This is a genomic window from Kitasatospora sp. NPDC049285, assembly GCF_040678815.1.
Classification (GTDB): domain Bacteria; phylum Actinomycetota; class Actinomycetes; order Streptomycetales; family Streptomycetaceae; genus Kitasatospora.
Genome location: NZ_JBFAQR010000017.1, coordinates 57,672 through 114,737, shown reverse-complemented (window position 1 = coordinate 114,737; position 57,066 = coordinate 57,672). Strand labels below are relative to the sequence as shown.

General features: G+C 75.6%; 45 protein-coding genes and 2 pseudogenes (1 of these 47 cut by a window edge). 25 read left to right on the top strand and 22 right to left on the bottom strand.

Annotation, left to right across the window (positions count from 1 at the left end):
- The 3 genes and pseudogenes from AB0K51_RS14395 to AB0K51_RS14385 all read right to left on the bottom strand — a co-directional run.
- Positions 1-2,201: the 5' portion of a glycosyl hydrolase gene (locus AB0K51_RS14395; RefSeq protein ID WP_363454228.1), read on the bottom strand. The gene continues 457 nt to the left of window position 1, outside the view; only the first 2,201 of its 2,658 coding nucleotides appear in the window; it begins with the start codon at positions 2,199-2,201; its stop codon lies off the left edge, out of view.
- Between the two features lie 366 nt (positions 2,202-2,567).
- A pseudogene (locus AB0K51_RS14390) lies at positions 2,568-2,818 on the bottom strand (osmotically inducible protein OsmC); the annotation flags it as partial.
- Positions 2,819-3,274, bottom strand: coding sequence for an SRPBCC family protein (locus AB0K51_RS14385; RefSeq protein ID WP_363454214.1), 456 nt, complete (start codon positions 3,272-3,274; stop codon positions 2,819-2,821).
- Positions 3,275-3,483: 209 nt separating this feature from the next.
- Between AB0K51_RS14385 and AB0K51_RS14380 the strand changes: the two genes are divergently transcribed.
- On the top strand, positions 3,484-4,086 hold the full coding sequence (locus AB0K51_RS14380; RefSeq protein ID WP_363454212.1) for a VOC family protein: 603 nt from the start codon (positions 3,484-3,486) through the stop codon (positions 4,084-4,086).
- A 45-nt stretch (positions 4,087-4,131) separates the two neighbouring features.
- Positions 4,132-6,888 (top strand): AAA family ATPase, encoded by a 2,757-nt coding sequence (locus tag AB0K51_RS14375; protein ID WP_363454210.1) that lies wholly within the window; start codon positions 4,132-4,134, stop codon positions 6,886-6,888.
- Between the two features lie 7 nt (positions 6,889-6,895).
- Here the strand turns inward: AB0K51_RS14375 and AB0K51_RS14370 are convergent, their stop codons facing one another.
- Positions 6,896-7,663, bottom strand: coding sequence for an alpha/beta hydrolase (locus AB0K51_RS14370; RefSeq protein ID WP_363454208.1), 768 nt, complete (start codon positions 7,661-7,663; stop codon positions 6,896-6,898).
- A 219-nt stretch (positions 7,664-7,882) separates the two neighbouring features.
- Between AB0K51_RS14370 and AB0K51_RS14365 the strand changes: the two genes are divergently transcribed.
- Positions 7,883-8,932, top strand: a complete 1,050-nt coding sequence (locus AB0K51_RS14365) for an alpha/beta hydrolase (RefSeq protein WP_363454206.1) — start codon at positions 7,883-7,885, stop codon at positions 8,930-8,932.
- Complete coding sequence (locus tag AB0K51_RS14360) at positions 8,929-9,111, top strand: hypothetical protein (RefSeq protein ID WP_363454204.1); 183 nt, start codon at positions 8,929-8,931, stop codon at positions 9,109-9,111. Before AB0K51_RS14365 ends, AB0K51_RS14360 begins: the two co-directional genes overlap by 4 nt.
- Before the next feature lie 47 nt (positions 9,112-9,158).
- On the opposite strand, the gene AB0K51_RS14355 is transcribed toward AB0K51_RS14360, so the two are convergent.
- Entirely contained in the window at positions 9,159-10,781 is a 1,623-nt protein-coding gene (locus AB0K51_RS14355; protein ID WP_363454202.1) for a tannase/feruloyl esterase family alpha/beta hydrolase, read from the bottom strand.
- A gap of 207 nt (positions 10,782-10,988) precedes the next feature.
- Between AB0K51_RS14355 and AB0K51_RS14350 the strand changes: the two genes are divergently transcribed.
- Positions 10,989-11,834 carry an alpha/beta hydrolase gene (locus tag AB0K51_RS14350; protein WP_363454200.1) on the top strand — a complete coding sequence of 282 codons (846 nt, stop codon included), beginning with the start codon at positions 10,989-10,991 and terminating at the stop codon, positions 11,832-11,834.
- Positions 11,835-11,858: 24 nt separating this feature from the next.
- Here the strand turns inward: AB0K51_RS14350 and AB0K51_RS14345 are convergent, their stop codons facing one another.
- On the bottom strand, positions 11,859-14,585 hold the full coding sequence (locus AB0K51_RS14345) for a LuxR family transcriptional regulator (protein WP_363454198.1): 2,727 nt from the start codon (positions 14,583-14,585) through the stop codon (positions 11,859-11,861).
- Positions 14,586-14,868: 283 nt separating this feature from the next.
- Between AB0K51_RS14345 and AB0K51_RS14340 the strand changes: the two genes are divergently transcribed.
- A complete protein-coding gene (locus AB0K51_RS14340) occupies positions 14,869-15,852 on the top strand; it encodes a hypothetical protein (protein WP_363454196.1) in 984 nt (327 codons plus the stop codon).
- Complete coding sequence (locus tag AB0K51_RS14335) at positions 15,849-16,760, top strand: hypothetical protein (protein ID WP_363454195.1); 912 nt, start codon at positions 15,849-15,851, stop codon at positions 16,758-16,760. Before AB0K51_RS14340 ends, AB0K51_RS14335 begins: the two co-directional genes overlap by 4 nt.
- A gap of 63 nt (positions 16,761-16,823) precedes the next feature.
- On the opposite strand, the gene AB0K51_RS14330 is transcribed toward AB0K51_RS14335, so the two are convergent.
- Complete coding sequence (locus AB0K51_RS14330; RefSeq protein WP_363454193.1) at positions 16,824-18,179, bottom strand: hypothetical protein; 1,356 nt, start codon at positions 18,177-18,179, stop codon at positions 16,824-16,826.
- Positions 18,179-19,063, bottom strand: a complete 885-nt coding sequence (locus tag AB0K51_RS14325; protein ID WP_363454191.1) for a hypothetical protein — start codon at positions 19,061-19,063, stop codon at positions 18,179-18,181. The genes AB0K51_RS14330 and AB0K51_RS14325 overlap by 1 nt, the downstream gene beginning before the upstream one ends.
- Before the next feature lie 286 nt (positions 19,064-19,349).
- On the opposite strand from AB0K51_RS14325, the gene AB0K51_RS14320 reads away from it, so the two are divergent.
- From AB0K51_RS14320 to AB0K51_RS14310, 3 genes are read left to right on the top strand one after another with little or no spacing between them, the layout of a single operon-like run.
- Positions 19,350-19,550, top strand: a complete 201-nt coding sequence (locus tag AB0K51_RS14320; protein WP_363454189.1) for a hypothetical protein — start codon at positions 19,350-19,352, stop codon at positions 19,548-19,550.
- Between the two features lie 7 nt (positions 19,551-19,557).
- Positions 19,558-20,811, top strand: coding sequence for a hypothetical protein (locus AB0K51_RS14315; RefSeq protein WP_363454187.1), 1,254 nt, complete (start codon positions 19,558-19,560; stop codon positions 20,809-20,811).
- A 27-nt stretch (positions 20,812-20,838) separates the two neighbouring features.
- Positions 20,839-22,068, top strand: a complete 1,230-nt coding sequence (locus AB0K51_RS14310) for a hypothetical protein (protein ID WP_363454185.1) — start codon at positions 20,839-20,841, stop codon at positions 22,066-22,068.
- 66 nt (positions 22,069-22,134) lie between these two features.
- Here the strand turns inward: AB0K51_RS14310 and AB0K51_RS14305 are convergent, their stop codons facing one another.
- Both AB0K51_RS14305 and AB0K51_RS14300 read right to left on the bottom strand, forming a co-directional pair.
- The gene (locus AB0K51_RS14305; RefSeq protein ID WP_363454183.1) at positions 22,135-23,586 is read right to left on the bottom strand and encodes a DEAD/DEAH box helicase; all 1,452 of its coding nucleotides are present in this window, start codon (positions 23,584-23,586) and stop codon (positions 22,135-22,137) included.
- Positions 23,587-23,948: 362 nt separating this feature from the next.
- Entirely contained in the window at positions 23,949-24,152 is a 204-nt protein-coding gene (locus AB0K51_RS14300) for a cold-shock protein (protein WP_030916923.1), read from the bottom strand.
- Between the two features lie 337 nt (positions 24,153-24,489).
- Here AB0K51_RS14300 and AB0K51_RS14295 point away from each other — a divergent pair, with 337 nt between their 5' ends.
- Complete coding sequence (locus AB0K51_RS14295; protein ID WP_363454181.1) at positions 24,490-24,717, top strand: hypothetical protein; 228 nt, start codon at positions 24,490-24,492, stop codon at positions 24,715-24,717.
- Between the two features lie 97 nt (positions 24,718-24,814).
- Here the strand turns inward: AB0K51_RS14295 and AB0K51_RS14290 are convergent, their stop codons facing one another.
- Both AB0K51_RS14290 and AB0K51_RS14285 read right to left on the bottom strand, forming a co-directional pair.
- Entirely contained in the window at positions 24,815-25,462 is a 648-nt protein-coding gene (locus AB0K51_RS14290) for a fasciclin domain-containing protein (RefSeq protein ID WP_363454179.1), read from the bottom strand.
- A 73-nt stretch (positions 25,463-25,535) separates the two neighbouring features.
- Entirely contained in the window at positions 25,536-27,173 is a 1,638-nt protein-coding gene (locus AB0K51_RS14285) for a molybdopterin-dependent oxidoreductase (protein WP_363454177.1), read from the bottom strand.
- Between the two features lie 211 nt (positions 27,174-27,384).
- Here AB0K51_RS14285 and AB0K51_RS14280 point away from each other — a divergent pair, with 211 nt between their 5' ends.
- Together AB0K51_RS14280 and AB0K51_RS14275 are read left to right on the top strand one after the other, a co-directional pair.
- Entirely contained in the window at positions 27,385-27,747 is a 363-nt protein-coding gene (locus tag AB0K51_RS14280; RefSeq protein ID WP_363454175.1) for a MauE/DoxX family redox-associated membrane protein, read from the top strand.
- Positions 27,748-27,832: 85 nt separating this feature from the next.
- Complete coding sequence (locus AB0K51_RS14275; RefSeq protein ID WP_363454173.1) at positions 27,833-28,609, top strand: alpha/beta hydrolase; 777 nt, start codon at positions 27,833-27,835, stop codon at positions 28,607-28,609.
- A gap of 25 nt (positions 28,610-28,634) precedes the next feature.
- Here the strand turns inward: AB0K51_RS14275 and AB0K51_RS14270 are convergent, their stop codons facing one another.
- Positions 28,635-28,994: a hypothetical protein gene (locus tag AB0K51_RS14270; RefSeq protein ID WP_363454171.1), complete on the bottom strand. Its 360-nt coding sequence runs from the start codon at positions 28,992-28,994 to the stop codon at positions 28,635-28,637.
- 256 nt (positions 28,995-29,250) lie between these two features.
- Between AB0K51_RS14270 and AB0K51_RS14265 the strand changes: the two genes are divergently transcribed.
- From AB0K51_RS14265 to AB0K51_RS14245, 5 genes are all read left to right on the top strand, one after another.
- Positions 29,251-30,471: an MFS transporter gene (locus AB0K51_RS14265; RefSeq protein WP_363454226.1), complete on the top strand. Its 1,221-nt coding sequence runs from the start codon at positions 29,251-29,253 to the stop codon at positions 30,469-30,471.
- Positions 30,472-30,518: 47 nt separating this feature from the next.
- Positions 30,519-33,059: a class III lanthionine synthetase LanKC gene (gene lanKC / locus AB0K51_RS14260; protein ID WP_363454169.1), complete on the top strand. Its 2,541-nt coding sequence runs from the start codon at positions 30,519-30,521 to the stop codon at positions 33,057-33,059.
- Positions 33,060-33,095: 36 nt separating this feature from the next.
- Positions 33,096-35,693 carry a class III lanthionine synthetase LanKC gene (gene lanKC, locus AB0K51_RS14255; protein WP_363454167.1) on the top strand — a complete coding sequence of 866 codons (2,598 nt, stop codon included), beginning with the start codon at positions 33,096-33,098 and terminating at the stop codon, positions 35,691-35,693.
- The gene (locus AB0K51_RS14250) at positions 35,690-35,803 is read left to right on the top strand and encodes a class III lanthipeptide (RefSeq protein ID WP_363454165.1); all 114 of its coding nucleotides are present in this window, start codon (positions 35,690-35,692) and stop codon (positions 35,801-35,803) included. Before lanKC (AB0K51_RS14255) ends, AB0K51_RS14250 begins: the two co-directional genes overlap by 4 nt.
- Positions 35,804-35,998: 195 nt before the next feature.
- Positions 35,999-36,109: a class III lanthipeptide gene (locus tag AB0K51_RS14245; protein ID WP_363454163.1), complete on the top strand. Its 111-nt coding sequence runs from the start codon at positions 35,999-36,001 to the stop codon at positions 36,107-36,109.
- A gap of 72 nt (positions 36,110-36,181) precedes the next feature.
- Here the strand turns inward: AB0K51_RS14245 and AB0K51_RS14240 are convergent, their stop codons facing one another.
- The 6 genes from AB0K51_RS14240 to AB0K51_RS14215 are packed head-to-tail and all read right to left on the bottom strand — an operon-like array spanning position 36,182 to position 42,795.
- On the bottom strand, positions 36,182-36,784 hold the full coding sequence (locus AB0K51_RS14240) for a GAF domain-containing protein (protein ID WP_363454161.1): 603 nt from the start codon (positions 36,782-36,784) through the stop codon (positions 36,182-36,184).
- 10 nt (positions 36,785-36,794) lie between these two features.
- Entirely contained in the window at positions 36,795-37,667 is an 873-nt protein-coding gene (locus tag AB0K51_RS14235; protein ID WP_363454159.1) for a S8 family serine peptidase, read from the bottom strand.
- The gene (locus AB0K51_RS14230; protein WP_363454157.1) at positions 37,664-40,822 is read right to left on the bottom strand and encodes an adenylate/guanylate cyclase domain-containing protein; all 3,159 of its coding nucleotides are present in this window, start codon (positions 40,820-40,822) and stop codon (positions 37,664-37,666) included. Before AB0K51_RS14230 ends, AB0K51_RS14235 begins: the two co-directional genes overlap by 4 nt.
- A 1-nt stretch (position 40,823) precedes the next feature.
- Positions 40,824-41,033, bottom strand: coding sequence for an aroma-sacti cluster domain-containing protein (locus AB0K51_RS14225; protein WP_363454155.1), 210 nt, complete (start codon positions 41,031-41,033; stop codon positions 40,824-40,826).
- Positions 41,030-41,713: an iron-containing redox enzyme family protein gene (locus AB0K51_RS14220; protein WP_363454153.1), complete on the bottom strand. Its 684-nt coding sequence runs from the start codon at positions 41,711-41,713 to the stop codon at positions 41,030-41,032. Before AB0K51_RS14220 ends, AB0K51_RS14225 begins: the two co-directional genes overlap by 4 nt.
- A complete protein-coding gene (locus AB0K51_RS14215) occupies positions 41,710-42,795 on the bottom strand; it encodes a radical SAM protein (RefSeq protein WP_363454151.1) in 1,086 nt (361 codons plus the stop codon). The genes AB0K51_RS14220 and AB0K51_RS14215 overlap by 4 nt, the downstream gene beginning before the upstream one ends.
- Positions 42,796-43,092: 297 nt before the next feature.
- Between AB0K51_RS14215 and AB0K51_RS14210 the strand changes: the two genes are divergently transcribed.
- Positions 43,093-43,251 (top strand): hypothetical protein, encoded by a 159-nt coding sequence (locus AB0K51_RS14210; protein WP_363454150.1) that lies wholly within the window; start codon positions 43,093-43,095, stop codon positions 43,249-43,251.
- A gap of 44 nt (positions 43,252-43,295) precedes the next feature.
- On the opposite strand, the gene AB0K51_RS14205 is transcribed toward AB0K51_RS14210, so the two are convergent.
- On the bottom strand, positions 43,296-45,113 hold the full coding sequence (locus AB0K51_RS14205) for a BTAD domain-containing putative transcriptional regulator (RefSeq protein WP_363454148.1): 1,818 nt from the start codon (positions 45,111-45,113) through the stop codon (positions 43,296-43,298).
- Between the two features lie 201 nt (positions 45,114-45,314).
- Between AB0K51_RS14205 and AB0K51_RS14200 the strand changes: the two genes are divergently transcribed.
- Together AB0K51_RS14200 and AB0K51_RS14195 are read left to right on the top strand one after the other, a co-directional pair.
- Positions 45,315-45,776, top strand: coding sequence for an Lrp/AsnC family transcriptional regulator (locus tag AB0K51_RS14200; protein ID WP_363454146.1), 462 nt, complete (start codon positions 45,315-45,317; stop codon positions 45,774-45,776).
- 135 nt (positions 45,777-45,911) lie between these two features.
- Positions 45,912-48,809, top strand: a complete 2,898-nt coding sequence (locus AB0K51_RS14195) for a LuxR C-terminal-related transcriptional regulator (RefSeq protein ID WP_363454144.1) — start codon at positions 45,912-45,914, stop codon at positions 48,807-48,809.
- A 69-nt stretch (positions 48,810-48,878) separates the two neighbouring features.
- On the opposite strand, the gene AB0K51_RS14190 is transcribed toward AB0K51_RS14195, so the two are convergent.
- Complete coding sequence (locus AB0K51_RS14190; protein WP_363454142.1) at positions 48,879-50,597, bottom strand: ricin-type beta-trefoil lectin domain protein; 1,719 nt, start codon at positions 50,595-50,597, stop codon at positions 48,879-48,881.
- Positions 50,598-50,925: 328 nt separating this feature from the next.
- On the opposite strand from AB0K51_RS14190, the pseudogene AB0K51_RS14185 reads away from it, so the two are divergent.
- The 3 genes and pseudogenes from AB0K51_RS14185 to AB0K51_RS14175 form a co-directional block, all read left to right on the top strand.
- Positions 50,926-51,612 (top strand): annotated as a pseudogene (locus tag AB0K51_RS14185) (ROK family protein); the annotation flags it as partial.
- A 379-nt stretch (positions 51,613-51,991) separates the two neighbouring features.
- The gene (locus tag AB0K51_RS14180; protein ID WP_363454140.1) at positions 51,992-52,444 is read left to right on the top strand and encodes an ATP-binding protein; all 453 of its coding nucleotides are present in this window, start codon (positions 51,992-51,994) and stop codon (positions 52,442-52,444) included.
- A gap of 79 nt (positions 52,445-52,523) precedes the next feature.
- Positions 52,524-55,400, top strand: a complete 2,877-nt coding sequence (locus AB0K51_RS14175; RefSeq protein WP_363454138.1) for an AAA family ATPase — start codon at positions 52,524-52,526, stop codon at positions 55,398-55,400.
- Between the two features lie 227 nt (positions 55,401-55,627).
- Here AB0K51_RS14175 and AB0K51_RS14170 read toward each other — a convergent pair whose 3' ends face one another.
- Positions 55,628-56,695, bottom strand: a complete 1,068-nt coding sequence (locus AB0K51_RS14170) for a LacI family DNA-binding transcriptional regulator (RefSeq protein WP_363454136.1) — start codon at positions 56,693-56,695, stop codon at positions 55,628-55,630.
- 131 nt (positions 56,696-56,826) lie between these two features.
- On the opposite strand from AB0K51_RS14170, the gene AB0K51_RS14165 reads away from it, so the two are divergent.
- Complete coding sequence (locus AB0K51_RS14165; RefSeq protein WP_363454134.1) at positions 56,827-57,030, top strand: hypothetical protein; 204 nt, start codon at positions 56,827-56,829, stop codon at positions 57,028-57,030.
- Positions 57,031-57,066 lie beyond the last annotated feature (36 nt).

The following is a 57,066-nucleotide window of genomic DNA, read 5'->3' as shown; positions in this document are numbered from 1 at the left end:
CAGCCGGTGCCGTCGGCGTTGCCGGTCGCGATGCCCCGGGTGAAGCCCTGGTTGTTGCAGGGGCCGCACCAGCCGGCGTACACGGTGCCGCCCGAGGCGGCGACTGCGGTGGCGACGTGGCCCTCGCCGAGGTCGTACGCGGCCTTCCACTCCTCGCCGCTGCGGATCGCGAACCCCTTGTCCTGAACCCAGACGTGGCGTCCGCCGGCGACCCAGCTGTCGACGTTCCTGTCGTCGGTGGCGATCGGCGCGATGAACCGGGCGCCGGCGCCGCCGAGCTCGTTGTCCGGCGGGGCGACCGAGTAGCTGGTGGCCTTGGCCGGGTCGGTGGTCCAGGAGCCGTCGTTGACCGCGCAGTTCTGGGTGACCGCGATCGCCAGGTACACGTACTCCTCGGCGATGTCGCAGCCGTTGCGCGGGTCGACGAGGGTGTCCGCGCCGTCGCCGCCGAAGTCGGAGCCCATCACCTTGTCGCGGGCCCGCAGCACCGACTGGCCGTTGTCCTGCAGGCCGCCGCTGACCACCACGCCGTGGCCCGCCGGGTCGGCGCCGACGCCCACCGAGTAGTACTGCAGGGTGTCGATGGTGCCGTCGTTGAGGGACGTCCAGTCCGTGGCGTGGCCGTCGGCGTCCGCCGCGCCGTTCACCGGGCGGCGGTAGATGCCGCCGTCGTTGCCCACGTACACGCTGGTCCGGCCGTGGTAGCTGCCGATGGCGACCGCGTGCTGGTCGGAGTGGGTGGTGGGGTGGCAGTCACCGGTCTGCTTGGCCGGGTCGATCGACCAGCAGGCGAAACCGAAGTTCCAGTACGGGCCGGGGGTGGTCCAGGCGGCGCCGCCGTTCCTGGTCTCGAAGACCTCCTCCAGGCCCAGGTAGACGTGGTCGGCGTCGTTCGGGTCGACCTGGAGGAACTGGTTGTACCAGGACTGGATGCCGGGCTGGTAGCCGTCGTCCTGCAGCGCCGAGCCGGAGCCCTTGAGGGTGTCCTTGTCCGCGATCAGCGTCCACGGCCCGAACGGGGAACCGGACTTCGAGACGTACACGCCCTGCAGGCCGCTGTCCGGGTCGGTGGCCAGCTTGGTCGGCGACTGCTCGATCGCGTAGTAGCGCGAGCCGTCCGCGGACCGGGCGAAGGTGACGTTGCCGACGTCGCCGGCGCCGCTCGGCAGCTCGCCGAGCGAGCCGACGCGCTGCCAACTGCCGTCCGCCGCCTTGGCGTAGAAGCCGTTGTACGCGTCGCCGCTGCGCCAGCCGACGGCCAGCAGGACCTTGGACGGGTCCCTGGGGTCGACGGCGACGTCGTTGACGATGTTCTTGTACGGGGCGTTCGGCGCCTTGGCGTCCGCGCCGCCGGGCAGGAAGCTCGGGTTCGGGGCGAACTCCAGCGTCCACGGGCCGGACAGCGTGGTGGTGGAGTGGCTCCACACGCCCCGGCTGGTGGCGGCCCACACCCGGTCGCCCGCGAAGCGCAGGGCGTGGATGGTGGTCGACTCCAGCTCGGCGCCGCCGACCCGGCCGCCGGGCTGGAACTCGCCGTGCTTCGGATCGGCGAGCAGGTACACGCCGGTACCGACGTAGGAGGTGGCGCCGGTGTTGGACTCGCCGGTGGCGTACCAGAGCCGCCCGGAGCCGTCGAGGCCGAGGGCGCCGGTCGACAGCGAGGGCAACCGGTCGGAGATGGCCTGCCAGTTGCCGCCGCCGGTGCGCGAGCGGAAGACGCCGCCGTTGGCGCCGCCCGCGTACACGTAGCCGTCGTCGTCGGCGGCGATGCCGGTGATCCGGCCGGTGACCTTGCCGGCGCCGCCGCTGGAGTTGGAGTTGACGTCGCGGTAGCGCGGGTCGTCCGAGTCGTACGGCTTGCCGGTGACGTGGTCCCAGGAGCCGCCGGTGCGCGGCATCGACTGGAGCTGCGCCCAGGCCGCGCCGTACGCGCCCGGGGCGACCACGCCGGGTGCGGTGCGGGCCTCGGTGAACTGTTCGGTCGCCTCGGCGGAGTTCTCCGCCTCGTCGCCCCCGTCCTCGCCGCCGCCCTCCGCCTTGGCGCCGAACCGCGGGGCGGCCGGGCCGGCTGCGGTCTTCTGGGCGTGCTGGTGGCCGATCTCGGCCAGGTGCCGGGCCTGCCAGGGGCGCGGCGAGGGAGCGGGGGCGGCGATGGCCTGACTGGTGGTCAGGCCGAGCGCGGTCAGCGTGACGGCGCACATGAGCAGTCGGCGTCGTTGCCTGTTGGGCACGGTGCGGTCCTCCCGGTCACCCGGACGCGCCGATCGCGCGTCGCGGTGAAACAGTCCGAAGCCTGGCGGCTCGGGGCGTCCGCCGTGAAGGGAGGCGTGCATAACGAATGGTCAAAAACCACTACAGCGACGGAAGTTCATCAGGCGCGAGGGTGCGACGTGGCCGGTTGGCATGCGGCGCCGCGCTTCCGGATCCCGGGCGGCCCGGCGCACGCGCCCCGCCGGGACGGCGACGACGGCCCGGGCGAGGACGTGGCGCCGAGCACGCCCAGCAGCGTCCGGCGGGTCCTCGGGTGGCGGGTCCGGCCTCTGCGTTCCCTCCGGGGTGACGGACGCTCAGACGGCGGTGGCGTGCAGGGTGACGGGGATGTTGCCCCGGGTCGCCTTGGAGTACGGGCAGATCCCGTGGGCGGCCTCGGCGAGTTCCTCCGCGGTGCGCTGGTCGACGCCGCCGAGCCGCGGGGCCGGCGTGGCCTGCAGCGGGAACTCGCAGGGTTGGTGGCGTCGCCCGCCCCGCCCAGCTCCTTGGGGATGGCCAGGCGGTGGTCGAGCCGACCGTCGGTGGAGCGGGCGGTGCCGCCGTTGCGTCACGGGTGCGCGGGCAGGTGGCGCGCCTCGACCGCGGCGATGGTCTGCTTCAGGGCCTTGTGCAGGAGGCCCTTGCCGACGCTGCCCAGCAGCAGTCCGGTGACCCGGCCCTTGAGGTTCCGGCCCTCGCGGACCACCACGACGTCCAGCCGGGTCGACCCGTCGGGCTGCGGGGTGAAGGTGTAGGTGTGCCCGGAGGCGCCGCCCCACAGGTTGGAGTCGACCGTGGTCATCACCACGCGGTGCGGATCGGACCAGTCGTAGCGCAGCCGCTCCCACACGCCGCCCGACCCCTCGGTGACGTCGGCGTGGTCGGCGCCCTCCGCGTGGACCCGCAGGTACTCGTCGGCGCTGTTGGGGAACAGCTCCCGGCGGCCGGGCCCGAAGTCGGTGAGGACCGCCACGAACTGCTCCGGGGTGGCCGTGGTCCGCTCGGTGAAGTGAATGGTCGTCATGGGGTGTTCCCTGCGCTCCTGGTGTCGGTGCCCTGATCGGCTGCCCCCAGCCTCGCGGTGGCGGGCCGCCGTCGAGCCGGTGCCGACCACTGGCCGGTACCCGGGCCACGGGCCGACCAGTGGTCGACACCGGCTCGACGGGCCTGCGGTCCGGGGATCGTGAGCGGTGGACGTCGCGAGGGCGTCCACCGAGGCGAAGGAGCCGCGCAGTGGAGTTCAAGATCGAGGTCGTGGTCGTCCCGGTGTCGGACGTGGACCGGGCCAAGGCCTTCTACCGGCGGATCGGGTTCCGCGAGGACGTCGACCACGCGGGCCCCGGCGGGTTCCGGGTGGTGCACCTGACCCCGCCCGGCTCGGCCGCGTCGCTGATCATCGGCAGCGGCGTCACGGACGCGGCGCCGGGCTCCGAGCGCGGCGTGCACCTGGTCGTCGACGACGTCGTCGCGGCCCGCGCCGAGCTGGCCGCCGCCGGGGTCGAGGTCAGCGAGGTCTTCCACGACGCGGGCGGGGTCTTCCACCACGCCGGCGACGCCGAGCGCGTGGCGGGCCCGCACCCGGCGCGGCAGTCGTACGGCTCGTTCGCGTCGTTCGCCGACCCGGACGGCAACACCTTCGTCCTGCAGGAGGTCACCACGCGCCGCCCCGGCCGGATCGGTCACGTGGTCTACCGCTCCGCCGAGGAGCTGGAGGCGGCGCTGCGCGACGCGGCGCTCGCCCACCACGGGTACGAGGTCGAGCTCGGCCACCGGGACGAGGACTGGCCGGTCTGGTACGCCGCCCACATGGCCCGCGCCGCCGGGCTCGACGGCTGAGCGGCGCCGACGGAAGCCGACACGGGGTCAGAACGGGGACAGGGCATGGAATCCGGCGTCACGACGATGGTGGGCCGCGCGGCCGAGCAGGCGCAGCTCGCGGAGTTCACGAGGTCCGCCACGGGCCGGGCGCTCGTCCTGCGCGGCGAGGCGGGCGTCGGCAAGAGCGCGCTGCTCGGCCACGCCGCCGCGCTGGCCGAGCGGGAGGGCCACGCGGTGGTCCGGGCGGCCGGGGTGGAGGCGGAGTCCGCACTGCCCTACGCGGGGCTGCACCAGCTCCTGCACCCGCTGCTCGCCGACCCCGGGCCGGACGCCGCCGCCCGGGCGGTGCTCGACGCGGTGTTCGGCGGCACGCAGGGCGACCCGCCGTCGGTGATGACGCTCGGCATCGCCGTGCTCGGCCTGCTGTCGCACGCCGCCGCCCAGCGGCCGCTGCTGCTGGTCCTCGACGACGGGCAGTGGCTGGACGACGCCAGCGCCGACGTCTGCGGGTTCGTGGGCCGCCGCCTGGCGGGCGGCCCGGTGCGGCTGCTGGTCGCGGTCCGCGCGGACGTCCCGTCGCGGTTCGACACCGCCGCGCTGCCCGAACTGCCGGTCGCCGCGCTCGCCGACGAGGACGCGGCCCGCCTGCTGGACCTCCGGTACCCGGACCTGGGCGGCCGGGCCCGCCGGATCGTCCTGGAGCAGGCCCGGGGCAACCCGCTGGCCCTGCTGGAGCTGCCCGCCCACCTCGCCGACCTCCCGGTCGAGGACCTCGCCGGTCCGTCCGGTGTGCCGCTGCCGCGGCGGCTGCACCAGTTGTTCGGTGCCCGGATCACGGCGCTCGACGAGCGGGTGCGGGCAGAACTGCTGCTCGGCGCGCTCGACGGCGCCGGCACCCCGAGCGGCGCCGACGCCCTCCCCGGCACCCGCTACCGGATGCGCGACGCCGACCCGGCGGTGGCCGCCGGCCTGCTGGACGTCGACGGGCCGACCGGCGAGCCGGTCTTCCGCCACCCGCTGGTGCGCTCCGCCGTCGTGCGGCTGGCCACGCCCAACCAGCGCCGCGCCGCGCACCTGACGCTGGCGCAGGTCCACCGGGACGACCTGGAGCGCCGGGCGGCGCACCTGGCCGCGGCGACGGTCGACCCCGACGAGGACGTCGCCGAGGTCCTGGAGGCGGCGGCCGGTTCGGCGACCCGGCGCGGCGGTGCCCTGGCCGCCGTGGCCTGGCTGACCCGGGCCGCCGAGCTCAGCGAGCAGGGCGCCGACCGGTCCCGGCGGCTCGCCGACGCGGCCTTCGTCGCCGCCCACGCCGCCCGCCTCGGCCAGGCGCACCGGCTGGTCCTGGCCGACCACGCGCCCGGCTCGACCCGCTCGCCGGCCGCGGTGCTGACGGACGGTTACCGGGCGCTCTACCAGGACGGGGACGTCCGCTCGACGCACCGTCAGGTGTCGGCCGCGATCGAGCGGCTGCGCGACGCCGGGCCGGCCGACGGGCCGGGGGAGGAGGTTCTCGCCAGGCTGGTGAACCTGCTCCTGGCGATCAGTCAGTACAGCGGCGACCAGGCGTCCTGGGAGAGCACCCACCGGCTGCTCGCCTCGCTGGGCGGCCGGGTCACCGAGCGCTCGGCGCTGTACGGCGGCGCCTGGAGCGACGTGACCCGCCGCGCCGCCGACCTGGCCGGGCCGGTGCGCCGGGCCGCCGCGCTGCTCCCGGAGCTGGAGCCGTGGGACGTCACGCGGTTGGGCGCGGCCGCCTACCACCTCGACCTGCTGAGCCTGTACCGCCCGCACCTGCAACGCGTGGTGGACCGCGAGCTGGAGACCGGGGCGGTGGCCGTCGGCATGGTCATGCTGCACCTGGTCATGCTCGACCAGCTGGCGGTCGGCGAGTGGGCCGAGGCCGAGGCCACCGGCCGGCGCGGCCTGGACCTCGCGACCGAGCACGGCCACCAGCTGTTCGCCGCCCAGAGCCGCGCCTACCTGGCCCAACTCGCCGCGCTGCGCGGGCGGACCGGCGCGGCCCGGGACCTGCAGGCCGAGGTGGACGCCTGGGCCCGGCCGCGCGGCGTGGGGTTCCTGACCCAGGCTGCCGACGCGGTTGGGGCGACCGCCGCGCTGAGCTCCGGCGACTACGAGGCCGCCTACCTCCACGCCCTCGGCATCACCCAGCCGGGCACCTTCCGGCCGTACGCGTACCAGGCCTCGCGGACGCTGCTGGACCTGGTCGAGGCCGCGCAGCACACCGGGCGCGTCGAGCAGGCCCGCGCGCACGCCCTCGCCGCCCGCGACGCCGGCCTGCCGGCCGTCTCGCCCCGGCTGGAGCTGATCACCTGCGGCGCGCTGGCGATGACCGCCGAGCACGAGCGGGAGGCCGCCGAGATGTTCGCCCGGGCGGTCTCCCACCCGGAGGCCGCCCGCTTCCCGTTCGAGCTGGCCCGGATCCGGCTGGCGCACGGCGTCCGGGTGCGCCACGTGCAGGGCCCGGCGGCGGCGCGGCCGCACCTGGTCGCGGCCGCGGAGGCGTTCGAACGGCTGGGCGCGGCCGGGTGGAGCGAGCGGGCCAGGGCCGAACTGCGCGCCGCCGGGGCGCCGCCGCGCGCCTCGACGCCGAGCCTGGCCGCGCTGACCTGGCAGGAACGCCGCATCGCCGACCTGGCCGCCGGCGGCCTGACCAACAAGGAGATCGGCGAGCGGATGCACCTGTCGCCGCGCACCGTCAGCTCGCACCTCTACCGGGTCTTCCCCAAGCTCGGCATCACCACCCGGGCGGCGCTGCGCGACGCGCTGAGCCGTACCGGGGAGGCCCCGCGGACCTGACGTCCGGTCAGTCGCCCAGCGCCCGGGCGCCATTGGCGGCCAGCCAGCCGAGGACGTGGTCGGCGACCGCGCGCCAGCCGCCGTCGAACACCAGCGAGTGCCCCCGGTCGACGAACTGCTTCAGGTCGGTGACGGCGGAGGAGTCGCCGTAGCGTTTGTAGACCGAGCGGGTCACCGCGTCCGGGACCACCCGGTCCTCCTGACCGGACACCAGCAGCAGCGGGCCGCGCGCCTCGTTGGCGGTGTCCACGACGGCGTCGGCCGGCCCGGCGGCGGGGCCGAGTCCGAGGTCCGCGAGCAGCCGCGGCGGCGCGGGGACGGCGTACCGGTCGAAGAGCGCCGCGGCCTCCCGCTCGTCGACCGCGTTCGCCACCAGCTCCCGGAACCGGGCCCGGGACAGCGACGCCGTGCCCGCGGGCCGACCCGGACCGGCCGGCGGCGCGCCGAACGGCAGCGGGGCGAGGGCCACGGCGGCGCGGCCGAGCCCCGCGCCGAGGAGCTGCTGGACGATCAGGCCGCCGGACGAGTGCCCGACCAGGACCGGCGGTTCGTCGAGGGAGCGCACGATCCGCTCGTAGTGCGCGGTGAGCGCGGCCAGCCCGAGCCCGTCCAGCGCGCCGGGATCGCGGCGGACCTGCTCGACGGTGGCGGCCTCGCCGGGCCGGGCCGGCACCCGCACCGCGTAGCCGTGCGCGCCGAACCGCTCGGCCCAGGGCGCCCAGCAGGACCGGTGGAACCACGCCCCGTGGACCAGGACGACGGGGGTTTGCTTCACGGCCAGTCCTTCCGACAGCACACGGCTACCCGCCGGCGGTGCGGCGCTGCGTCCAGGATCACCGCGCCCGCGCGGCGCGGAAACAGTCGGATGACTGCGGGCGGCGGCCCGGCGGATCCGCGCTGCGCCCCCGGGTGACTGGGCGTCATGTGACTGATGCGTCGCGGCCGGTGGCCGAAGAACAGTGGAGGAGCCGACGAGCATCCAGGAGGAACCACCATGATCGACAGGCGTACGTTCAGCAAGGCGGTCGGCCTCGGCGTGGGCGCCGCAGCGGTGTTGCGCCCGGCCGCGGCCCTCGCCGCCGACTCGGAGCGGCGCGGCGGCGCCCCCGAGATCCCGCCCACCGCCCCCGGCACCCACACCGCCTTCACCGACCTGCGGCAGGTCCGGGCCGGCGTGCTCGACGTCGGCTACGCCGAGGCCGGCCCGAAGCACGGCCCCGTGGTGATCTGCCTGCACGGCTGGCCCTACGACATCCACAGCTTCGTCGACGTGGCGCCCCTGCTGGCGGACGCCGGCTACCGGGTGATCGTGCCGTACCTGCGGGGCCACGGCACCACCGTGTTCCGGTCGCCGGCCACGGTCCGCAACGCCCAGCAGTCCGCGATCGCGCTCGACGTGCTCGCCCTGATGGACGCGCTGGGGATCGACCGGGCGGTGCTGGCCGGCTTCGACTGGGGCTCGCGGACCGCGGACATCCTCGCGGCGCTGTGGCCGGAGCGGGTCCGGGCCCTGGTGTCGGTCAGCGGATACCTCGTCACCAACGTGGCCGCGCAGCTCAACCCGCTGCCCCCGAAGGCGGAGCACACCTGGTGGTACCAGTACTACTTCGCCACCGACCGCGGCCGCACCGCCATGGAGACCCCGCAGTACCGGCACGACCTGTGCCGGCTGGTCTGGGACGAGGTCTCGCCGAGCTGGGACTTCGACGACGCCACCTTCGAGCGCACCGCCGCGGCGTTCGACAACCCCGACTACGCCGCCGTCGTCATCCACAACTACCGCTGGCGCCTCGGCCTCGCCGACGGTGAGCGGTGCTACGACCGCTACGAGCAGCGGCTCGCCGCGCGGCCGCCGGTCACGGTGCCGACCATCACGCTGGACCCGGCCCTCGACCCGTTCCTGGCCGCCACCGACGGCGCGTCCTACCGGGGCTTGTTCACCGGCCCGTGCGAGCACCGGGTGCTCCCGGGCATCGGCCACAACGCCCCGCAGGAGGCGCCGACGGCCTTCGCCCAGGCGGTCGTCGACGCGGACCGGCTGTGACCCCCGAGCAGGCGGCGGAGGTCCGCCGGGCCCGGTTCGGCGCGCTCCCGCCCCGGGTCGCCGCCGCGGACCTGGTCGAGGAGAAGCCGGTGCTGACGGTGCGTCGGCCGCCGCAGGCCCACGACCCCGACGCCCTGGCGGTCAGGTTCTCCTGCCTGGCGGCGGACCTGGGCCTGTGAGTGCGGCCGGGTCCGCCCCCGAGCGGGGGCGGACCCGGACCCGCGGGTCAGCCGCGCGCGGGCTGCACGCAGCGGAAGCTGCTCGCGGCGGCCGGGTCACCGTGGCCGCTGTAGCGGGAGACCATCGGGTAGCGGCACAGCTCGCGGGCGACGGTCGTGCCGGTGGCGGTGGTCAGCTCGGCGTGCAGCACGGCCGGGGCCCTGCCCTGCTCGACCCAGGCGGTCAGCGCGGCGAGGTCGTCGACCGCGCCGCCGCCCAGCCCGCAGTGCGCGACGCCCGGCGCCAGGAACAGCCGGTAGAAGTCGTCGACCTGCTGCGTGCCGCCCAACCGGGCGTCCACCCGCCGGCGGTAGTCCACCGTGCCCGCGGTGGGGATCAGCTGGTCGGCCTCGCCGTGCCAGGTGATGAGCTTGCCGCCGGCGTCGCGGAACGCCGACAGGTCCGCGTCGCGGGTGCCGATGACCCGGTCGTACTCGGCGCGGGCCTTGCGGAAGATCTCGGCGAACTGCGCGGAGGTGAGGTGCGCGGTGTCGAACGAGGGCTGCTTCTGCACGAAGGTCGCGACCCACACCGACGGCACGACGAACGGCACGCCCGTGGTGACGCCGTTCTCGTCGGTCTTGCTGGCCGCGAGGTAGCGGAAGTCCGCGCCGACCGGCAGGCCGTACCAGAGCCTCCTGCCGTCCGGGTCGCGCGGGCCGTCCCAGATCCGGCGGACCACCTCGGCGTCCGCCGCGGTGACGGTGACCTCCCGGCCGTCGCACACCAGCCGGGTGCCGACCAGGCGCCGCGGGTCGAAGTCGCACCGCCCCGGGTCGGCGACCAGGCCGTCGGCGAGGCCGTCGAGCCGATCGCAGGCCGCCAGCGCGGCCCGGTTGAAGGCGTCGAACTCGCACGCGGTCGGGTAGGTGTGCGCCTCGTTCATCACCACCTGCGGCCACAGGGTGGCGACCTCGAACTGGTTCCAGTTGATGCCCGGGGCCGCGGCGTTGATGCCGTCGAAGTCCTTCGGGTACCGCTGGGCCTCCAGGTAGCCCTGGCGGCCGCCGGTGGAGCAGCCGTTCCAGTACGCGTAGGACGCGGCCCGCCCGTAGACGCCCGCCACCACCTGCTTGCCCACCAGCGCCATCTCGTGCGCCGAGCGGGAGGCGAAGTTGTCGAGCAGCGCGGTGTCGACGCGTCCCGAGGCGTCCAGCGCCCAGGCGGTGTCCAGCGCCCCGCCGACACCGGCGTCGGTGGTGGCGGCGGCGTAGCCCTGCTTGACGGCCGCCGCGAGCCCCGCGCCGTTGTCCCCGGCGGCGTAGGCGCTGCCGCCGACCGCCTGGAAGCGGCCGTTCCAACCGGCCTGCGGCAGCCACACGTCGACCTTGGCGTGGTCGTTCGCGCCCGGGTGGGTCAGCGTCACCGTCACCTCGCAGTGCGCCGGGACGTCGGCCACCGGGAAGCCGCCGAGCGGCGGGACCCCGGGCACCTGGAAGGTGCCGGCCGGAACACCGGCCGCGGTCACCGACTCCACCGCGGTGCCCGCCGGGGCGGGCACCGCGAGCGAGGCGCAGGTGAAGGACGCGGGGCCGCCCGCCAGGGTGTCCGCCGACGCGCCGACCGGCGCGTACAGGGCGGCGGCCAGCGGGACGCAGGCCGCGGCGACGGCCAGGAACCGTCGTTTCATGATCTCTCCTCGGAGCTCGGGGTTGGCGCCCCCACTGTCGCCGCCGCGCCGGCGCCCGCACATCAGTCACCTGACGCTCAGTCAGTGCTCGTCGCGGCCGCGCCGAAGGCGGAGTCACATGACCGATGCGTCCGAGCCGCAGCGCGGGCCACCGTGGGGACCGCCGAACCCACCGCACCGTCCGCCACCCCTGGAGCGTGAACTCCCATGTCCCGCCTCGAGAACGGCCGCAGCCGCTTCGCCACCGGCCTCGCCGCCCTGCTCGCCACCGCCGCCGTCGGCGCGCTCGCCGTCGCCGGCACCGCCGACGCCCAGCCCCGCGACCCGGCGGCCGACCGCGCCCCGAAGCCGACCGTCGTCCTGGAGCACGGCGCGTTCGCCGACGCCTCCAGCTGGGACGGCGTCATCGCCGCGCTGCGCCGCGACGGCTACCCGGTGGTCGCCGCCGCCGACCCGCTGCGCGGCCCGGCCTCCGACGCCGCCGCGCTGCGCAGCCTGCTCGCCCACCTCAAGGGCCCCGTCGTCCTGGTCGGCCACTCCTACGGCGGCTCGGTGATCAGCGCGGCCGCCGTCGGCGAACCGCGGGTCAGGGCCCTCGTCTACGTCGCCGCGTTCCTGCCCGCGCCCGGCGAGAGCGCGCTGCAGCTGACCGGCCGGTTCCCCGGCTCCACCCTGTCCGGCACGCTGGACCCGGTGCCGTTCACCGCCGCCGACGGCACCACCGGCACCGACCTGTACATCCGTCAGGACGCCTTCCGGGCCCAGTTCGCCGCCGACGTGCCCGCCGACCGGGCCGCGCTGGCGGCCGCGACGCAGCGGCCGATCGCCCAGGCCGCACTGACCGAGCCGGCCACCGCCGCGGCCTGGCAGACCGTCCCCAGCTGGGACGTCGTCACCACCGAGGACCTCAACATCCCGGCCGCCGCCCAGCGGTTCATGGCCGAGCGCGCCCACGCGCACACCACCGAGGTGGCCGCCTCGCACTCCGTCGCGGTGTCCCACCCCGACCTGGTGGCCGGCGTCATCGAGAAGGCGGCCCGCGCCACCCGCTGACCCGCCGTCACACCGCGGCGGCGGTCACCGGTCGGCGAGGGCGCCGGCGATCTCCCGGCGGGAGGAGACGCCCAGCTTGGCGAAGACCTTCCGCAGGTGCCACTCGACCGTGCGAGGGCTGAGGAACAACTGCGCGCCGATCTCCGCGTTCGGGTGCCCGGCCGCCGCGAGCCGCGCTATCTGCGCCTCCTGCGGCGTCAGGACCGGCGCGCCGGGCGTTCGCCGGCGGACCGTCTCCCCGGTGGCCAGCAGCTCCCGCCGGGCCCGCTCGGCGAACGCCTCCATGCCCATGGCCGCGGCGGCCTCGTGCGCGGCGTGCAGCTCGGTGCGGGCCTGGGCCCGCCGGTTCTGGCGGCGCAGCCACTCGCCGAACAGCAGCCGGGTGCGGGTCTCGAACACGCCGAGGCCGCCGCGGGCGAACTGGTCGAGGGCCTCGCGGTAGCGGTCCTCGGCCGGTTCGGGCGCCCCGGTCAGGGCGTCGGCGACCGCCAGCGCGCCGAGCGCCCACGGCGTGCCGGCCCGGGCCCAGTCGGCCAGCCGCTCGCGCGCCGAGGCCGCCACGGCCGGCTCGCCCGCCCGGGTCGCGGCCTCGACCAGCTCGCTGCACGTCCAGTGGTGCACGACCAGGTCCCGGTACTCCCCGCCGCGGAGCGCGGCCTCCAGGGCGAGCGGGTAGTTGCCCAGGCCGTTGTGGAGCACCGCCCGCGCACACGCCGCCATGCCGTCGAGCCGGCCCAGGCCGCGCCGCCCGCCCTCACGTTCCAGCGCCTCGACCAGCTCCAGGGTCGGCCGCTCCCGCCCCCCGTACGCGCTGATCAGCGCCGTCGAGACCATCCGCGTCGCCACGCCCGCGGGCTGCTCGACCGCGGCGGCCTCGGCCAGCAGGTCCCGGGCCTCGGCGAACCGCCCGGCGAAGCCCAGCGAGGCCGCCCGGTAGGGCAGGGCCGTCGAGAGGATCGACAGGGTGCCCGTCCGGCGGGCGAAGCGGACCGCCCGGTCGGTGACGTCCAGCCAGGCCCGGAGGTCGCCCAGCTCCACGGCGGCGTTCGCGGCCGGCCACAGCACGGCCAGCTGCTCCTCGTCGTCGAGGGCGCGCAGCGCCCGTGCCAGCAGCGGGAAGGCGGCGACCGGGCCGTCCACCGTCCACGCGACCAGGGCGCGCAGGAAGACGTCCGCCGTCTCGTCGCCGGGCGGCAGCGCGCGGGCGACCTCGGCGGCCCGCCGCAGCCCGCCCGCCTCGTGCCGGCCGGCCCAGACGGCCGCGCCGAACGCGGCCAGGCAGGTCTCCCGCGCACCGGCCGGGTCGAGGTCCCGGAGCCGGCCCGCCGCGTCGAGCAGCGGCTCCACCGAGCCCCGTCCCGGGTCGGTCATCGCCGACGCCCTGGCCCGCAGCCGACTGGCGTGGGCCTGCTGCAACGGGTCCAGCGGCCCCAGCTCGGCGGCGGCCAGCAGGTCCGGGACCCGCGCCGGCGCGCTCGCGGCGAGGTGGGCCCCGGCCGCGGCCAGCGCGCGGCGCGCCCGGTCCTTCGGGTCGGGCGTGAGCGCGGCGGCGCGCTCCAGGAAGGAGGCGGCGGCCGCCCGGCCGCCGCGCGCCAACGCCCGGTCGGCGGAGCACTCCAGCGCGGCGGCGACCTGCTCGTCCGGGCCGACCGCGGCGTGCGCCTGGTGCCAGGCCCGCCGGTCGGGGTCGCGCTCGGCGTCGGTGGCCTCGGCCAGGGCCCGGTGCGCCGACCGCAGGGCGGCGGCGTCCGCGCCGCGCCACACGGCCGAGCGCACCAGCGGGTGCCGGAACCGCACCGGGGCGCCCAGCGTGATCAGGTCCGCCGCCTCGGCCGGCGCCGCGGCCTCCAGCCCGATGCCCAGCAGGCGCAGCGCGTGCCACAACAGCGGCCCGTCGCCGACCGGTTCGACCGCCGCGACCAGCAGCAGCGCCCGGGTGTCGGCCGGCAGCGCGTCGACCCGCCGCCGGAAGCCGTCCTCGACCCGGGTCGCCAGCGGCCCCGCCCCGACCCCGCCGAAGCCGAACGCCAACTCGGCCGACGACAGGCCCCGCGGCAACTCCAGCAGGGCGAGCGGGTTGCCGCCGGTCTCGGCGACGATCCGGTCCCGCACCCGGGCGTCGACCGGCCCCGGCAGCACGCCGTCGAGCACCGCCCGCGCGTCGGCGTCGGCCAGCCCGCCCAGGACCAGGTCCGGCAGCCCGGCGAAGCCCTCCTCGTCCGGGCCCCCGGTGATCCGCTCGGCGAACACCAGCGCCACCGACTCGGCGTCCAGCCGCCGCCCGACGAACGCCAGGATCCGCTGGGACATCAGGTCCAGCCACTGCGCGTCGTCGACCAGGCACACCAGCGGGGACCCGGCCGCGGCCTCCGCGAACAGGCCGAGGACCGCGATCCCGACCAGCAGCAGCTCCGGCGGGCTCCCCGCGCTCAGTCCGAACGCGACCCGCAGCGCGTCCCGCTGGACCGGAGGCAGCCGGTCCAGGTGCGACAGCAGCGGCGCGCACAGGCGCTGCAGGGCCGAGTACGCGAACTCCGACTCCGCTTCGACGCCGGCCGCCCGGACCACCTGCAGCCGCGCCCCCGCCGCCTGCCCGGCCAGGCGGTCGAGCAGCGCCGACTTGCCGACGCCGGCCTCACCGCGCAGCACCAGCACCCGGCTGCGCCCCTCGCGCACCTCGTGCAGCAGGCGGTCCAGCTCCGCCAGCTCGCGGTTCCGCCCGATCAGTCGGTCCTTCGCGTGTTGCGGCATGTCCCCTCCGGCGCGAGTTCCTCCCGGAGGAGCTCCACCCATCCTACGAACAGCGGGCCCGGCTGAGCTGCGCCGATCCCGGGGCCCGGGCCGGCGGCCTCCCGACGGGGCGGGGCGCGCGCGGCTGCTGACAGGCCGTCACCCCTTCCGCCGAGCGCCGCGGCCCGGGTCCGCCGGTGCGGCGAATGGCGGACGGTCGACTGGCAACCGTTCGCCCACGATGTGACTGTCGCGGAGGATGCGGCAACCGCTCCAACTCGCCCGACGCGCAAGGAGAGTGTCCGTGGTCGTTCACGCCCGCCCGACGCGATGGCGGCGCACCGCCAGGTACGCCCTGCTGGCCCCGGGGGCCGCGATAGTCCTGCTGGCCCCGTCCGCCGCCCCGAGCAGCGCGGCCCCGCGCGGCGCCGCCGACGGCACCGGCGCCGTCCCGCCGCCGCCCGTCGCGCAGGCCTTCGACGGGGAGCGGCCGCTGGCCTCCACCCGGGAGGTCACCCGCCTGTGCACCGAGCCCGCGGCGTGCAGCTTCCGGATGTACGACCGGCTGCCGCGCGAGTTCACCAGCGGGGTGGTGTCGCTGGGCAACGCGGCGATCAACTGCACCAACGGGGAGATGCTCGTCGAACGCACCGTCACCTTCGTGACCAGCAGCACCGACAACATCGGCGGCGAGATCTCCGGCAAGGCGACCCTGGAGGGCGGGGTGGACACCACGGTGACCGTCTCGGCCTCGGGCACGGTGAAGCCCGGCACGGAGAACAGCGTCACCCAGTACGGGCCGAACAAGGACAAGGGCCCGTCCACCGAGGACACCGGCAAGAACAGTGCCGAGTTCCCGGTCACGGTGGAGGGCTCGAACGCCCTGCACCTGGGCGCCAAGGCCAGCTTCGAGTCGGCCTTCAAGGCCTCCTTCTCGCACACCTGGCAGTCCCAGACCACCGAGTCCACCAAGGTGTCCTTCCGGGTGAAGTCCGGTGACGAGGTGCAGTTCGGGGTGGCCAACGCCTCCGCCCGGACGGTCGGCGAGCTGCTGGTGAACGGCCTGTCCAAGCTGATCAAGAACGTGACGGTGGACAGCCCCTCCACCGTCAACTCCAGCTCGATCGTCGCGCAGACCTTCTCCAACAAGGACAAGTGCCTGTCGCTGCGGTCGGTTCCGACCCGCGCGCTCGACGCCGGGCCGGTCGAGCTCCCGCCGGAACGCTTCGGCCGGGCGCCGGACGCGGTGCACGTCCGCACCGCCCAGGGCACCTGGGAGCAGCGGTGAAGCGCCGGGCGGCGGTGCCCGCCGCCCTCGTGACCGTGCTGGCGCTGTGCGCCGGGCCCGCCCTCGCCGCGGACGGGGAGGCCGAACCGGCGGCCGCGCAGGCCTTCGACGGCGACACCCCGCTCGCGGACGCGCCCGCGCTGGCGCGCGGCTGCGGGCAGGGCTACGGGTGCTCGTTCCGCGTCATCCCGGGCCTGTCGCGGGAGTTCACCACCGCGGTGGCCTCGGTCGGCAACGGGGCGATCAATTGCACCGACATGCCGATCACCGTCACCCGCACGGTGACGCTGGAGTCCAGCACCACCGACAACCTGGCGGGCGAGATCTCCGGCAGCGCGACGCTCACGGGCACCGTCGACAACACCACGGACGTCAAGGGCAGTGTGGGCGCCAGCAACACCACCACCGGCAGCCACACCGACAAGACCTCGCCGTCCGACAAGGGGCCGAACACGGAGACCGCCAACGGCGGCTCGGTGAACGTGGCCGGCACCGTCACGGGCGCCGGCCAGCTCAAGCTCAGCGCGACGGCCTCCTTCCAACTCGCCTTCCAGGCCAGGTACTCGCACGAGTGGAAGCGGACCAGCACCGAGACCACGGAGGTGACCTTCACCCTGCAGTCCGGCGACCAGCTCCAGTTCGGGGTGCTGAACGCGATGACGCGCACCGTCGGCGAGCTGCTGGTGGAAGGCGCGTCCAAGCTCATCAAGGGCGTGATCGTCGACAGCCCGTCGAGCGTCAACGTCAGCACGGTGGTCGCCCAGACCTTCACCAACAGGTCCGCCTGCCTGACCCTGCGGCCGACCCGGTCGACGCCGGAGGGCCTGGTCGAGGTGCCGCCGAGCACCGTCGAGGGCGGGCGCCGGTACCGGCTGACGCCCGCGCGGTCCTGGGAGCCGCTGGACTGACCCCGGTCCGTGCGCCGGCCGCCTGCCCGATCGTGGGGCAGGCGGCCGACGTACGTACGGGGCTTACGGGTTGAGCGGGACCGACCTGGTCGGCACACCGGCGGGCGGGGCGTCCAGGGCGAGCAGGCGCCTGTCCGGGTTCGCCCCGTTGTCCGGGGTGCCCGCGGTCGGGCGGCCGGAGCCGCAGCGCTGCAGTTCGGTCTCGGTGAGCGGGCCGGTGCGCTGGTAGTAGCGGTCCGGCAGGGACACCGCCGGGACGTCGAAGACGGCGTCCAGCCGGTACGCGTTGCGGGTGTTGGCGAAGGTGCCCACCACCCGTTCGCGCGCGGGCTGCACCTCGATCCAACTCACCTCGCCGGGCTGGATGGTGGGGTTGAGCGACTTGCCGGTGGTCCGGCTCCAGGTGAGCGGGTTGCTGGTCGACACGGCCCCCGCGTTGCCGCCGCCGGCCGCGTACCCGGCGGCGGCCTGGGCGGCCAGGTTCGGCCGGCTCTGCGAGATGTCGGAACGGCTCGGGACCAGCGGCGCGCCCTTGAGCGCGTAGTACTGCGTGAGGCTGTCGTACGGCGGCTCGGTGACCTCGATCCGCCGGTCGTCCACCACCGCGTTGCGGCTGCAGTTGATGTAGACCTCGCCGACCACCCGGGTCTGCCCGTAGTAGCGGTAGGAGTACCGGTTGTCCACGGTGAACGTGCAGTTGGTGGCGGCGCCCTCGCAGTCGTCCACTGCCACACCCGGCTCCAGCGGGTCGTTGCCCCGGTAGGCCTTGGGGGCCGGCAGCTGCTCCTTGGTGACCTTCTGATTCACCGGGGCCGGGGTCTGCCTGGCCGTGACGTTGGTGATCAGCGGGCCGCAGGACGGCGAGTCGCGGCGTTCCTGGGAGTCGAAGGAGACCATCGGGTTGTCCTCGGTCGCGGTGAACTCGAAGGCCCGGCCGGTGAACCAGTTCGCCGTGCCCACCGTGTCGGTGCCCTTGGTGGTGACCACCGGGTCGGGCGCCGGACCGGTGGTCACCAGCGAGACGTTGTAGGTCTGACCGTCCTTCAACTGCGCGGTCGTGCACTGCTTGTACACGCCCGGGCTGTCGTCCCAGGTCAGGGTCACGGCGGAGCCGGCCTTCACGCCCCACAGCCGGGTCCGCAGCGAGAGCGCGGCACCGCCCCAGTTGAGCGCGGTCGCCTGGTAGCCGAGCGGATGTTGGGCCAGGGCCTTGCCGAAGACCACGCCGGTGTTGTTGTCCGGCGACCACTCCGGGTGCCCGGCCGAGGTCCCGTGGTCGGGGGCGACGGGCTGCGCGAAGGTGCCGTTGGGCACCGGGACGTCCACGGTGTCGGCGGCCTGGGCGGGCGGCGCGGCGGCCAGGGCCAGGCCGACGGTGGCCGCGGAGCAGCCGAGGCGGCGCAGGAGTCGACGGGTCATCAGCAGATCCACCACTCGCTCGGCGGGACCACGGCGTCGCCCGGCTGCAGGTTGGCCGTCAACGCGTTCGGCAGGCTGCACAGTTCGGCGGCGGCGGTGTTCGGGTCCTGCTCCCGGGGGACCTTGCCGAAGGCGTCGACGGCCTGGGTCTCCTTGGCGATGCCGTCCTTCTCCGCCTTGCCGTCGCCCGCCACGCTCGCCAGGCACTCCTCGGAGGTGGCGGGGCACTTGTCGATCTTCTCCTTGTCGGCGGCGACGTCCTGGCACTGCGGGCTGCTCGCCGACCCGCCCGCGCAGGGGTCGTTCTGCTGGGGGGCCGCGGCGGTCTGCATGGCCGCGACGTTGGCGATCAGCGCGGGGCAGCCGGTGCTCTCGGTGGCGGTGGAGACGAAGGTGATCTGCGGGGCGTCCTCGGCGGCGGTGAAGGAGTAGACCCGGCCGAGGAACCAGTCGGTCTTGGCGGCGGAGGGGTTGGTGGTGAAGGCGCCGGGCGAGTTGGCGCCGCCCGCCACCGACACGGTGTACGTCCGGCTGGCGACGCCCTGCTTCACGCAGGCGTCGGGGGAGTCGTCCCAGGTGACGGTGACGGTGGCACCGGCCCGGACGCCGCGCAGCCGGGTGCTGAGTCCAGACGCGGTGCTGGGGAGGTAGGCGGCCTGGATGCCCAGACGGTGGGCGGCGCGGGTGGCGGAGACGCGGCCGCCGCCGGTCCAGCCGTCGATGCCGGACTCGAACGCCTTGCCGTCGGGCACGGTGGGCGCGGAGAACGTCGCGTTCACCACCACGACCGGCTGGGTGTCCTCCGCCCCGGCCGGCGCGGGGGCCGCGAGGACGATGGCGCTACTGAGGGTGACGACTAGCAGTCTGGCTCGTTGGGTGCGCAACACGCTGTCTCCCGCTGAAGTCGGCTCGGATCTCCGGTACTTGTGCAGCTGTGAACTGACGAGAGGTCAGTCCCGGTCGTCATGCTTCGGGCCGTGATCACCGTCCGCAACCGATAACGGTCCGTCAGGGCGAATGCGAACGATCGTGGTGGGCCATCGGCATGGAAAGCCGTTCGAAAACGCACAATCCTTCGAGCGCCGAGGCATACATGCCGTCGTTCCGATTTTCACTTCCAGCTGCGACCGCGCGGCCAGGTGTCGTGCGGCCGGCTTGCCGAGGGACGCCATGACACCCCTTTCCCGGCCCGCGCTGCGGGTCTGCACGGTCCTGCTCGCCGCCGCCGCCCTGCCCTTCCCGGGTGCACCCCGGGCAGGAGCGGCCGAGCACCGCCCGGTCGGCGTCACCGCGCCGCACCACGGCCACCAGCCGCACCCGGGCCTCGTCAACGGCGGGCCCGTCCGGCGCTCCACCTTCCCCCGAACGTGAGGACGAGATGTCTCCCCTGCACCGCACGCTCCGCCGCCTGCCCGTCGCCGTGCCCGCACTGGTCGCGAGCCTGACCCTGCTGGGCTCCGTCGCGCTGCCCGCCCCGGCCGCCTCCGCGTACGACCTGCGGGTGCGGGCGTGGGGCCTGAACACCAACGGCCAACTCGGCGACGGCACCAAGACCCAGCGGCAGACCCCGGTCTCCGTGGTCGGCCTCGCGGGGGCCGAGGTCGCCACGATCGTCGCCGGCGGCTCCACCAGCGCGGACGGCAAGACCGCGTCCGGATTCGCGCTGGCCCTGCTGGCCAACGGCACCGTCGAGGCCTGGGGCCGCAACGACAAGGGGCAGTTGGGCAACGGCACCACCAGTACCACCGACGACTTCGCCGTGCCCGGACTGGTGGCCGGGCTGGGCGGGGTGCAGGCGGTCGCGGCAGGCGGCTCGCACGCCCTGGCGCTGCTGAAGGACGGCACGGTCAAGTCCTGGGGCCTGAACGACAAGGGCCAGCTGGGCAACGGCACCACCGCCGACGCCAAGCTCCCGGTGACGGTCGCCGGGCTGGCCGACGTCAAGGCGATCGCCGCGGGCGACTCCTTCAGCATGGCCCTGCTCAAGGACGGCACGGTGAAGACCTGGGGCAACAACGACAAGGGCCAGCTGGGCGTCACCGCCAAGCCGGCCACCGCGACCGCCACCGTCCCCGGCCCCACACCGGCCACCCGCACCACCGCGCTGTCGGTGCCCGAGCTGAACACCGTCAAGGGCATCGCCGCCGGCGCCTCGCACGCGCTGGCGCTGCTCGCGGACGACACCGTGATGTCCTGGGGCCTCAACGACAAGGGGCAGTTGGGCGACGACACCACGGTGAACAAGCCCTACCCGGTGCCGGTCAGCGAGCTCGCGAACGTCACCGCGCTCGCCGCCGGGGCGCAGCACACCGTCGCGCTCCTGCAGGACCACAGCCTGCGCGCCTGGGGCAACAACGAGAAGGGCCAGGTCGGGGACGGCACCGTCACCCAGCGCAACACCAGCGTGCCGATCGACAGCCTGAAGGGCGTGGTCGGCATCGCCTCCGGCGCCGCCCACAACCTGGCCGTGCTCGACGACGGCACCGTCTACGCCTGGGGCAACAACGACAAGGGCCAGCTCGGCGACGGCACCCTCACCCAGCGCGAGCTCCCGGTGCTGGTGCTGGCCAAGTCCGGGAACGTGTCCGAGGTCGCGGCGCCCTCCAACGGCAGCTTCAGCCTGGCGCGCTGACCACCCACCCTCGTAGAGAGGCACCACATGACGAACTTCCGTACCGCACGCCTTCGTTCGGCCCTCGGCGCGACCGTGGCCGCGCTCACCGCGCTCGGCCTGGCGGCCGTTCCGGTCGGGACCGCGCACGGCCAGGACAAGCACCTCAAGGCCTGGGGCAACAACCGCTCCGGCCAGCTCGGCGACGGCACCTGGACCGACTTCCGCACCTCGGCGACCTCCGTGACCGGGCTGACCAGCGCCGACGTGACGAAGATCGCGGCCGGCGGCGCGGGCCCCACCAACGGCTTCGGGCTGGCGCTGATGAGCGACTACTCGGTGTACGCCTGGGGGGCCAACGGGTCGGGGCAGCTCGGCGACAGCACGGTCTTCGGGCACAACACGCCCAGCCGGGTCGGCGGGCTCAGCGACAAGGTCACCGACGTCGCCGCGGGCGGCGCGCACAGCCTGGCCCTGCTGTACGACCAGACCGTGGTGGCCTGGGGGCGCAACAACTACGGCCAGCTCGGCAACGGCACCAACTCCGACAGCAGCACCCCGGTGCGGGTCGAGGGCCTGAACAAGGTGGTGGCGATCGCCGCGGGCCGCGACCACAGCCTGGCGCTGCGCGAGGACGGCACCGTCTGGGCCTGGGGCTACAACATCAACGGCCAGCTGGGCGACGGCACTTCGGCCAGCCGCAACGTCCCCTCGCAGGTGGTCAACCTGATTGGCGTCAGCCGGATCGCGGCCGGGTGCAACCACAACCTCGCCCTGGTCGGCCCGCCGAGCGGCGCCGCCAAGCCCACCAGCGGCAACGCGGTGAAGGCCTGGGGGTACAACGCCACCGGCCAGCTCGGCGACGGCAGCACCATCAACCGCTACACCCCGGTCGACACCCAGGGCATCTGGCTCGGCGGGGTCTCGCAGATCGCCGCCGGCTGCAACCACAGCCTGGCCGTCACCGACAGCGACAACCGGCTCAAGGCCTGGGGGCAGAACACCTCCGGCCAGATCGGCGACGGCACGACCGACTACCGGATCGCCCCCGTCCCGGTGTGGGGCGTCAAGGGCGTCCAGGCGGTGGCCGGCGGCCGCGAGCACACCTTCGCGCTGCTCGGCGACAACACCGTCCGCTCCTGGGGCGCCAACGCCTCCGGCCAGCTCGGCAACGGCACCACCGACCCGAGCACCGTTCCGGTGACCACCCTCACCCCGCTCACCGGCGTCGACAAGATCGCCGCCCCGGTCGGCGGCGACTTCAGCCTCGCCAACTGACCGTCGGACAACGGCCCGTGCCCCCGCTCGGTCGGGGGCACGGGCCGCTTCGGTCTGCCCGAAGGGCTACGCGGACGGCTCGACGCGCCGGGGCGCCCGGCGGCGCTCGGTGGCGCCGTGCTGGTCGCGGCCGGCGGCCACCCGGGTGCCGCCACTGACGTGGGCCGGGCGGCTGCGCCGTCCGCGACCCGCGGACGCGCTGCGGCGCGGGCGCTCGACGACGGGGTCGGGGACCACCACGGGCACGCCGGTGGGCACCCGGGCGCCGGTGATCCGGGCCAGCTCCTCGCCGCCGGGGCTGACCCTGGTGGTGACGGGGGTGATGCCGGCCGCCGTCATCATCCGGGCGGTCGCGCGGCGCTGGCTGGGCAGCGTCAGCGTGACGACGGTGCCGGACTCGCCGGCCCGGGCGGTGCGTCCGCCGCGGTGCAGGTAGTCCTTGTGGTCGGTCGGCGGGTCGAGGTTGACCACCAGGTCGAGGCCGTCGACGTGGATGCCGCGGGCGGCGACGTTGGTGGCGATCAGCGCCGTCACCTCGCCGGTGCGGAACTGCTCCAGGGTGCGGGTGCGCTGCGGCTGGGACTTGCCGCCGTGCAGGGCCGCGGCCTTGACCCCGTTCGCCAGCAGGTCCTCGACCAGGCGGTCGGCGCCGTGCTTGGTGTCGGTGAACATGATCACCCCGCCGTCGCGGGAGGCGATGTGGGCGATGGTGGCGTTCTTGTCGAAGTTCTGCACGTGCAGCACGTGGTGCTCCATGGTGCTGACCGTCGCCGTGGACGGGTCGACCGAGTGCGTGACCGGGTCCTTCAGGAAGCGGCGCACCAGTCGGTCGACGTTGCGGTCCAGGGTGGCCGAGAACAGCATCGTCTGGCCGCCGTCGGCGACCTGCTCGAGGAGCTCGGTGACCTGCGGGAGGAAGCCCATGTCGGCCATCTGGTCGGCCTCGTCGAGCACGGTGACGGCGACCCGGTCCAGTCGGCAGTCGCCGCGCTCGATCAGGTCCTTGAGCCGGCCGGGGGTGGCCACCACGACGTCCGCCCCGCGGTTCAGCGCCTGGGCCTGCCGGCCGATCGACATCCCGCCGACCACGGTCGCCATCCGCAGGTGCACCGCGTGGGCGAAGGAGGAGAGCGCCTCGGTGACCTGCTGCGCGAGCTCGCGGGTGGGCACCAGCACCAGGGCCAGCGGTTGGCGCGGTTCCGCGCGCTGCCCGGCGGTGCGGGCCAGCACGGCCAGGCCGAAGGCCAGGGTCTTGCCGGAGCCGGTGCGGCCCCGGCCGAGCACGTCGCGGCCGGCCAGCGAGTTCGGCAGCGTCGCGGCCTGGATCGGGAACGGCGAGGTGACGCCCTGCCGGGTCAGCACCGACAACAGCCCCTTCGGCAGGTCGAGTTCGGCGAAGGACTCGACGGCCGGCAGCGCCGGGGTGGTGCTCACCGGCATCGCGAACTCGCCCTGCGGGGCGCCGCCGCCGGAGCGGGAGCCGGAGTTCCGGTACGAGGAGCGACTGGAACGGTTCATGTGATGACCTTCCTCGGGGCGGCACGTCACGAGGAAGGCACCGCGGCGCGGGGCGCCGGCGGAGACCGCAAGGGAACGGGCCGGAAATGTGACGGGCGGAGCGTGGACGGCGCAGCGTGCGGCACGTCACCTACGCCCGGGCGCTCACCGGTCGGAGCGGGAGCGGGGAACCCGGAGCCGTGAAGGCTCACGGTGGGGCGCCGACCTCGACGCGGCGCCGGGCGTCTCGCGTCGGGGCGGCCGCCGGTGGCGGGGCCCGGGGCCGGAGAGCCGGAGTGCGTCACGGCGCAACGCCGAGGGGCCCGCACCGGGCGTGATGTCCGGTGCGGGCCCCTCACTGCCGGGCGGGTGCCGGGGCAGAACTACAGCGGGCGAATGTTCTCGGCCTGCGGGCCCTTCTGGCCCTGCGTGACGTCGAACTCGACCTTCTGGCCCTCGAGCAGCTCACGGAAGCCACTGGCGTTGATGTTCGAGTAGTGGGCGAAGACGTCCGGGCCGCCACCCTCCTGCTCGATGAAGCCGAAGCCCTTTTCCGCGTTGAACCACTTCACGGTGCCATTAGCCATAAAATTTCTCCTTCAGGGGCAGTCCGAAGTCCGCACCGCGCGGATTTCGAGTCGCCGCGATGAGCACCCACCCGGGAGGAAGACCCGGGAAACAAAAATGCGTCTGCCGAACATCAGCAGACGCACATAACGTTCATGGGAACCACTACTGCAACTGAAACGACTGTAGCAGGCCCGGGTCCGCCGTGGCGGGACATTTCACCCCGGGTTTCGGGCGAGTCGCCGCCGCGCGCCGAGCGCGGTGTGCCGCACGGCACACGCCGCGGCCCGGATCCGCCCGAGATCGAGGGCCGGGGAGGGTCCCGCTGCCGGGCCTCCCGGGCGCATACTGGGGGAAATGACGAAATCTGCAGCAGCCCGCGCCCACCTGCCCACCAGCCCCTTCACGGCGCGGCGTGAAGCGCCGCGCAAGCACTTCACCCTCGGCGACCGCGTCACCCACGACAGGTTCGGCCTCGGCCGGGTCATCGGCGTCGAGGGCGACAGCGACATCGCGGTGCTCGTCGACTTCGGCTCGCGCCAGGAACGCCTCACCCAGCCGTACACCTCGATGTTCAAGCTCTGACCCCGGACTCCACGGCGGTGGCCCGCCGCCCGCGAAGGCCCCTCCCGGATCCATCCCGGGAGGGGCCTTCGTACGTTCGTGCCTTCGCGCCGGGGCGTCAGGAGGCGGGCATCAGCACGGTGTCGACGATGTAGACGGTGGCGTTGGCGGTCTGCACGTCGCCGCACAGGACCTTGGAGTTGCCGTTGACGGTGAAGTCCGCGCCGGATCCGGTGACGGTGAGGCCGCCGCCCTCCAGGGTCCGGTGGGTGCCGGCCAGGGCGGTGGGTGCGAGCCGGTCCGGGGTGACGTGGGAGGTCAGGACCTTGGTGAGCTTGGCCTTGTCGGCGAGCAGCGCGTCCAGGTCGGCCTTCGGGATCTTGGCGAAGGCGTCGTTGGTGGGTGCGAAGACGGTGATGTGCTGTGCGGAGTTGAGGGTGTCCACCAGCCCTGCCTGCTGGACCGCGGCGACCAGGGTCGACAGCAGCGGGTTGTGCGAGGCGGCGGTGGCGACCGGGTCCTTCGCCATGCCGGAGAACGACCCGGCGCCGTCCTTCGGCACGGCGGCGCAGGCGCTGCCGAACGGCTGATCGGCCATCGCCGCCGCCGCGGCGGCGCCGCTCGGCACCGCGGCGGAGCCGGAACCCGCGGCCGGGGCGGAGGTGGAACTGGACCCGTTGCTGCTGCCGCACGCGCCCAGGGTCAGGGCGAGGGCGCCGGCGGCGAACAGGGCGGTCAGGGAACGGCGGCGGGTGGTGGCGGACATGGCGAAGCTCTCCTCGGTGCAGGGGTGACGGGACGTCAGCAGGTACTGCTGAACGGGTACGTGGTGACGTGGGTCAGGTGACGGTGACGACGGTGCTGTGCCAGCCCGTCGCCCCGGCGGGGAACGGCGAGGCGCGCTGCTCGGGCTGGACCGCGTCGGTGGCGTCGGTGGCGCGCACCTCGATGCGGTGGGCGCCGGGGGTCGCGCCGCTCCAGCGGTGGGTCCACTGCCGCCACAGGTCGGGCCCCGCGTCGGCGGCCAACTCCGCCTGCTGCCAGGGCCCGCCGTCGACGCGCACCTCGACGGCGGCGACACCCCGGTGGGTGGCCCAGGCCGTCCCCGCGAGGTCCACCTCCCCGGCGGCGACCTTCGCGAACGGTGCGGGGACCTCGATCCGGGAGGCGGTGCGGACGGTGCCGGTACGGTCCCAGCCGCGGCGCACCCAGTACGGGTCGAAGGCGGCGAAGGTGGTGACCTCCAGGTCGACCAGCCACTTGGTGGCGGAGGTGTAGCCGTAGAAGCCGGGCACGACGGAGCGGCAGGGGAAGCCGTGGGCGAGCGGCAGCGGCTCGCCGTTCATGGCGACGGCGAGCAGCGCCCGGCGTCCGTCGAGGACCGACTCCAGCGGGGTGCCGATGGTCATTCCGTCCTGCGAGCGCCCCACCAACTGGTCGGCCCCGGACCGGACTCCGGCGCGCCGCAGCAGGGCGGGCAGCGACGCGCCGAGCCAGCGGGTGGTGCCGACGTACGGGCCGCCGACCTCGTTGGAGACGCAGGACAGGGTGTGGTCGAGCTCTTCGAGCGGCTCGCGCAGCAGCTGGTCGAAGGTGATCGACTGCGGGTGGTCGACCAGCCCGCGGATGCGCAGCGACCAGTCGCGCGGGTCGATCCGGGGCAGGGTGAGCGCGGTGTCGACCCGGTAGAAGGCGCCGTTCGCGGTGGTGAACGGGGACAGGCCGGGCACGTTCGGGTGGACGGCGGGCGGCAGGGGCGGCAGTGCGGCGGCCGGCGCGGGGAGGCGGACGGCGTCGCGGGCGGCAGTGACGTCGTAGCGGCGGTCCGTCAGGGCGCGGCCGGTGACCCCCGCGACCGCGCCTGCGGTGAACGTCGCCGCGGTGGCGACGAGGACCGTTCGACGGCTCGTTACCGGCGATACGCCCCACGGGCTCTCGCTCTCCGCGTCCGGTTCGCGCTCCGGGGCGGCTGCGGCCGGGGCGGCCGTCGTCGGGGCCGCGCGCCACCGGCGGGCCGGCACCAGGACGGCCGCCGCGCCGACCAGGCCGGCGGCCAGCGACGGGGCGCAGTCCGCGGCCGCCGCCCCGGGTCGGGACAGCGCCGCCCAGGCGCCCAGCAGCCCGAAGCCGCCGAAGACCGCGGCCCCGGCGGCCGGGCGGCGCACCGCCACCAGGCCGGCCAGCGCGGCGAGCAGAGCCATCGTCAGGTAGATCCCGCCCAGCAGCACCGTCTTGTCGTGGGTGCCGAAGGTACGGACCGCGTACTCCTTCAACGGAGTCGGCGTGAGGTCGATCGCCGCCGACCCCACCGCGATCACCGGTGCGGTCCGCGCCCCCGTCAGGTATGCGACCAGCTCGCCCGCACCCACCGCGGCCACCGCTGCCGCCAGCCCGATCGCGGCGCCGGCGGCCGCGTGCGGCAGGCGGCCTCGGCGGTGGCCGGGCGGGGTGCCGGGAGAGGTCGGTTCGTTGCTCACATCCCCGGTTCGGGGCCCCGGCGGGGCCGGATTGGTCGAGTCTGCCGACTCATCCGATCGGGTGAGGCAGGCGTCGCCGACCATGCCACAGCCTGACGCTGCGTCAGGAGATCGCGGGGCCCCGGTGGAACACCGGGGACTACCGACCGCGGACCCCAGCTGCTCTACTGTTCGGTAACATCGCGTGCCGTCGAGACCGCCTGGAGAGCCGATGACCGCCGACCGTTCCGCCCGCCTGCTGGGCGGGCTGCTGCTGGCCGCCGGGGTCGCCCACTTCGCCGCGCCCGGGCCGTTCGACGCGATCGTGCCGCGCAGCCTGCCCGGCTCGCCCCGGACGTGGACCAGGGTGAGCGGTGTCGCGGAGCTCGCCGTCGGGGCCGCCGTCCTGTCCCCCCGCAGCCGCCGCGCCGGGGCGCTGGCCGCGGCCGGGCTGTTCGCCGCGGTCTTCCCCGCCAACGTGAAGATGGCCTACGACTGGCGCGACCGTCCGGCCCCGCAGCGCGCCGCCGCCCTGGCCCGCCTCCCCCTGCAGGCCCCGCTGATCGCCTGGGCGCTCCGGGTCTCCCGCGGTTGACCGACCGCCGACACCTGGCGCGGTCGTCGACTCGTGGTGCCCGCGCCACCGGGACCGGGGCACCGGCCGGTGCCACGATGAAGGCATGAAGCCTGCCCGCGTCGTCCTCCTGCCCGGCAGCGTGCTGCCGGCCGGGCCCGCCTACGACGCGTTGATCGAGGCCCTGGGGCCCGGCGTCGACGCGGTCGGGAAGGAGTTGGAGGTCTACGCGGCAGCCGAACCGCCGGCCGGCTACAGCCTGGACACCGAGGTCGCGGGCGTGCTGCGCGAGGCGGACGGACGGGGCTGGGAGATGTTCCACCTGGTCGGCTACTCCGGCGGCGGCGCCGCGGCCCTGGCCTTCGCCCAGCGCCACCCCGAGCGGCTCGCCAGCCTGGCCCTGCTCGAGCCGGCCTGGGCCGGGAGGTGGGACTGGAGCCCGGAGCACACCGCGCTGTGGGCGCGCTACGACGACCTGCGCGGGCTGCCGCCGCGGGAGTTCATGGCGGCCTTCATGCGGCTCGGCGTCCGACCCGGCGTGGTGCTGCCCCCGCCGCCGACCGGCGCGCCACCCCCGTGGATGGCCCAGCGCCCGGCCGGGATCCGGGCCTTCCTCGACACCTTCGCGACCTACGACCTGGACCGCGCGAGGCTCGCGGCCTTCGACCGGCCGGTCTACTTCGCCCTGGGCGGCCTCAGCAACCCCGACGACTACGGCGAGATCGCCGCCCGCCTGTCGACGGTCTTCCCGGACTTCCGGCTGGAGGTCTTCGAGGACCGCCACCACTTCGACCCGCCCCACCGCATCGAGCCCGACCGCCTCGCCGCGTCGCTGCACGCGCTGTGGGCCCGCGCCGATCAGGAGGCCGCGGAGCACTCCTGACGCCCCGTCACATCCGGGCGGACCGTCAGCGCTGCGGGCTCACCTCGGCCAGGGTGCGGCGCAGTTCCTGGTAGCCGCGCGGGGTGTGGGCGGTCACCGTGCGGCCGGCGCGCTCCACCTCGAGGCGGTACGGGACCTGGCCGGTCAGTCTCAGCACCACCGCGAACGGGGTCAGCAGCAGCCTGATCAGCCACTCGGCCAGCCACAGCGGGACGAGCACGGCGAGCACCACCAGGGCGGGCAGCGCGATGATCAGCGAGATCGGGTCCTGCCCGAGCCCGCCGGGGATGATGTCGTTCGCCCACTCCGGTTTGATCCGCCGCTGTCCGGCGAGCCGGTGCCGGCGTATCCGCCACCGCACACCCTCGGCATCAGTCCATCGCATGGGGTCCCCCTGTGTCTCGCATGCTCTCCGGAGGCTACCAGCGGACGCCTGTTCGACAAGCCGCGAGGAGTGAACAGGCGCTCCCATACCGCGACTTGACCGTTGTCGAACCCGCGGCGCCTAGCGTCCTGTCCGCCGGGCGATGGCCGCTTCGGAGACTGCGGACGGACCGGGGGAGGCATCCTTGAGCGCCTCATCGCGCAACGGCTCGCTCAGCGGGAACAGGGACTTCAGGCTGCTGTGGGTCGGCGGCCTGATGACGGCCCTGGGGTCGCAGCTGACGGCCATCGCGCTGCCCCTGCTGGTGCTGCGCGAGACCGGCTCGGCCGTCCAGGCGGGCGCGGTGGGCAGCGTGGCGGTCGCGGCCCTGCTGGTCAGCATGCTGCCCGCCGGGGCGCTGGCCGACGCCGTCGAGCGGCGCCGGCTGATGCTGTGGTGCGACGTGGGCAGCGCGGCCGTGGTCGGCTCGCTGGCCGTGGCGGTGCTGCTGGGGCACTCGCCGCTGGCCCTGGTCATGCTGGTGGCGGTGGCCAACGCCGCCATCTCCAGCCTGGTCGGACCCGCCGCGCTGGGACTGCTGCGGGCGGTGGTCCCCGCGGACCGGCTGGCGGCGGCCTCGGCCCGGCTGCAGGCCAGGTCCTCGGCCGCCCGGCTGATCGGACCGCTGGTCGGCGGGGCCCTGTTCGCCGTCCATCCGGCGCTGCCGTTCGCCGCCGAGGCCGCCGGCCTGCTGCTGTGCGTGGCCTGCCTGGCGGGCGTCCGCACCCGCTCGGCGCCGGGCCCGTCGGCGGGTTCCCCGTTCAGCCGCAGGGAGTTCACCGCCGGCATCGCCTTCCTCTGGGGCCGGCCGTTCCTGCGCACCGTGCTGCTGGTCTTCGGACTGGGCATGAACGCCGCGTTCAGCGCCCTGATGTTCGTCTCGCTCGCCGCGGCCTCGGACGGGGGCAGGTCCGGCGTCGGCGGCGGCACGGTGGTCTCGCTCACCTCCGCGGGGGCCCTGGCCGGCGCGCTGCTGGCCCCGCGGGTGCCCGCGCGGCTGCGCCCCGGGCTGCTGATCGCCGGAACCTGCTGGGCCTGCGCCGCGGCGGCCGGGCTGATGACGCTCAGTCAGGGCGTCTGGTACCTGGGCCTGCTGTCCGGGCTGTCCCTGGCCCTGGCGACCGTGGCGGGCATCGGGTTCAACAGCTCGCTGCTGCTGGCCTCCCCGGAGCACATGGTCGGGCGGGTGCAGAGCGCGGCCGGGCTGCTCTCCTCGCTGGTCCAGCCGCTCGGCCCGCTGGCGGGCGGCGCGCTGTTCGCGGCCTGGGGCCCGGCGCCCGCGTACGGCGTGCTGGGCGCCGTCTTCCTGGTCTGCGCCGTCCTGGTGTCGGCGGCGCGCTCCGAGCCCCGGGGAGCGCCCGCCGCTGCCCGGCCGGAGGAGCCGGAAGCCCGGGACGCCGCCCCGTGGAGCGCCGCCCGCGAGCAACCGCTGGCCTGACCCCGCCCCGTCCGAGCAGCGCCGACGGCCCGACAGGAGAGAGCAGCATGGCAGACCCCCAGGAAGCCGTCGTCTACTGCGTCGCGGACCGGCTCCACTTCGAGACGCCGGGCCGGCTGCCGGACGAGGACTCCCGGTGGCCGCAGACCCGCGCGGCCGTCCCGGCGGGCTGGCGGCGCGGCGCGTCCGGGCTGTGGACCACGATGACCCCCGTCGACGCCCCGCCGGTCGCGCAGGGCTGGAAGATCCACCTGTCGACGGTGCCGGGACGGGCCGCGGAGCTGCTGGAAGCGGCCTGCGTGATCCTGCTGGCGCGCGGTGTCCCGTTCAAGTTCCTGCGCAGCGCGGCGGCCCTGCGGCTGATCTCCGAGAAGTACATGGCCCGCGGCAGCAGCGGCAAGTTCGTCGCCGTCTACCCGCCGGACGAGGAGTGGTTCACCGACCTGGTCGAGGAGCTCGCCGACGCCCTGGACGGCTTTCCCGGCCCCTACGTCCTCAGCGACCTGCGGATCGGCCCGGGCCCCGTCCACGTCCGCTACGGCGCCTTCGTCGAGCAGTGGTGCACCGACCGGGACGGTGCGCGCGTCCTGGCGCTGCGCACGCCCTCCGGCGAGCTGGTGCCCGACCAGCGCGGACCGGTGTTCCGGACCCCCGACTGGGTCGGCGTGCCGCCGGTGCTGGAGCCGCACCTGGCCGCCCGGCGGGACGCGGGCTGGGGCGACTTCCCGTACACCGTCCGCAAGGCGCTGCACCACTCCAACGCGGGCGGCATCTACCTGGCCGAGCACCGCGTCACCGGCGAGCGGGTCGTCCTCCGGGAGGCACGCCCGTACGGCGGCGTGGACGCGGAGGGCACCGATGCCGTCGAGCGGCTGCACCGCGAGCACCGCGCCCTGACCCGGCTGCAGGGCCTCGCCTGCGTGCCCCGGGTGCACGGCGTCGCCACCGCCTGGGAGCACCACTACCTGATCGAGGAGCACATCGAGGGCGAGCGCCTGCTCGACGCGATGATCCACCGCTACCCGACCCCGGGCCGCGACCGGTCCCCGGAGGCGCTGCGCGCGTACGGGCGGTGGGCCACCGGGATCGCCGACCGCCTGGGCGCCGCGCTGGACGCCGTGCACGAGCGGGGGCTCTGCTTCCGGGACGTCCACCCCGGCAACGTGATCGTCCGCCCCGACGGGTCGGTGGTGCTGGTGGACTTCGAGTACGCCACCGACCTCACCGCACCGGAGCTGGCCCAGGTCGGTGCCACCGGGTTCGCCGCCCCGCACGGGGCCACCGGAGCGGAGGCCGACCGGTACGGCCTGTGGGCCACCTGGCTGAGCCTGCTGATGCCGCTGGTGGAGATGCTCGGCCTCGACCCCGGCAAGGCCGAGGTGCTGGAGGCCGAGGCCCGGGCGTGCTTCGGCCTGGCGCCCGCCGAGGGACCGCGCAGGCCGGTGATCGGCCCCGCGCCGGGAGCGGCCGCGCCCGCCGAACGCGACGACCCGTTCGCGGGCCCGACCGCCGACTGGCCGGCCCTCCGCGAACGGCTGGTCGCCGGCATCCGCTCCTCCGCCACCCCCGACCGCGCGGACCGGCTGTTCCCCGCGGACCGGCGGGTCTTCGCCGACGGTGGCCACACCGTCGCCCACGGCGCGGCGGGCGTGCTGCTCGCCCTGCACCGCACCGGCGCGGAGGTGCCCGACGCGCACACCGACTGGCTGGTCGCGGCCGCCCGGCGCGCCCGCCCCGGAGCGGGCCTCGGCCTGTACGACGGACTGCACGGCACGGCCCTGGCCCTCGACGAACTCGGCCGCCGCGAGGAGGCCCTGGAGACCCTCGACCGCGCCCGCGCCGCGGCCGAACCGCGGCACGCGGGACTCTTCGGCGGCCAGGCCGGCGTCGCCCTGAGCCTGTGTCACTTCGCCGCCGCCACCCGCGACGGCGCCCTGCTGGACGCCGCCGCGCGCACCGCCGACCGGCTGGACGCCCTGGTCCGCGACGGGGCCCACCCCGGCGTGGCCACGCCGCCGCACGCCGGACTGATGCACGGCCTCAGCGGCGCGGCCCTGCTCCAGCTCCGGCTGTACCGGATCACCGGGGAGCGCCGGCGGCTGGCCATGGCCCGCGCGGCGCTGGAACGCGACCTCGACGGCTGCGTCACCATGCCGGACGGCACCGTCCAGGCCAAGCAGGGCCACCGGCACCTGCTGTACCTGGACGAGGGCAGCGGCGGCATCGCGCTGGCGGCGCGCGAGTACCTCGACCACACGGACCACCCGCGGCTCGCCGACCTGCTGGAGCCGGTCCGGCGCGGCTGCGCCTCGCACTTCGTGCGGGAACCCGGCCTGATGCGGGGCCGCGCCGGGCTGATCGCCGTGCTGGCCGCCCTCGGCGGCCCGCACCGGCGCGAGGAGGTGGACCTGGCCGTCCGCCGGCTCTCCTGGCACGCCGTCACCCGCGACGAGGGCCTGTTCTTCCCCGGCATGGGCCTGCTGCGCCTGTCCGCGGACCTGACCACCGGGACGGCGGGCATCCTGCTGGCCCTGCACACGGCGTTCGAGGGAAAGGGCGGCCTGCTGTCCCTGCTCGCCATCGGCTGATCCCGGGCAACGGCACGACCACCGGAGGAGTTCCCCTTGTTCGACGCACTGTCCGACGCCCTCGCCGACGAGCAGTACTACGCGCCGCTCGGCACGATGGCCGACCCCGGCCCGCGCTTCGCCCCCGCCCGGGTGCCGGCCGGCTGGCGCGGCGCCGACCGGGACATCTGGACGGCGTGGAGCGCCCCCGGGGTCCGCCGCGCCGAGCAGGGCTGGAAGATCCACGTGTCGGCGCGGCTGGAGCGCGCCCAGGAGGTCCTCGACACGGTGGCGGACGTCTGCTTCGCCGAGGCGGTGCCGTTCAAGCACGTGTCGGCGCGCTTCTTCTACCTCGCCCTGCACCACAAGCACGCCGCCCGCTCCCAGTCGGGCAAGTTCTGCGCCGTCTACCCGCCGGACACCGAGGCCGCCTCACGACTGCTGGACCTGCTCGTCGACGCCCTGCACGGGGAGGAGGGCGCGTACGTCCTCAGCGACCGCCGGTACCGCGACTCCCGGACCGTGCACTACCGCTACGGCGCGTTCGCCCGCAGGAGCCGGCTGCAGCCCGACGGCACCGCGCTGCCGCTGCTGACGGACGGTCACGGACAGGAGGCGGCGGACGTCCGGCAGCCGTACTTCGTCCTGCCCGCGGGCGTCACCGACCCGTTCGTGGCCGAGGAGCCCGCGCCGCACCGGGGTGCGATCCGGATCCGCGACCACGAGGTCCTCCGGGTGCTGCAGCCGAGCAACGCCGGCGGCGCGTACCAGGCCCGCGACACCCGTACCGGACGCCTGGTGCTGATCAAGGAGGCGCGCCCGCACACCGGTTACACCTGGGACGGCGTCAGCGCCCAGGAGCGGCTGCGCCGGGAGTACGAGACGCTCACCGCCGTGCACGCGGCCGCCCCGGGCGTGTGCCCCGAACCGCTGGAGCTGTTCACCGAGTGGGAGCACGACTTCCTCGTCATGGAACACGTCGAGGGACTCCCGCTGGTGAAGTGGATCAACCGCAGCTCGCCGATCCTCCAAGTCGACCGGCCGGTGCGGGAGTTCGACCGCTACCACGCCGACTGCCGGCGCATCCTCGGCGCGCTCGACGCCGCCCTCGGGCGGCTCCACGCGCTGGGGCTCCGGTTCGGCGACGTCAGCCCCGGCAACGTCATCGTCACCCCCGAGGGGGACGCCCGGCTGGTCGACTTCGAGTCCGTGACCCCGCAGGCCGCCCGCCCCGCCCGGATGGGCACCCCGGGCTTCGCCCCGCCCGCCGACCTCGCCGCCGGACACCCCGCCGACCCGGTCCTCGCCGACCGCTACGGCCTCGCGGCGCTCGCGCTCACCCTGCTCGCACCGTTCCACAACGCGCCCCAGCTGACCCCGGCCAACCTCGCCCTGCTGCGGCGCGACCTGGCGGCGACCGCCCCGGTGCCCCGCGACCTGTGGCAGCGCGCCACCGCCTTCCACCCGTCCGGCACGGACGCCTCCCGGGCGCTGCCCGACCCCGAGCAGGTCGACGCCGACCCGCTCGGCTGCCTGGCCCGACTCGCCGCGCAGACCGCGCAGAGCCTGCTCGACCAGGCGGACACCGACCGGCCCGACTGGGTCTTCCCGCCGTCGCCCCTGGCCTTCCGCACCAACACGGTGTGCGTGGCCTACGGCACGGCCGGCGTGGTGCACGCCCTGCAGCGGGCCGGCCTGCCCGTCCCGGACGAGGTCGACAAGCGGCTGCGCCGCGACGCCCTGGCCGCGGCGGACACCCTGCCGCCCGGGCTGGCCGTCGGCTCGGCCGGGATCGCGCGGGTGCTGGCCCGGGCCGGCCACCTCGACGAGGCGGTCGACCTGCTGCGCGCCGCCGACGGCCACCCGCTCACCGCCACCACGACCACACTGGCCGGCGGACGGGCCGGCCTCGGCCTGGCCTGGCTCGCCCTGCACCGGCACACCGGCGACACCCACCACCTGGAGCGGGCCGTCGCCGCCGGCGACGCGATCCTGCGCACCGCCGACCTGGTGCCGACCCTCGGCGCCCACGACGCCCGCGGCCTGTTCCACGGCCGCTCCGGGCTGGCGCTCCTCCTCCACCACCTGGCCGACGCGACGGGCGAGCCGCGCTACCGGGCGGCCGGACTCGGGCTGCTCCACGCCGAACTGGACCGCGCGGTGGACCTCCCCGACGGCTCCCTGTCGTTCGCCGACAACAGCGTCAACAAGCGGGTCATGCCGTACCTGGCCACCGGATCCGCCGGGATCGGCACCGTCCTGGTGCGCTACGCGGCCGCCACCGCGGACGAGCGCTGCCCCGCCGCGCTGCCCCGCGTCGTCGCGGACGCCCGCAAGGTCTGCGCGGCCCAGGCCGGCCTGCACGACGGATTCGCCGGGCTGGCCTACCTGCTCGCCGAGTACGCCGACCTCACCCGGGACGACGCCGACCGCCGCGACGCGGTCCGGCTCGCGACCGGGCTCCTCAAGTACGCCGTCCCGCACGGTGACGGCGTCCGCTGGCTCGGAACGGGCTCGCTCCGGTTCAGCGCCGATGTGGCCAGCGGCAGCGCAGGGATCCTGCTGGCGCTGCACCGAGCCCTCCACGGCCCGGGTGACGACTGGTTCACCCTGGATCCCGCCCATCCACGAGAAACCGAAGGGAGCCGTCCATGACCGAAGTCCTCGCCCTCCAGCAGCTCGAACTCGAGACCGAGCAGGCGGCGGAGGCCTACCCGTGGCCCTGCTTCAGCATCTACGCCAGCACGTGGCTCGACCCCGAGTAGTCCCGGCCGTCGCCGTCCGCAGGCCCCGCCTCGACCAGGAAGGAACAGCTCCGTGACCGAGATCCTCGCCCTCCAGCAGCTCGAGATCCAGACCGAGCAGGCGGAGGAGGCGTACCCCTTCCCCTGCTTCAGCGTCTACGCCAGCTCGTTCGTCGACAACGACACCTACTGACCCGACCGGGAAGGAACACCTTCATGACCGAGATCCTCGCCCTCCAGCAGCTGGAGGCCGACCCCGAGCCCGAGGCCGACGCGGCCTACCCGTGCCTGAGCATCTTCGCCAGCCACTTCTACGAGACGCTGTAGCGCCCGGCTGCAACCGCCGCGCCGCCGACCCCGGACACCGGAGTCGGCGGCGCGGCCGCGTGCGGCGGCGGGTCACGGGCGCGGCGTGTCCACCAGCAGCTCCTCCAGCCGGCGCACCAGCTCGGCCGCCTCGGTGCGCCGGTCGGGGGCGAGGCCGACCCCCGCGGCGGCCGGGTCGGCCCGCCGCTCGGTGACGATGCGCAGCGCGACGGAGGCCTGCCGGGCGAACAGGAACAGCAGGTCGAGGTCGGAGAGGCTGGAGCGGGACTGCGGCGCCGGGTCGAGCACCTCCAGCACCCCCAGGACCCGGTCGCCGTCCATCAGCGGCGCGGCCATGATCGCGTCGGGCACGTACGCGGTGGACTGCGCCAGGGAGCGGTCGAAGGAGGCGTTGGCCGCCAGGTCGTCCACGATCATGGGTTCGGCGGAGGCGGCCACCCAGCCGGCGATGCCGCGGTCCGCCGGGAAGCGCCGGCCGACCAGGAACTCCTCGCCCTGACCCGAGACGGCCTGGAAGACCAGCTCGCCGGCCTCCTCGTCGAGCAGGAACACCGAGCTCGCCTCGGCCCCGAAGATCGCGCGGGCCACGTCGACGATCGACTGGAGCAGTTCGCGGGCCGCGGGGTCGGCCGGGGTACCGGAGGGGTCGGTCGCGGGTCGGTTCGCACGGGACACAGGGGCACCTCTACTGGGGGACGCCGTCGGCGGCGGCCTGCGGACCGCTGCCGGCGTGGGGGAGACGGACGTTGGCGGCGGAGAGGTACAGCGCGCTCTTCAGCTGAAAGGGCGTCATGCGGGGGTGCGCCGACAGGATGCGGGCCGCCAGCCCGGTGATGAACGGCGTGGCGAAGCTGTTGCCGGTGGTGCGGATCGTCCCGCCGCCCAGCCAGGCGACCTCGACGTTCTGGCCCGGCGCGAAGAACTCCACGGGCGGCCGCGGGTTGTACAGGTGCAGCCCGGGGTCGTCCTCGTGGTGGCTGCCGACCGAGACCACCGAGGCGAACCGCCAGGGGAAGCTCTCCACCGGCGTGTTGTGCGCCGAGGCGACGATCACCGTGCTGGTGAAGTACGCCTCGTCGGCCAGCGCGTGCAGCTCCTCCGCGAACCGGGTCCGGGTGGTCGACAGGCTCAGGTTCACCACGTCGAAGCCCTGCCGCACGGCCCAGCGCAGCCCGCCCATCAGGACGTCCCCGGTGCCGGAGAAGCGCTCGCCGAGGACCCGGACGCTGTAGAGCTCGCACTCCGGCGCGACGCGGCGCACGATGCCCGCGCAGGCGGTGCCGTGGCCGCAGGTGTCGCCGGTGTCGGTGCGCTCCACCCGGACCCCGTCGTCGTCCTTCACGACCACCCAGGACCCGTGCACCGGGCCCACGACGGGGTGGTCGCGCTCGACCCCCGAGTCGACGACGCAGACCCGCACGCCCCGGCCCGTTCCCCCCGTGGCCGCCGCGGCGGCGTCGGGGAGGGCGGCCGCCGCCACCGGGATGTCCGCGGGGCCCCTGCCCCGCAGGCTCCAGGTCAGTTCGCGGCCGTCTGCGGTACTGCTCGGTGTGGTCATCGGTGCTCGATCCGGTGCGGGTGGGCGGACGGGACGGCGGGGCGGCCGGCGGCGGCGCGGGAGGCCTCGGCGGCCCACCGCTGCCCCGGCCGGTGGCCCTTGGCGCGGAACCGGCTCGCGGCTTCGGCCGCGGACTCCGCGGCCCGGGCGCCGAGGCCGAGCAGCAGGCAGGTGCGCGCGTGGTCCAGCGCGGCGAGGCCGCGCACGACCGGGGAGTCGGTGGCCGCGGCGGCGGCGACGGCCCGGTCGGCGAGCCGCAGCGCGTCCTCCCGGCGCCCCTGAGCGGCGGCGATCCGGCCGCGCAGCCCGTCCAGCTCGACCGCCTCGGCGTGCGGCCGGCCGGACTCCCGGGTCAGCCGCTCGACGGCGGTGGCGGCCTCATCGACCCGGCCGGCGTCGACCAGCAGCCGGGCGGACTCCAGCGCGATGCCGTCGAGCAGCGTGCCGGCGCCGTACCGGCGGCCCTCGACGGCCGCGTCCGCCAGCAGGGCCAGGGCCCGTTCCGGCCGGTCGGCCAGGGTCTCCACGGTGGCGCCGAAGACCGGCAGGAAGACCCGCGCCTCCGCGAACCCGAGTTCCGCGGCCAGCCGTTCGGCCTCCGCCAGGCTCGCCCGGGCCGCGTCCCAGTCGTCGTCGAGCGCGAGGAGCAGCGCCAGCGGGCAGCTCAGCGTCAGCCGGACCGTACGGCGGTGCGCGCCGTGCTCCGCGAGCAGGGCCCGGCAGTGGTCGACGGCCGCGGCGGCGTGCTGCGGACCGCGCCACAGCGAGACGCCCATCGCGCCCAGGGCGGCGGCCCGCTCGGGCTCGCCGTCGGCGTTCACCGCGTGGGACAGGGCGCGGGTGAGCAGCGCGGCCGCCTCGCCGTGCCGCCCCTGCGCCTGGTGCCGCTGGCCGAGCCGTAGGCAGGCCCGGGCCTGGCCGAGCTGGTCGCGGGCGGCCTCGAACACGGGCAGGGCATCGCGGGCCGCCCGGGCCGGCGACTCGCCGCCGGGGCTCACGGTCGCGAGCGCCAGCCGGGCGTGGGCCGCCTCCACCGGGTCCGCCGCGGTGGCGTGCACCCGGCGCAGCAGGTCGAGCCCGTCGCCGGTGAGCCCCAGCGCGAGCCGGGTCTCGCCGAGCCGGCGCGCGGCGGCGGCGTCGCCCGCGTCGCCGGTGCGGTGCAGCGCGACCGCGCGGCCCAGCAGGTCGGCCGCCCAGGGCAGGTCGGAGCGGGCGAGCGCCTGGGCGCCGGCGTGGCCGAGCGTGTCGGCCGCCCGGACCCGCAGCGCGTCGGTGACCTCGTCGGTCAGGCCCAGCTCGGCGCGGTGGCGGTGGGCGTGCTCCAGGTGGCTGCCGACCGAGGCGGGGCCGGTCGCGCGCACCGAGCGCAGCTCCGCCGCCCGGGCGTGCCCCTCGGCCCTGGCCCGTTTGGACAGCGACTGGTAGGTGACCTCCTGGACCAGGCCGCTGACGAACCGGAAGGAGGCCTCGTCGGGCGCGGCGACGGGGACCGGCTCCACCAGCCGCCGCCGGGCCAGCCGCAGCAGCGCGGCCCGGACGGCCTCCGGCGTGCCGGGCGCGCCGCCGGGCCGCGCCCCGGCGAGCCCGGCCAGTTCGGACACCGTGAACTCCCGGCCCAGCATCGAGGCCAGGTCCAGGACGCCGCGGTCCGGCGGCGCGAGCGCGTCGATCCGGGCCCCGAGCACGGCCTGCACGGTGGTCGGGAGCCCGTCCCGCAGCCCGGACTCGGCGGCGGCCGCCAGCAGTTGTTCGAGGTGCAGCGGGTTGCCGCCCGCCCGCTCCAGCAGTGCGGCCGGCAGCTCGTCGCCGTGCGCGTCGACCTCCGCCAACTCGCCGGCCAGCAGCGCCGATTCCGCGTCGGAGAGCCCGGTCAACGGCAGCGCCAGGGCCCGCGCGCCGAGCGGCTCGGCCCGGGTGTCCAGCAGTTCGGGCCGGGCCAGGCAGACCAGCAGGACGGCCGCCCCGTCGAGCTCGCCCGCCAGCCGGTCGAGGACGTCGAACAGCAGCGGCCCCGCCCACTGGGCGTCGTCGACCACCAGGACGACGGGGGCGTCGGCGACCACCGTCCGCAGGACGCGCACCAGCGCCGCGCAGGTCTCGTCCAGCGAGGGCGTCGGGGTGCCGTCCAGCAGCAGGCCCCCGGACAGCAGCCCCAGCGCCTCCTCGAAGCCGCGGCGCCCGGCGGAGGCGGGGCCCGCCCCCGCGGGCGCGCGCCCGGCCGTGGCGAGCAGCTCGGTCACCGCGTCCGCCAGCGGGCGCAGGCTGCCCTGCTCGCCGTACGGCCGGCAGCGGCCGGCGCCGTGCAGGTGGGGCCGCGGCGTGCGCCGGAGCCATTCGCGCAGCAGGCGGGTCTTGCCCTGCCCGGCCTCGCCGTGCACCAGCACCCGCCGGACCCGGGGGCCCTCGGCGACGTCCGCCAGCGCGGCGTCGAGCGCGGCCCACTCGGCCCGCCGGCCCACGAAGCGGACGTCGAAGCGGCGCAGCAGTTCGGGATCGTCCTCGCCGAGCCCGAGCAAGCGGTGCGCCGTCACCGGCTCGGCCTTCCCCTTGAGCTGAAGCGGCCCGACCGGTTCGGCCCGGACGGTGCTGCCCGCGGAGAGCAGCGTGTCCGGGCCGATCAGGATCTGTCCGGCGGAGGCGTTCTGCTCCAGCCGGGCGGCCACGTTGACGGTCTCGCCGGAGACCAGCGCCTGCCGCGCGGAGGTGTCGGCGCCGGCCACCACCTGGCCCGTGTTGACGCCGATCCGGACGTCGAGGCGGACCCCGAGCTCGGCGGCCAGCGCGGTGTTCAGCCCGTCGAGCGCGCCGACCATGTCCAGCGCCGCCGCGAGGGCGCGGCGCGCGTCGTCCTCGTGCACCGTGGGGATGCCGAACACGGCCATGACGGCGTCCCCGATGAACTTCTCGACCGTGCCGCCGTGGGCCTCGATCTGACGCCGCATCAGGTCGAAGTAGCGCAGCGTGACGGTGCGCAGGACCTCCGGGTCGAGCGTCCCGGAGAGCGCGGTGGAGCCGACCAGGTCGCAGAAGAGGACGGTCACCAGCTTGCGGCCGTCCGGCGGACCCTCGGACGGCGCCGCGCTGGGGGCGCCGCAGGACGGGCAGAAGCGTGCGTCGGGCGGCAGCGCGTGCCGGCACGCGGAGCAGTCGCCCATGTCAGAACAGCGCCCCGCCCGCGATGTCGGCGTGCGCCTGCACCTCGGGTCCGGTCTCGTCCAGGCGGCCCTTGATGTCCACCAGCACGCCGAGTTCGTGCGGGGTCAGCGCGCCGAGGACCTCCCGCTGGTCGTCGGTGAACGCGTTCAGGTCGAATCCCGCCGCCTGCAGGCGGGCGAGGGTGTCCTGCGGGCCGGTCGTGTCGGTCATCCGGAACCTCCTGGGGTGGCTGCCAGCTGGAGAAAGAGACGGGCGACGCCGTCCGCCGTGTGGAGGGCGCTGACCGCGACCGCCACCTCCTGAGCGGGCGTCAGGGGCAGCTCGTCGAGCAGGTCGTCGAGTGCCGCCAGGTGCCCGGTGTCGAGGTCCGCGTGGTCGCGCACGGTGCGGAAGGCCGCCGCGGGCAGGCCGGTGCGCGCCGCGAGCCGGTCGGCCAGCCAGGGCGCCGGGGCGTTGCCCTCGAGGACCCGCACGTAGCCGAGCAGGGCGACCGGGTGGTGGTGCTCGATCCAGTAGTGCTGGGCCCCGGCGAGGCCCGCCACCACGGGCGGGCCGAGGGCGCCGCGGGCGGCCGCCGGATCGGCGCCGGCCGCGGCCAGGTCGGCGAGCAGCCACTCGTCGTGGCCGCGCTCCTCCTCGATGTGCTGCGCGAGGTACCGGCCGAGCGGGCCGGCCACCGGGTCACCTGGCGCCAGCTGCGCGCAGCGCCGGGCGGCGTGCTCCATCAGGGGGACGGACGCCCGGATCAGGGCGTGCATCGCGTACAGGTAGGCGACGTACCGGCGGGCGCGGCCGGACGGCTCCCACAGCGCGGCCGAGGCCGCGTGCAGGGCGGGGGCGGCGAGGCCGAGCTTGACGCGCAGCGCGGCCGACCGGCTCAGGCCGCTCATACCGATCCGCCGCCGGGGCCGCCCAGTGCCACCAGCTCCGCGTAGGGCGGGCTGCCGTGGCGCCGGACCACGTCCACCGGGCCGGCCTCGACCTGGAGCCTGACCGCCTCCCGCTCCAGCAGGACGCCCACCGGGCCGGAGGCGTCCCGTTCGGCGCCGGCCAGCACCTCGGGGCGCCCGGCCAGGCCGCGGCAGGTCCCGCAGTAGCCGCAGTCCGGTTCCGCCGGTGCCCCGGCGTACCGGGCGCCCAGGTGCGCCGGGCCGACGGTGCGGATCATCCGCAGCACCGGGGAGGACAGCAGGCGGCGGCGCACGGCCGGCCAGCCGTCCTCGGCGGCGTGCCCGAGCAGCAGGTGCGCGGGGGCCGGACGGCGGTCCACGGTCTGCTGGTTGCAGCAGGCCAGCACCGCGCCGTCGAAGGCCACCACCGGCCAGGCCGCCATCGGGCAGGGCAGCGCCCGCTGCGGGTCCACCGGGCGGCGGGCCCGGGCCGCCCAGGCGGCGGCGCGGCCCACCGGGCGGACCTCGTTGACCAGCATCGGCACCCGGTCGGCGAACTCCCGCCGGATCTGCGCGGTGGCGTCCGCCAGGTACGGGTCGTCCGGGCCGCTGCCGGTGAGGTGGAAGCTGACCGGGATGCCCGCGTCGCGGACGTGCCGGACCGCGCGCAGCACGTCGGCCCGGGGGACCTCGCGCTCGTGGTGGACGTCCAGGCTCGCCGAGAAGTGGTCGACGGCGGAGATCGCCCGCATGACCGGGGCGGGCACCCGGCCGCCCCGGGCGAAGAACATCCCGCTGAGCAGCGCGGTGCGGGTGCCGGCGGCGCGGGCGGAGGCCGCGAGCCGCGCCGCGAGGTCGGGGAGCAGCAGCGGCTCGCCGCCCGTGAGCATCAGCACCTCGGGCCGGTCCGCGGGCGTGAACGAGCCGACGAACCGCAGCAGGTCCTGCGCCCGCGGTTCCTCCCCGGTCGTCGTCGAGGAGGTCGAGCAGTGCGCGCAGCTGAGCGGGCAGCGCCGGGTGAGGGTGAGGAACAGGCCCGCGCCCGGGACCGGTCGCAGTCCGATGAGTTCGGCCAGTTCCACGCGCCGCCCCCGGTTCGTCGGTGGGCCGCCCGGACGCGGCCGTGTCCCCCAGCAGGGTCCGTCGCACGGGTTGCGATCCGGTCGACGGGCGGTTGTGGACCGGTATGGGCGCTGGTGGGCGGCCGGACCGGCGCCGTGCGGGGTCCGTGCCGGGCTCCGTGCGGGCCGCTGACCTGGGGCACCACCGTTTTCATACCGGTGGTCGGGTGTTGCCGAACTCCCGCCGCCTAGCGTCCTGTTCGTGCCGGACCGCGGGCTTCGCGGTCGGCCCGTCACCACAACCGCCAGGGAGATGCCATGGCTGAGAACGTCGAACCCACCGAGGAGCGGACCGAGGACGTGGCCGAGGTCGAGGCGCACAGCTCCGTGCTCGACGCCCAGGGCCTGAGCAAGGACGTCGACAAGAGCGAGAACTCCTGCGTCAGCCTCGTCAGCCTGGTCGGCGCCGAGTACTGAGCCGCGGTTCCCGGGTGCCCCGCTCGGGCGGGGCACCCGGTCCCTCACACCGCTTCCCGGCCGGCCCGGTCGCCGGACGCCCGCTCCCGGGCGAGCAGGCGGGTGAGGTGCGGCAGCGTGTACACCGCCGCGTGCGCGGTCACCTCGCCGGTCGGCGAGAGGACCAGCCCGGCCTCGATCAGCCGCTCGATCCGCCGCCGTGCCGCGTCCGGCGTGCACCCCAGCGCGGCCGCCGCGCGCTCCGCCGTGAACACCGACGGGTCCGGCAGCGCCGCGAGCCGCAGCAGCGCGGACCGCTGGACGTCTCCCAGCCGCCGCCACTCGTCGGCGACCACCGACCGCACGTCGAGGTCGCCGACCGCGAGTTCGTCCAGCACGACGCGCGGATCGGCCAGCCGCTGCGCGTACTCCGCCAGCGGCAGGTGCCGCAGCACGGTGAGTTTCAGGCCGGCGACCCGGACCGCGAGCGGCAGCAGGCCGCAGGCCCGGACGACGCGTTCGGCCGCCGCCCGGTCGCCGCGGACCCGGCCGGTGATCCGATCGAGCAGCTCCAGCGCCTCGTCGAGCGGGAACGGCGGCAGGTCCACCCGGTGGGTGCCCGCCAGTCCGGCGAGCCGGGTCCGGGCCGTGACGACGACGCTGCTCGCACCCGTGCCGGGCAGCAGCGGGCGCACGCTCGCCTCGTCGGGTGCGTCGTCCAGCACCAGCAGCACCCGGCGGACGGCCAGCCAGTCCCGCCACCGGGCGGCGGCCGATTCGGGGTCCGGGGCCGCCCCCGTGTCCCGGCCCGCGTAGCGGAGGAGTTCGGCCGCCAGCGACGCCGGGGAGCGGCGGGACCCGTCCGGCTCGCGCAGCCCGAGGTGGATCCGGCCGTCGGGGAAGCGCTCCGCCAGGCGGTGCGCGGCGTGCACCGCGAGCGCCGTCTTCCCCACCCCGGCCGGGCCGGTGACGAGCACCACCGCCCCGCCGTCCGACACCGCCGCCAGCAGGTCCCGCAGCTCCTCGCCGCGGCCGGTGAAGTCGGCGACGGCGGAGGGCAGCGCGACCGGAGCGCGGCGCTGCCCCGGCCACCCGGGGCCCGGCACGGGCCCGTCGTCCGCGAGGATCGACTCGTACAGCGTCGTCAGGGCGGAGCTCGGCGGCAGGCCCAGTTCCCGGGACAGCAGCTGCCGGACCTCCTCGTACGCGGCCAGCGCCTCGGCCCGCCGCCCGCACCGGTGCAGCGCCGACAGGTGCGCGGCCCGCAGCCGTTCGCGCAGCGGGTGCTGCTCCAGCAGCTCCGCCGTCACCTCGGCGACCTCCGCGGGCCGGCCCGCGTCCAGCGCGGCCTCCGCCCAGTCCTCGCACACCGCGAGGTAGCGGCCGACCAGTTGGCCGACCTGTCCGCGCAGCAGTTCGGAGCAGCGCAGTTCGGGGAGCGGCGGCCCGGTCCACAGCCGCCGGGCGCTGTCGAACAGCCCGTAGGCCGCTTCGAGCCGGCCGTCCGCGGCGGTGCGGCGCGCGGTCCCGGCGAGGGCCTGGAACCGCAGGACGTCCAGTTCGGGCTCGGCGAGCCGCAGCAGGTAGCCCCCGGGCCCGTGGACGATCCGGTCCCCGGCGGGGGCCAGCGTCCGGCGCAGGGCGGAGACGTAGACCTGGATGTTCTTGCGCGCCGTGCGGGGCGGTTCGTCGGCCCAGACGGCCTCGATCAGCCGGTCGACCGGGACGAACCGGTTGGGCTGGCAGAGCAGCATGGCGAGGACGAGCCGCTGTTTGAGCGGACCGAGCGCCACCACGTCGTCCCCGATCCGGACCGCCAGCGGCCCGAGCAGGGAGAACCGGACGCGGGACGCGCCCTGCGGTGCGGTCGGCGGCTCGCACATGGTCACGTTTGACCGGCCTTTCGACTCGACGGCGGTCGGCAGCGGGACCCCAGCTTCATCGAACGCAGATGCGACTGCGTCGGGGGAAGCACGTAATCGCGGTACGTATCCGCGCAGCCGCCGAGGTCGGGGGCACCCCCCGGCGGCCGCCGAGTTGCTACGGTCTCGTTCGCACACCCGGGGTGAGGGAGAGGGGACCACGTGACGGCCCGTGACGAGCTGGACGCGCTCGACAGGATCCTGATCCGGCTGCTCCAGCAGGACGGCCGCGCCTCGTACACCGACCTGGGCCGGGAGGTCGGGCTGTCCGCCCCCGCCGTGCGCACCCGGGTGCAGCGGCTGATGGAGCGCGGCCTGCTGCAGTTCGCCGCGGTCACCGACCCGCTGAAACTCGGACTGCCCGTCATGGCGCTGCTCGGCATCAGGGTCGACGGCGGGCTGCCGGACGTCATCGACACCCTGGACGGCATCGACAGCGTGATCTACCTGGTGTCCACGGCCGGCTCGTTCGACCTGTTCGCGGAGGTCGTCTGCCGGACCATGGACGAGCTGTCCAGCCTCATCAACGACCGGATCCGTGCCATCCCGCAGGTGCGCACCGTGGAGTCCTTCCCGTACTTCGGCATCCACGTGCACCGGTTCACATGGGACATCCCCGACTGATCGAACTGCAAAGCACCGTACTGGCGTTGAAAACGACGCCGAAGCGGGCACAGTACTTCAGAAACGGAAGTCGAGCCCCCGTGCGGCGCACCCGCGGGCGCTCGCCTCGGCCCCTGAAAGGGAGGACGGCGCCCCATGGCCGCAGTGCACCCACCGGCCGCCGCCGGGCGTCTCGTCGGACGGGACGCCGAACTCCGCCTGCTCGCAAGGGCGTTGGAGCCGCTGGGCGGCGGCCGGGGCGCGGTCGTGGAGATCTCCGGGGAGCCGGGCAGCGGGAAGACCCGGCTGGCCGCGGCGCTCGCCGGCCTGGCCGCCCAGCGGGGCGTCCCGGTGGTCCGCGCGCACGCCCTGCGCCGGGCCGCCGCCCCGCTGCAGGTGTTCCGCGACGCCTGGGAGGCGCGGCAGGCGGCCGGCGGACGGCCGCAGCGCTTCGACGAGGAGGGCGACCGGTCGGCCGCCTGGGCGGCGGGGTGCGTCCTGGTCCTGGACGACGTCCACCTGTGCGACCCGGACTCGACGGCGCTGCTCGTCCGGCTGGTGCGCTCCGTGGTGCCCGCCCCGTTCCTGCTCGCCCTCGCGCACCGCCCCGGGCAGACCGCGCCCGAGTTACGGGACGCCCTGGCGGACGGCGCGCGGACGGGAACGGTGACGCGGATCGAACCGGGCCCCCTCACCCCCGACGCCGTGGCCGCGCTGCTCGCCGACCTGCCCGCCCCCGCCGTCCCCGCGTTCCGCACCCCGGCCGAACTCCGGGAGTTCACGGCCCGGTTGTGCGCCGCGGCCGAGGGCAACCCGCGGTACGTGCGCCTGCTCGCCGCGGCGGGCTGGCGCCCCGAGCACTGGCCCGACCGCGCGGGCACCGACAGCGCCGGGCTGCTGCGCGCGGCGAAACCGCTGGCCGCCGAGTTCGACGCGCTGTCGCCGCCGGCCGTGCTCACGGCCTCGGCCGCCGCCGTCGCCGGCAGCCCGTTCCGCCCGGAGGACGTCGCCCGGGTCTCCGAGCTGGGCATGGACGCCACCCTCGACGCGCTCGCCGAACTGGAGGCCGCCGACCTGGTGCGCCAGGCGGACTGGCGAGGCGGCCTGATGTTCCGTCACCCCGTCGTCGGCCACGTCGCGCACGAGCGCGCCGGACTCTCCTTCCGGCTGCGCGCCCACCGCCGGGCGCTGGACCTCGCCACCGCCCGCGGCGGCCGGGCCCGCGACCGCGCCCGGCACGCCGAGCACCTGCTGGGCAGCGACGCCGCGCTCGCCGCCCGCACCCTCGCGGACGGCGCCGCGGAGATCGCCGCGCAGGAACCGGCGACCGCCGCGCACTGGCTGCGCCTCGCCCTGGAGTCGCTGCCCGCCGGGGGTGCGGACGCCGCCGTCCGCACCGAGCTGGAACTCGCCTGCTGCCGCGCGCTGATCGCCTCGGGCCAGCTGGACGAGGCCCGCACCCGTGCGCACGACCTGCTGGGCCGCCGGGCCGCGGCGCTCACCGAGCGGCAGCTGCTCCAGGCCCACGCCGTCTGCGCCGGCGCCGAGCGGCAGCTCGGCCGGCACGCGGAAGCGGCGGCCATCGCCGACGCCGCCCTCGGCCTGCTGCCCCGCCCGCTGCCCGTCCCGCTCCCGGCCGAAGCCGCCGAACTGGTCATCGAGCACGGGCTGGTGCACGTCCTGCGCGGGACGCACGACCAGGCCCGCGCCCTGCTCCGGCAGGCCGTCCGGGCGCTCGGCGAGGCGGACGGCGGCGGCGGCTCCCACGGGGCCGACGGGGGCGGGGGCGCGAACGGGTCCGACCGGGCCGGTGGCGCGAACGGGGCCGACCGCACCGTGCTCCGGGTGCTCGACGCCCTCTGCGTCACCCACGCCGGAGAGCTGGCCGAGGCGCTCGACGAAGTCGCCCACTGCGCCCGGCTGGTGGACGCCCTTCCGGACCCGCTCGCCGGACGCACCCCCGAGACCCTCGCCCTGCTCGGCAGCGCCGAGCTCTACCTGGAGCGGTTCACCGACGCGGCCCGCCACCTGAGCCGGGGGCTGACCGCCGACCGCACCGGTCCGCTGCGGCCGATCCTGCTGCACCGGCTCCTCGGACTCGCCACCGCCGAGCAGTGGACCGGCCGCCTGGACGCCTCCCAGCAGCACGCCCGCGAGGCCGAGCACCTCGGCCGCTCCCTCGGCGTGCAGCCCGCGGTCACCCTGGCCCAGGTGATCCGCGCCACCGCCCTGCTGTGGGCCCGAGGCCAGGAGTACGCCGACGACGCCCTGGCCCTGGTCGAGGAGGCGACGGGCGCCCACCCGCCCGGCCACGACTGGTGGAGCGCCTCGGCGACGGGCCTGCTCGCCCACGCCCGGCTGCTCGCCGGCGACCCCGCCGGCTGCCGGCGGACCCTGCTGGACACCGCACGCGGCAACCACCTGCCCCAGGTCCGGCCCTTCTCCCGGCCCTTCCTGCTCTCCCTGTTGGCCACCGCCACCCTCGACTGCGGGGACCGCGAGGAGGCCCAACGCCTCGTCAAGTCCGCCGAGGCGGAAGCCGACCGCCTCGGCCTGCCCGTCCAGCAGGCCTACGCCCGCACCGCCCGCGCCCACCTGCACGCGGCCGACGGCGAACACGACCCGGCGGCCCGTCAGTTCACCCTCGCCGCCGAAACGTTCCGCTCAGCCGGCATGCCCGTCCAGTACGCCTGGACCCTCGCCGCCGGCGCGCACTCCGTCCACCAGGCCCACGGCCCGGCCGAGGCCCTCGGGCGGCTCGACGCCGCCGAGGCGGTCGCCCGTACCCACGCGGCGCTGCTCGTCGCGCAACGCGTGACCCGCGTCCGCGCCGAGCTGTCCGCGCACTCCCGCACCGCCCACCCCTTCGGCCTGCTCAGCGAGCGCGAACGGGAGATCGCCGAACTCGCCGCGGCCGGCCTGCGCACCCGCGAGATCGCCGAACGCCTCTTCCTCAGCCCCCGCACGGTGGAGACCCACCTCTCCCGCATCTACCGCAAACTCGACGTCTCGTCCCGCCTCGCCCTCTCCGACCTGCTGCGCCGCACCGGGTAGCACCACCGGCGCACGGGGACGGCCCCCGCACAGGGGCGGGGGCCGTCCGGTCTCGCGCGCGGGTCTCGCTTACGGGCTGGGGGGAGTGGTGAAGGGGGCGCTCCAGGTCTGGTTGGGCTGGTAGGTGCCGCAGGTGTAGGTGGCGACGGCGGCGCTGCGCTGGTCGAGGACCCCGCCGGCGATGTCGGCGCACTGGCCGTTGGCCTTGAGTTGGCCGGCCCGGGTGTAGGTCCAGAGCTGCTTCGCGTCGGTGCCGTCGCAGGTGCGCAGCTTCAGGCCGGTGCTCTCGCCGGAGAGGCAGAGCGAGGGGGCGGCCAGCGAGCTGATCTGGCCGTTCGCCTGGCGCTGCCACTGCTGGTTGCTGCCGCTCTGGCAGTCCCACAGGCCGACGGTGGTGCCGTTGGTGGCGCCGTTGTAGGCGTCGAGGCAGAAGGCGTACGCCTGGAAGCCGGGCTGGGCGGCCTGGATCTGGCCGGTGGCCTGCGCCGCGCCGCAACTGCCGGGCGCGATGGTGTACATGGCGTTGTCGTGGGCCGCGATGGTGGTGGTGATCGACCCGGTCACCTGGGCGCTGGTGTGGGCCCACAGGTCCTTGGCGGTGCGGGCGCAGCCGGTGTTGGCGAAGCCCACGCGGCTGAGGTCGAGGGTGTAGGTGGTGGGGGTGGCGTTCTTGTTGAGCACGACCACGGCGCGGGAGCCGTCGGCGAGCGGCTTGACGACGACCTCGGTGCCGGAGGTCGTGGCGGCGCCGTCGCGGGCGGCGAGGTAGCCGCCGGCGGTGGTGTCCTGGTCGACGGCGATGATGTCGGCGTTCTTCAGGATGCCGAGCTGGGGCGCGTAGGTGGCCGGGTCGGCGGCCATCTTGCGGACGTCGGTGCTGATCATCAGCGGCGAGCCCATCGCGGACCACAGCGCGAACTGGCTGCGCTGCTCGGCGAGGGTGAGCTGGTTGTTGTCACCGATCAGCAGCATGTCGGCGTCGTTGTGGTTGCCGGCGCCGTTGTAGCGGGCGAGGGCCACGGTGTCGGTGAAGTTCTGCAGCACACCGCCCTCGTAGTAGTCCGAGCCGTGCTGCCAGTCCCAGCCGGAGGCCATCGGCGTGGCGTTGTGCCAGACCGCGATGTCGGGGCTGTCGCGCCACATCTGCCCGAGGCCGCGGACCCAGTCCATGGTGCGGTACTTCTCCGCGGAGCTCGGGCCGTACCCGGCCGGCGCGGACTCGTTGAAGAGGATCTTGCGGGAGGTGTTCGCCGTGGCCGTCTTCAGCGCGTTCGCCGTGGCGGTGAACTCCTGCTGGCGGTTGCTCGTCGTGGTGCCGCAGTTGTCCAGCTTCAGCGAGTCGACGCCCCAGTACGCGAGCGAGTTGGCGTCGACCTGCTCGTGGCCCATGATGCCGCCGGGCACGCCCTGACAGGTGTTCACCCCGGACGTGCTGTACACGCCGACGTCCATGCCCTGGCCGTGGACGTAGTTCGCGTAGTCGGTGAGCTCCCAGTCGAACCCGGGCTGGCTGCTGCCGTTCCAGGCGGCGGCGCCGTGCAGGTAGCCGGCGGAGGTCCGCTGCATCCAGCAGTCGTCGACGGTGAGGTTGGTGTATCCGGCGGAGACCAGGCCGGTGTCCTTCATGGCCTTCGCCTGGTCCTCCATGAACTGCTGGAAGGAGTAGCCGTCCCGGGTGCCGTCCAGCCGCGCCTGCGGCGTGCAGGTGAAACGGGCCCAGTTGTTGAACCCCATCATCGGCTTGGTGCCGACCGGGGTGCTGGTGTTGGCCGCGAGGGTGTCGGCCACGGCAGGCGTGCCCGCGGTGACTGCCAGACCGGCCGTCAGGAAAGCCGCCGAACAGATTCCGAGTACACGGTGGTGCCATCTCATGCGATGCTCCTAGGCATGCAATGCGTGATTGAACTTGACTCGTAATGGCTGGAATCAAGCATGTTCGAGCAAGAGTGGACAGGTCCGGTGTCCGCGTCAAGACCTGCGGCACACCCGGCGGATTTCGAGGCGACACCGCGTGACCACATCGGATCGGGTGATCGTGAGTGACCACCGCCTTCCGGCGTCCGCCGGTCGCGTCATCGCCCTGGACGTGGGCGGCACCGAGATCAAGGCCGGTGTGATGGCCGCCGACGGTTCGCTGGTCCACACCGAACGGCACCCCACCCGCGCCGACTTGGGCCCGGAGGCCGTGGTCGAGACGGTCCTCGCCCACGCCCGCGACCTCGCCGACCGGTTCGCGCCGGTCGCGGCGGGCATCGTGGTGCCGGGCATCGTCGACGAGGCGGCGGGCACGGCCGTGCACGCCGCGAACCTCGGCTGGCGCGACGTTCCGGTACGCGACTGGCTGGCCGAGCAGGTCGACGTCCCGGTGGCCTTCGGGCACGACGTGCGGGCCGGCGGGTTCGCCGAGGCCAGGATCGGCGCGGGCCGGGGCTGCCGCTCCTCGCTCTTCGTCCCGGTCGGCACCGGCGTCGCCGCCGCCCTGGTGCTCGACGCCAAGGTCCACGCGGGCGCGCGGCGGTCCGCCGGGGAACTCGGCCACCTGGTGGTCCGCCCGGGCGGCGATCCGTGCGCCTGCGGCGGCCGCGGCTGCGTCGAGACCCTCGCCTCGGCCGCGGCCGTCGCCCGCCGCTACCGCCACGCCACCGGCGAGGCCGGGGTGGGCGCCGACGAGGTCCAGCGGCGCGCGCAGGCCGGCGACACCGTCGCCGCCCGGATCTGGGCGGACGCGATCGACGCCCTCGCCGACGGCCTCGGCGCCGCGATCCGCCTCCTCGACCCCGAGCGGATCGTCATCGGCGGCGGGCTGGCCCGCGCCGGGGACCCGTACCTCGTCCCGCTGCGCGCCGCCGTGGCCGAGCGGCTTGGCCTTCGGCGCCCCGCCGATGATCGTCCCGGCCCGCCTCGGCCGCCTGGCCGGGTGCCTCGGCGCGGCGCTGCTCGCCTGGGACCTCGTCCTCCCCGGGCCGCGAGCCCGTCGGCCCGTCGCGAGGCTTGCCGGGCGGGCGGTCCGGTGACTCCCACCGGCACCCGCCACGCCGCGCACCGGCCCTCCCGGCGGCCGCCTCGCCGCGGGTCGGGGCGGGGAGGAATGGGTACCCGCATCGTCCGGGGTCCGCATGGTTTCTCCGGGTCCGGTCCCGGAGGGTGTGGGAGAGGTACCGTCCAGCCCCCAGGGAGTCCCGATGCCCACCGCCGACACCTGCCACCAGTCGACGACCCGCGCAGGCCGCCCGGCCGACAGTGCCGCCGCCTGCGTGGTTCCCGCGGAGGCCCGCTCGGTGCCGGGGATGCGGCGCTTCGCCCGGACCGTGGCACGGCACTGGCGGCTGCCGGAGAGCGTCACGGACGCCGCGGCACTGATCGTCACCGAGCTGGCGACCAACGCCGTGCGGCACAGCGCGAGCCCCGACGTGGCCGTGCTGATCGGCCTCCGCCCGCACACGCTGACCATCGAGGTCCGGGACCGCGGCCAGTGGCGCGCGGCGCCCGCGTCGACCGTCCTCGACAGCGGCGGCGGCGCCCTGGCCGGGCGCGGCCTGGCACTGGTCAACGCGTACTCGACCGGCTGCATGCTGTGGTGCGACCCGGACGGCACGCGAGCGGTGGCGAAGGTCCCGGTGCCGCACCCCGGGTGACGCGCCGACCGCCTGCGGCGACGCTGCTTGCCGCCCCCAGGGGCCGGCCCTACCGTGGTCACGCAAGGACGGTGGTCACGTGACGCGCGCGCTCGACGGCGGGACGGCTGATCCCGGCGGGCGGTTCCGGTTCGTCGGCCGCGGCCGCGAGTCGGGGCTGCTGCTGGCGGCGGTGCGGCATCCGCCGGCCGTGGTGCTGGTGGAAGGGGAGGCGGGGGTCGGCAAGTCCCGGCTGATCCGGGAGGCCGCCGCGGTGCTCGCCCGCAACGGCCACCAGGTGCTGACCGGGTTCTGCCACCCCCTGCGGGAACCCCTGCCGTACGGGCCGGTCGTGGACGCCCTGCGCCGGGCCGACCTCCAGCGGGCCGAGAGCCCGCTCCCGCCGACCGCCGGCGCGCTCGCCCCGCTGCTGCCCGACCTCGCCGACCGGCTCCCGCCGCCGCCCTCCCAGCCGCTGGACGCCTCCGCGCAGCGTTTCCGCCTGGTGCAGGCGGTGCGCTCGCTCCTCGGGGCACTCGGACCGACCGCGCTGGTGGTCGAGGACCTGCACTGGGTGGACGAGGCGACCCGCGACCTGCTCCTGCTGCTGGCGCGCGACCTGCCCCCGCAGCTCAGCCTGGTGCTGACCTACCGGGCCGAGGACCTCCCGCCGAAGAGCGCCGTCCTCGGCGCCGCCTACCGCCACCCGCCCGGCACCAGCGGCACCGTCATCCGGCTCGGCCCGCTCGCCGAGCCCGACATCCAGGAACTGGCGGTCGCCGCCATGGGACCCGACGCCACCGCGCACCTGGGCACGGCCCTGTACCAGCGCAGCGAGGGGCTGCCGCTGGTGGCGGAGGAGGACCTGATCACCCTCGCCGAACACGGCCGCACCCACGGGTACGCGGACGCCGCCGCCCGCCTCCAGGACGCGGACGTGCCGCGCGGTCTCAGCGAGGCGGTCACCGAGCGCCTCGGCATGCTGTCCCGCGAGGCCGGGGCGGTCGCCGAGGCCGCCGCGGTGCTGGCGGTACCCGCCGACGAGGACCTGCTGGCCACGATCGCCCGGCTGGACGCGCCCGACGGCGCCCGGGCGCTGATCGAACTGCTCCAGGCGTCCGTGCTGCGCGAGGCCGACGACGGCCGGTACGTGTTCCGGCACGTCCTCGCCCAGCAGGTCGCCTACGGGCACATCCCCGCACCCGCGCGGGTCCGCCTGCACCGGCGCGCCGTGGCGGCCCTGCAGGCCCGCACACCCCCGCGGCTGGTGCAGATCGCGCACCACACCCAGGCCGCCGGCGACCGCGAGGCGTGGCTCGTGCGCGCCCAGGACGCGGCCGAGCAGGCCGTGTCGGTCGGTGACACCGGCACCGCCGCGACCCTGCTCCACCAACTCCTCGAAGAGCCCCGGCTGGCCGGCGAGCAGCGCTCCCGCGCGGCTCTGGCGCTGGCCGGGATCGCCGCCAACGGCGTCGACTTCGCCACCAACGCCCGCCTGCTGCGCCGCCTGCTCGCCGACCCCCAGCTCCCGGTGGAGATCCGCGGCGAGATCCGCCTCGCCCACGGCCTGCTGCTGCTGAACGAGGCCGACGACCTGGCCGGATTCCGCGAGGTCGCCCGGGCCGCGGACGAGCTCCGGGCCCGCCCGGAACGCGCCGCCCGGGCGCTGCTGGCCCTGGCCTTCGACGAGCGGAAGGGCGTCGAGCACGGCCTGCACTGGATCGAACGCGCCGAGGACACCGTCGGGGACAGCCCGGACCAGGCGGTGAAGGCGGCCGTCCGGGCCTCCCGGCTGACGCTGCTGACCTGGCTGGCAGACCAGGACGTGTGGGCGCTGGCCGAGCAGCTGCCCCGGCACGCGGACGACCCCGAGGTGGTCCGGCAGACCGCGCGGGCCCTGCACAACATCGCGGACGCCGCGATCGAACTCGGCCACGACCGGCGGGCGACGGCCCTGATGACCGAGGCCCAGGGCCTGGCCGTACGGGCCGGCAGCCCGCTCGTCGCGTGCTACGCGCGGGTCGCCCTGCTGCGGCTGGCCGCGCTGGCGGGGGACTGGGAGGGCATCGACGAACGCTTCGACGCGCTGATCGACGAGTTCCCCGGCATCGCCGTCCCGCACACCGAGCGCGCACTGGTGACCGGGTTCCTCGCCGCCGCCCGCGGGCAGCGGGCGGCGGCGCTGGAGCAGTTCGGCAGCGCCGCGGAGGCGGGGGAGCGGCAGCTCGCGGTGAGCGTCGCCCTGCGGGCCGCCGCCGGCCTGGGCGCCGTTCACCTCGCCCAGGGCTCGCCGGCCCGGGCCTGGGCGGTCGCCGCGCCGGCGGTGGACCTGCTGCGGCGGGCCGGGACCTGGGCCAAGTCGCCCGGCCTGGTGCCGGTCGCCGTCGAGGCTGCGCTGGCCTGCGACGAGCGGGCGGCCGCCGAACAGCTGGCCGGCGAGGTCGAGCGCGCCGTCGGCGGGCGGGACAGCCCGGCCGCCGCCGCCGACCTGGAGCTCGCCCTCGGCCTGCTGGCCGAGCACGCCGAGCCGGACGCCGCGGTCGGGCACTACGCCGCCGCCGCCCGGAGGTGGCAGGCGATCGGACGCCCGTACGAGCGGGCCCGGGCGGTGGAACGGCAGGGCGTCGCCCTGCGCGGCGCCGACCCGGCCGCGGCCTCCGCGCTGGTCACCGAGGCGCTGACGGCGTTCGCGGAGCTCGGCGCCACCGCCGACGCCGCGCGCTGCGAACACGGCCTGCGCGAGCTCGGTCTGGCCCGGCCCGCACCCGGCCGCCGCGGCTACGGCGGCGACCTCTCGCCGCGGGAGCACCAGGTCGCCGAGCTGCTCGCCGGGGGAGCCACCAACCAGCAGATCGCCGACGCGCTGTTCCTGTCGCCGCGCACCGTCGAGCACCACGTCGCCAAGGTGCTCAGGAAGCTCGGTACCACCCGCAAGCGCGTGGGGCGGGCCTACGAGGAGCTGCGCCAGGACCACTGACGCTCAGATCAAATGACCACTTGATGTTCAAATGAAGCTCGAATGTTGACTTGATCCGATCCTGATCCGTAGATTGTCGGGTGTGGCGGACGCTCGCGCGCAAACGGGCCCATCCGCCGCGGTTCGGGGCCGATGGGCTGGGTCGGGAAGGTCCGGCACCCGGGCCGCCGACGGCCGGTGTCGGAAGCCCCCTCCTCCGACCGGCCGTCGGCCCACTCCGCGAGGCGTCACTGCTCGCGGGTGTCGCCTCCGCAGGAGGTCCGGATCTTGAGTCGGGGCAGCAGCCGCACGTGGTGGACCGGCAGGTCCGGACCGGTGGCGAGCCGTCGGAGCACCAGCTCCACGGCGGCCGCGCCCACCGCCCGCTTGGGCGGGGCGACCGCGGTGAGCGGCTGGGCCGCCAGGGCGGCGAACACGTCGTCGTAGGAGATCAGCGCGAGGTCGTCGGGCGCCCGCAGGCCGCGGGCGCGCAGCGCCGGAACCAGCTGGATCGCCTCGTGGTCGTTGTGCACCAGCACCGCGCGTACCCCGTCGGCGACCGCCTCGGCGATCCGCTCGGCCACGGCCTCGGTGTCCAGGCCCGGGCGGTGGATGTCGATCACCGGTCGGGGTTCGAGGTCCAGCAGGCGCACGGCCTCGGCGTAGCCGGCCCGCACCTGGTGGGCCGTCCAGCTGTCCTCGCGGGCCGCCAGCAGGACCGACTTGTGGTCGAGCGAGGCCAGGTGGCGCAGGGCGAGCAGGACGCCGTGGCGGTGGTCGGAGCCGACCGCGGGCAGGTCGGCCGCGGCGCTGCCGGGGGCGGCGAGCCGTTCCACCAGCACGGCCGGCACCGGCAGTTCGCGGATCCACGCCGCGTCCGCCGGGTCGCTGCCCGGGTGCCAGTTCGGGGTCAACAGCAGCCCGTCGACGCCGGCGTCGAGCAACTGGCCGACCTGGGCCCGGTCGTCCGCGGCCTCGTAGGAGGCGATGCCGAGCACCAGCCGGGCGCCGGTGGCCGCGGCCGCCGTGCGCGCCCCGTCGATCACCTCGTCGAAGTACGAGCCGACGGTGGGCACCAGCATGCCGATCACCCGGTCGCGTCCGACGGCGGCGCCGGGTGCGGCGTCGCCGAGCGGCAGGGAGACGGCCCCGTGCGAGCGGCGCAGCTGGCCGCTCTCGGCGAGCGCGGCGACGTCCCTGCGCACCGTCACCGGAGCCGTGTCGATCCGGGCCGCCAGCTCCAGCACGCGGACCGTGCCCAGTTCCCGGACCACTTCGAGGATCCGGGCGCGCCGCTGTTCGGCGGTGATGGTCATGGCTCCCCTTATCGCCGCCCGGGACGTCGGGCCGGACCTCGGTGGTGTGGTGCGCAAATAAGTATCACTCGGTCACGCGCTGATCGAAAGCACCGATGGTACGTGCGCCAATCGAGGCCCGTGGGTGAAGCGTGAGCGACGATCGCCGGAAACCCGCGCCCGGCGGCGCCGCGTATGTGAAGGTCGCCGACGAGCGGTACGTGGGCAGTGACTGGGCGCCCGGGTACTACATGGGCCAGTGCGCCGACAACGAGTACGTCGCCGGCGTCGCCTGCACCTGGAGGTGGCTGCACTACGGCGTCCCGGACGCGCTGCTCTGCCGCCCGCTGAGCTGACGGACCGACGACGGAGCGCCTACCACCCCTCGGGGC

Coding starts and splice junctions, on each gene's coding strand:
- AB0K51_RS14345 (WP_363454198.1), bottom strand. CDS start 14,585: ATGCCGCAACACGCGAAGGACCGACTGATCGGGCGGAACCGCGAGCTG.
- AB0K51_RS14205 (WP_363454148.1), bottom strand. CDS start 45,113: ATGTGCGAGCCGCCGACCGCACCGCAGGGCGCGTCCCGCGTCCGGTTC.
- AB0K51_RS14230 (WP_363454157.1), bottom strand. CDS start 40,822: ATGGGCGACTGCTCCGCGTGCCGGCACGCGCTGCCGCCCGACGCACGC.
- AB0K51_RS14350 (WP_363454200.1), top strand. CDS start 10,989: ATGTCCCGCCTCGAGAACGGCCGCAGCCGCTTCGCCACCGGCCTCGCC.
- AB0K51_RS14310 (WP_363454185.1), top strand. CDS start 20,839: ATGACGAACTTCCGTACCGCACGCCTTCGTTCGGCCCTCGGCGCGACC.
- AB0K51_RS14305 (WP_363454183.1), bottom strand. CDS start 23,586: ATGAACCGTTCCAGTCGCTCCTCGTACCGGAACTCCGGCTCCCGCTCC.
- AB0K51_RS14385 (WP_363454214.1), bottom strand. CDS start 3,274: ATGACGACCATTCACTTCACCGAGCGGACCACGGCCACCCCGGAGCAG.
- AB0K51_RS14245 (WP_363454163.1), top strand. CDS start 35,999: ATGACCGAGATCCTCGCCCTCCAGCAGCTGGAGGCCGACCCCGAGCCC.
- AB0K51_RS14365 (WP_363454206.1), top strand. CDS start 7,883: ATGATCGACAGGCGTACGTTCAGCAAGGCGGTCGGCCTCGGCGTGGGC.
- AB0K51_RS14295 (WP_363454181.1), top strand. CDS start 24,490: ATGACGAAATCTGCAGCAGCCCGCGCCCACCTGCCCACCAGCCCCTTC.
- AB0K51_RS14375 (WP_363454210.1), top strand. CDS start 4,132: ATGGAATCCGGCGTCACGACGATGGTGGGCCGCGCGGCCGAGCAGGCG.
- AB0K51_RS14220 (WP_363454153.1), bottom strand. CDS start 41,713: ATGAGCGGCCTGAGCCGGTCGGCCGCGCTGCGCGTCAAGCTCGGCCTC.
- AB0K51_RS14235 (WP_363454159.1), bottom strand. CDS start 37,667: ATGACCACACCGAGCAGTACCGCAGACGGCCGCGAACTGACCTGGAGC.
- AB0K51_RS14195 (WP_363454144.1), top strand. CDS start 45,912: ATGGCCGCAGTGCACCCACCGGCCGCCGCCGGGCGTCTCGTCGGACGG.
- AB0K51_RS14270 (WP_363454171.1), bottom strand. CDS start 28,994: ATGCGATGGACTGATGCCGAGGGTGTGCGGTGGCGGATACGCCGGCAC.
- AB0K51_RS14250 (WP_363454165.1), top strand. CDS start 35,690: ATGACCGAAGTCCTCGCCCTCCAGCAGCTCGAACTCGAGACCGAGCAG.
- AB0K51_RS14315 (WP_363454187.1), top strand. CDS start 19,558: ATGTCTCCCCTGCACCGCACGCTCCGCCGCCTGCCCGTCGCCGTGCCC.
- AB0K51_RS14290 (WP_363454179.1), bottom strand. CDS start 25,462: ATGTCCGCCACCACCCGCCGCCGTTCCCTGACCGCCCTGTTCGCCGCC.
- AB0K51_RS14275 (WP_363454173.1), top strand. CDS start 27,833: ATGAAGCCTGCCCGCGTCGTCCTCCTGCCCGGCAGCGTGCTGCCGGCC.
- AB0K51_RS14320 (WP_363454189.1), top strand. CDS start 19,350: ATGACACCCCTTTCCCGGCCCGCGCTGCGGGTCTGCACGGTCCTGCTC.
- AB0K51_RS14170 (WP_363454136.1), bottom strand. CDS start 56,695: ATGACCATCACCGCCGAACAGCGGCGCGCCCGGATCCTCGAAGTGGTC.
- AB0K51_RS14355 (WP_363454202.1), bottom strand. CDS start 10,781: ATGAAACGACGGTTCCTGGCCGTCGCCGCGGCCTGCGTCCCGCTGGCC.
- AB0K51_RS14225 (WP_363454155.1), bottom strand. CDS start 41,033: ATGACCGACACGACCGGCCCGCAGGACACCCTCGCCCGCCTGCAGGCG.
- lanKC (WP_363454169.1), top strand. CDS start 30,519: ATGGCAGACCCCCAGGAAGCCGTCGTCTACTGCGTCGCGGACCGGCTC.
- AB0K51_RS14330 (WP_363454193.1), bottom strand. CDS start 18,179: ATGACCCGTCGACTCCTGCGCCGCCTCGGCTGCTCCGCGGCCACCGTC.
- AB0K51_RS14210 (WP_363454150.1), top strand. CDS start 43,093: ATGGCTGAGAACGTCGAACCCACCGAGGAGCGGACCGAGGACGTGGCC.
- AB0K51_RS14280 (WP_363454175.1), top strand. CDS start 27,385: ATGACCGCCGACCGTTCCGCCCGCCTGCTGGGCGGGCTGCTGCTGGCC.
- AB0K51_RS14180 (WP_363454140.1), top strand. CDS start 51,992: ATGCCCACCGCCGACACCTGCCACCAGTCGACGACCCGCGCAGGCCGC.
- AB0K51_RS14265 (WP_363454226.1), top strand. CDS start 29,251: ATGACGGCCCTGGGGTCGCAGCTGACGGCCATCGCGCTGCCCCTGCTG.
- AB0K51_RS14300 (WP_030916923.1), bottom strand. CDS start 24,152: ATGGCTAATGGCACCGTGAAGTGGTTCAACGCGGAAAAGGGCTTCGGC.